Below are 52531 nucleotides of genomic sequence, written 5' to 3'. Positions count from 1 at the left end.
GAAAACGATACGATTTACCACAATAACCTTTCCACTCTTTATCGTGATCTGCATGATCCACTAGTATCCATTGATAATTTGAGGGTTAATTATGATAATTTGAGGGTTAATTATGATAATTTGAGGGTTAATTATGATAATTTGAGGGTTAATTATGATAATTTGAGGGTTAATTATGATAATTTGAGGGTTAATTATGAGTGGCTTTTTCAAAACGCTTCACCTTTATTGGAACTCTCTCAAAACACCACTTTTAAAATCTATCGCAAAACTTATCAAAAATCCTTACCCTTATTGCGTGTAATAAGGAGATGGGTTAAAAAATAAGTTTGTAAAACAAACCCATCAAACCCCTTGCGCTATCATCGCAGACGCCACCTTTCTAAAACCAGCGATATTAGCCCCTAAAACAAAATTAGTAGGGTCTTTAAACTCTTTAGCGGTTTGAGAGACATTCTTATAAATCTCTTTCATAATATGGTGTAATTTCGCATCCACCACTTCAAAACTCCAAGGGTGCATGCTCGCGTTTTGCGCCATTTCCAAGCCGCTCACGCTCACCCCCCCAGCATTAGCCGCCTTGCCTATACCATAAGAAATCTTAGCCTGCAAAAACAATTCAATCGCCTCATTGCTTGAGGGCATGTTCGCCCCTTCAGCCACGCATTTGCATCCGTTAGAAAGGAGAGTTTTAGCGTCTAAAACGCTCAATTCATTCTCGGTCGCACTAGGAAAAGCCGCAAAACAAGGCACATGCCATATAGCATTCCCCCCTTTGGGGTAATTTTCTGTAGGGGTGTATTTCGCACTTGGTTTTTGCAGGGCGTATTCTTTGATCCTCCCACGGCGGATTTCTTTAATCTCTTTCAAAAGCTCTAAATCAATGCCGTCTTTATCATAAATCATGCCATTAGAATCGCTCGCAGTTACCGGTTTGGCTCCTATTTGAAGCAATTTTTCAATGGTATAAATAGCGACATTACCGCTCCCAGAAACGCTGCAAACCTTACCTTCTAAAGAGCTGTTCCTTTCTTGCAACATTTCTTCAGCAAAATACACGCACCCATAACCGGTAGCTTCTTTTCTGCACAAGCTCCCCCCATAAGTTAGCCCTTTACCGGTCAATACGCCCTCAAAACGATTGACTAATTTTTTGTATTGCCCAAACAGATAGCCAATCTCTCTTTCGCCCACTCCAATATCCCCGGCTGGCACATCAGTCGTAGCCCCAATATGGCGGTATAATTCATTCATGAACGCCTGGCAAAAACGCATGATCTCATGCTCGCTCTTTTCTTTAGGGTCAAAATCGCTCCCCCCCTTAGCACCCCCCATAGCCAAAGTGGTGAGCGAATTTTTCAACACTTGCTCAAAGCCTAAAAACTTGATCACGCTTTCATTCACGCTAGGGTGGAATCTCAAACCTCCCTTATAAGGGCCAATCGCTGAATTGAATTCAACCCTACACCCCCGATTGACTTGAATCTGGTTGTTATCATCTAGCCAACACACCCTAAAAAAAATCTCCCTTTCAGGCTCAATCAAACGCTCTAAAATGGCATGCTTTTCATAACTTTTATCGCTGTCTAAAAGGGGTTTTAAAGAAGTGATAGCTTCATAGACGGCTTGATGGAACTCTTTTTGATAGGGGTATTTTTTCTGTAAAGATTGGAGAATTTTTTCAATATACATAGCGGCATCCTTTATTGTTTTAAGTGTTTTTATTGTAACACTAAAAGGGTAATTAAGTTTTAACTTTATCTTAAAAAACTTTTTAAAATGCCTATGAACCCTCTATCAAAGCCGCTCCAATCCTTGTAAAACTCCGCATCATAACCGCAAAATTCCAAGCATTCTTTCAGGCTTTTTAACTGGTCATACCCCATTTCACAAGCCAAAAAAGGGATTTTTAATTCAGTGGCTAAAAAGATGATTTCTTTTAAGATTTCATCGCCTTTAACCCCCCCAAAAAGGGCTTCATGCGGTTCTTTGAGAACGGATTTTTCCAAAGGATAACCTCTAGCGATATAAGGCGGGTTAGAGACAAGCATTTCTATTATTGGCATGCGATCCCAAAGATGCGTTTTTTTTAAGAAAACACGCTTTTTTAAATTAAAGCGTTCAATATTTTTGGACGCCACTTCTAAAGCTTTTGGTGAAATATCGCTCGCATGAATGGAAATTTTGGGGTTTTCTAAAGCCAAACTAACGGACACGCAAGCGCTCCCTATGCCTATTTCGCCTATCTCTTTTAAATGGTATTGAGAAATAATATCAAGGGCTTTTTTGACCAAAATCTCCGTTTCAGGCCGTGGGATTAAAACATGCTCATTCACAAAAAAAGAGCGCCCGTAAAAATCACAGCTTCCTAATAAATACTCTATGGGGCAATCATTCAAGCGCTTTTCTACCAATTCAAAAAAGCGTGCCTCTTCTTCGTGGTTTAACTCTAAATAAGCATGCGTGTGCAAAAAAACCCTTTCTTTTTGCAAGACAAAGCCTAATAAAATTTCAGACTCTAACCCCCCCCTAAAACCTTTTTGCGATAATTCTTTTTTGGCTTTGTTTAGGGCTTGTGAAAGGGTCATTCAATTTCATAATCCAAAGCTTTCAAGCGCTCTAATAGGGGTGGGTGTGTGAAATGCAAGAAAACATAAAAAGGGTGCGAATAGGGGAACGCTTTATTCTCGCTCACAATAGACACTAACGCTTTGGCTAAAATCTCTTTAGAGCTTAAACTCGCTCCAAATTTGTCCGCATTGTATTCATTCTTTCGGCTAAAAAACCCGATCAAAGGCATGGCGTAAAAAGAAAACACCGGCAAAAACAAGAGTAAAATCGCAATCAAACTCGCTGGCGTTTGCGAGACATTAAAGCCTTCAAAAACCAACGGCGGCAAATGAGCGATCAAAGCAAAAACAAGAGCGAGCAAACCTCCCATAATCCCTAAACTTTTCAACAAATCCTTATTTTTAAAATGCCCTAATTCATGCCCTAAAATGGCTAAAAGCCCTTCTGTCCCAACTTTAGAGATCAAAGTGTCAAACAACACCACCCGCTTGTTTTTGCCCAAGCCCCCAAAATACGCATTCAAACGCCCATCCCTCTTGCTAGCGTCCATCACAAAAATGCCTTCGGATTTAAAACCCACCTTATCCATCATGCCCTCAATTTGACTCTCCAAATCCCTATTATTCAAGGGGGTGAATTGGTTGAAAAGCTGGGCGATTTTAGGGTAAAAAAGATTAGCCAAGATCATAAAAACAAACACGACAAAAAACGAGCTAATCTCCCAATGTTCCACATGTTCAATGATCATAATGAGAATGTAAATCAACAACAACCCCACGCTTAAAGTGAGCAATAACCCTTTGAAAAAATCCTTAAAAAACAACGACAAGCTCACCTTAGAAAAGCCAAATTCCTTATCCAAATGCATGGTGGTGTAGTAGCTAATGGGTAAGGATAAAACGCTTTGAATCGCTAAAAACAACAAGGCAAACACCAAGTAACCTAGCGTTTCAGAAAGGTTTAAATAATGCGTCAAATCTTCTAAATGCGTCAAACCAAAAAAGACCCAACCAGCAAAGATTATCCCATCTAAAATTTGAGAAATAATGGATAATTGCATTTTCCTAATGGCGTAATTCCCCGCTTCTTCATAATCCTTTTGTGGGAGTAAAACAGGCTTTTCGCAGAGCTTTTGACGGATAAATTTCAATTGCAAAACATCGCCCACAATGTAAGGAGTCGTAAAAAAGAGCAAATAAAAAATACAAATTATCATATCTATCCATATGTCAAGCATGTTCTAAACTCCTTTCTCAATCAATTTGCCAATAAAAGTGTAGGAATTATAACAATTTTTCAAAAATTTGCCATAAGATTAAATAAATATGGTAGAAAAAAGAGGCTGTTTTTGAGCGTTTTTAATCCAATAATAAAAAGCTGTGTTATGCAACCCGCTATAAACAAAAAGGTTCGTCATGCCCTATTCTTTTAAAAAGCGTTTTTTAATCATTTACGCCCTTTCTACCTTGCTTTTAGTGGGGGTTTTGTTAGCGTTATTTTTCTTTTATGCGAAAAATAACCTCTTAGAAAACACCCAAATACGCATGCAATACACCGCTGATGCGATCGCTAAAAGCCTTTTAGAATTGGATAATGCCTCTTCTTTAGAGCCTTTAAAAATCTTAGAAGAACGATTCAAAAACACCCCCTTTGTCTTATTAGATGGGGACAACAAAGTCAAGTTTTCTAATATCGGGGCGTTTGTGGCCTCTTTTAAAAATGACGCAATCAAAACCCCTTATTTTGCGTTTAAAAAACAAGGTTTTTACCTCACAGACAGCACCCCAACTAACCGCTTGGGGGTTTCTAAAATCATTATTGCAGAAGAAGAGATTCAAAAAAATTTTATCCCCCTTTATCAAATGATAGGTTATGTGTTTTTGGGCGCGAGTTTGTTTGTTGCGTTAATAGCCATGTGGCTTTATAAGATCCAATCAAACTAAGTAAAAATTACTTTTCCACCAACACAGGCTTATTTTTAAAGCTTTTAAGCGCATTTTCAAGCTGTTTTAGGGCTTCTTCTTTCGTTCTATAAGGGCCAATCAAATAATGCGTGAGAGAGTCTTTTTTCTCCATTTGGTAAGGGAAAGTTTTGAGCGTTTGCAAAAAATCCTTACTGGGCGCGTTCGAAAAAACCCCAATTTGCAAGTAATACCCTTTAGGGATACTCGCATCTTTTAAGCTGGGTTTTACTAAGCTTTTTTTATTTTCATTTTTAGATGGCTCTTTTGTTAAAGGTTGGGATTGCTTAGTGGCAACCTCTTGCTTATGGGCTTTCTTGATTTTTCTTTTCACTTTTTTGCCCTCTATATAAAAATCATATAAATCATGGATTCTTTGCTTCACATAAGCTTCATAGCAATTCTTATAAATCGGGCTACTTTCAATAGAAGCCTTGGGGCTTATTAGCATGACCAACGCCACGCATTCTTCATGGGCGACTTTGAGCCATTCTTCTTCGCTTTGCTCTAGGATTTCTTTGATTTTAGGGAACTCATACTGCGTGCCTTTCCCCATATTTTCTAACATTTCTATAAGTTCTTCATGGACTTGATTGAGCCTTAATTGGATAGGGGGTAAATTTTTGGGCGTATTTTGAACGCTTTTAGGATCGGCTTTTTTATCCTCTAAACCAACAGCGTTTCTTAAAAAGAGAAAAACCAACAACAGAGTCATTTTTAATATACTTTTTTGCATTTACCACTCCCATGTCAAGCTTTCTGTCTTGTTGCTTTATGGTAATCAAAAATACCAAATACCGCCATAAGAATGGTTTAAAACATGGGGTTTTAGTTACTTTATTTTATGCTAAAGGTCATTACCTTAAGGGGATAGGGGTGTTTTGCGATAATTAAATAGCTTTGATATAATAACTTTTAAAAACCATGAAAGGTTTACTATGCAATCTTTAAGTTTGTTAAACCAATTGGGCGCTAAAATTGATGAATTGATTGAAAAAATCAAAAAACAAGAAGAAGAGTTGAACGCTTTACGCCAAGCAAACACCACACTGAATGCACAAAATGAAGAAAAAGACATTCAAATCGCTATTTTATACGATGAATTGAGCGCTAAAGATAAGGGCATTCAAGGTCTTTATGACAAAATCTCTGATTTATTGTCATAAACCATTAAAAACATGCATTCACAAAACGATAGCTTAGAAATCACTTATTTAGGCAAACGCTATAAAATCTCTCTCAATAACACCTTTAGCGATGAGATGAAACGCACCCTAAAGGAGCGTTTCCATAACCAAGAATTAAACGCCTTAGAGCTTTTAAAGGATTATTTGCATGAAAGTTGTCAAAACGAGTATTTGCACAATGAACTCAAAAAGCTTTTAGAAAGAATCTCATCATGTTCTATCACTTAATCGCTCCTTTAAAAAATAAAACCCCCCCTTTAACTTACTTTTCTCAAGAGCAACACCAAAAAGGAGCGATAGTTAATATCCATTTAAGGAATAAAACGCTTTTGGGAGTCGTTCTTGAAGAAGTTTCAAAACCCTCTTTTGAATGCCTAGAACTAGAAAAAACCCCTTATTTTTTACTCCCCTTTCAAATAGATCTCGCTCTATTTATCGCTCAATATTACTCGGCTAATCTTTCTTCAGTCTTAAATCTTTTTACCCCTTTTAAAGAATGTGATTTGGTGGGGTTAGAAACAATTGAGCCTGTTCTTAATGCGTTAAGCCAAACGCAAACAAACGCTTTAAAAGAATTGCAAAAACATTCAGCAAGCTTGCTCTTTGGCGATACGGGTAGTGGGAAAACCGAGATTTATATGCATTCAATCGCTCAAACTTTAGAGCAAAAAAAAAGCGCTTTATTGTTAGTGCCAGAAATCGCCCTCACCCCTCAAATGCAACAACGCCTTAAAAGGGTTTTTAAAGAAAATTTAGGCTTGTGGCATAGCAAACTCTCTCAAACCCAAAAAAAACAATTTTTAGAAAAGCTTTATTCGCAAGAAATCAAATTAGTGGTAGGCACACGAAGCGCGTTGTTTTTACCCCTTAAGGAGTTGGGTTTAATCATTGTAGATGAAGAGCATGACTTTTCTTATAAATCCCATCAAAGCCCTATGTATAACGCTAGGGATTTATGCTTGTATTTATCCCATAAATTCCCTATTCAAGTGATTTTAGGATCTGCTACGCCAAGTTTAAATAGTTACAAACGCTTTAAAGATAAGGCTTTAGTGCGCTTAAAGGGGCGCTACACGCCTACGCAAAAAAACATTATTTTTGAAAAAACCGAGCGTTTTATCACGCCCAAACTCCTAGAAGCGCTAAAACAAGTTATAGACAAAAACGAGCAAGTTATTATTTTTGTGCCTACAAGGGCTAATTTCAAAACCTTGCTGTGTCAAAATTGCTATAAAAGCGTTCAATGCCCCTTTTGCAGCGTGAATATGAGTTTGCATTTAAAAACCAACAAACTCATGTGCCACTATTGCCATTTTTCAAGCCCTATCCCTAAAATTTGCAGCGCGTGTCAAAGCGAGGTTTTAGTGGGTAAAAGGATAGGCACCATGCAAGTGTTGAACGAGTTGGAAGGCCTTTTGAAAGGCGCTAAAATAGCCATTTTAGATAAAGATCATACCAGCACGCCAAAAAAACTCCACAATATTTTAAACGATTTCAACGCTCAAAAAACCAATATCTTAATCGGCACTCAAATGATAAGCAAAGGGCATGATTACGCTAAAGTGAGTTTAGCGGTTGTTTTAGGCATAGACAATATCATTAAATCCAATAGTTACAGGGCTTTAGAAGAAGGCGTGTCGTTACTTTATCAAATCGCTGGGAGGAGTGCTAGGCAAATTTCTGGCCAAGTGTTCATTCAAAGCACCGAAACCGATCTATTAAAAAATTTCTTAGAAGATTATGAAGATTTTTTACAATACGAATTGCAAGAAAGGTGCGAACTCTACCCGCCTTTTTCAAGGCTGTGTTTGTTAGAGTTTAAGCATAAAAACGAAGAAAAAGCCCAACAATTGAGCCTAAAAGCCTCTCAAACCCTTTCTTTGTGTTTAGAAAAGGGCGTAACGCTCTCCAATTTCAAAGCCCCTATTGAAAAAATCGCTTCTTCTTACCGCTACCTTATTTTGTTGCGTTCCAAAAACCCTTTAAGCCTAATCAAAAGCGTGCATGCGTTTTTAAAAACCGCCCCTAATATCCCTTGCAGCGTGAACATGGACCCTATAGATATTTTTTAAAACACTTAAGTTTTCTATATTGTTTTAAAAAACTTAAGTCTTCTATATTATTTTAAAAAACTTAAGTCTTCTATATTATTTTAAAAAACTTAAGTTTTTCTGGCGACCAACAGCGTGAAATTCACCCATTTAAACACTGCTTCCACATGCTTAAACCCCACGCTTTCTAAAAGAGCGACATTTTCTTTTAAACTATAAGGCACAAGCACATTTTCTAACGCTTCCCTTTTGAAAGCGATTTCATTGTGGCTATAGCCTTGATTTTGTTTATAAAGGTAGTATAGCTCTATCATTTGCTTGTCTAATATCCGATCTTCGCTCATGATCTTTTCGCCCACCAATAAAACCCCATTCAACGCAAGGCTGTTATAAATCTTTTTGAGCAGCACCTCTCTTTGCATGGGGCGGACAAATTGCAGCACAAAAAGCAATGAAAACGCGCTCGCTTCTTTAAACTCAACCTCTAAAAAATCCATGCATTCAAAACGGGCATTTTTAAAATCTTTTAATTTTTCTTGTGCTTTTTTGAGCATGGGCATGGAATTGTCAATCCCTACAAGCTCAATATCTTGTTGGATTTGCCGGTTAAGCGCGATAAAAAAGTTCCCGGTAGAACAACCCAAATCATAAATCAAGGGCTTAGGATTGAGATTTTCTTTTAAGTTTTGAGCGATAAAATACGCCCCCAAATCCAACATTTCATGGTAATAAGGAATAGAACGCTCCAGCATGTCATCAAAAACATGGGCGACTTTCTCATCAAAACAAAAACGCTTGTTTAGAGATTGATTAAACAGAGTGTCTTTCATTCAAAAAAGAAGCGTGGTTTAAAAATCTTTAAACCACAACAGCAGTAACGCTTAAGCTTTTTTGTGCACCAACTCATTGATGTAGTAATCCACTGAGCCTAAGCCTTCTTTTTTCGCCCACTCATAGCATTGAGAGACAAAATGCCAATTGATATGCCCATAGAATTTTTCCAAATACACAGGGCGCGCGTTTTTATGGTCAATGTAATAAGCATGCTCCCACACATCCACCACCAAAAGCGGCACTTTTTTATCCGTAACCGGGGTTTGTGCGTTGCTGGTTTGAATGATTTCAATTTTTTGAGTGTCTAAATTATACGCTGCCCAATTCCAACCAGAGCCAAACAAAGTAGTCGCACTCTTAATGAAGTCTTCTTTAAATTTTTCTAGTGAGCCAAAATCTTTTTCTAAAGCCCCTTTTAACTCATCGCTTAAAGCAGTCGCTTTTGGGCTTAGGCAATCCCAATAAAAATCGTGGTTGTAAATTTGAGCGGCGTTATTAAACACGCCTCCGCTAGACTTCGTCAAAATATCAAACAAAGAACTCTTCTCAAACTCCGTGCCTTTGATTAAGTTATTCAAATTATTCACATAAGTTTGATGGTGTTTCCCATGGTGGAAATCAAACGCCACAGGGCTTAAAAAATCTCCCATGCTGTCTTTAGCAAAAGGCAACTCTCGTAATGTAAACATGTTTTCTCCTTGTGATCAGATAGCCGTATTGTAATCATTTTTTAATACTTTTTGGTAAATCTTTTCTTAAAAATGGATCGTTATGCAAATTTTGTAGATTTTAAGGGGTTTTTTAAAATGAAAACGACTTTTTAAACAAATTCTCTTTAAATTTGTTAAAAGTTAATCTTAATGGGCTACTATTCTAACGCAATATAGCAATTCAATTAGAAAGGATTTAACCATGCAAAAAGTTACTTTTAAAGAAGAAACATACCAATTAGAAGGGAAAACCTTAAAAGTGGGCGATAAAGCCCTTGATGTGAAATTGGTCAATGGCGATTTGCAAGAAGTCAATTTGTTGAAGCAGGGCGTGCGTTTTCAAGTCGTTAGCGCGCTTCCTAGTTTAACCGGATCGGTTTGCTTGCTCCAAGCCAAACACTTCAATGAGCAAGCCGGCAAACTGCCTTCTGTGAGTTTTAGCGTTATTTCTATGGACTTGCCTTTTTCTCAAGGGCAAATTTGCGGCGCTGAAGGCATTAAGGACTTAAGAATTTTAAGCGATTTTAGGTATAAGGCTTTTGGGGAAAATTACGGCGTGCTGTTGGGCAAAGGCTCTTTGCAAGGCTTACTCGCTCGATCGGTGTTTGTTCTTGATGATAAGGGAGTGGTTATCTATAAAGAAATCGTTCAAAACATTTTAGAAGAGCCCAATTATGAAGCGCTTTTAAAAGTGTTGAAATAGGAAATCCTTAAAAGGAGGGGGCTACAATTTAGTGAATCTCAACGCAAAAAGCCCCACTTATTAAAAAGCGTTGGCAACAAAGACTAAAAAATAAGAAGTTCTTTTTAATCCGTTTAAAAAAGTTTCACGCTGTTTTTAAAAGAAAAGATTAAAAAAACTCTGTTGTCAATCAAACATTACCGCTTGATTAAAATCAAGCTTTTAATGGAATAAATCTTTCACAAAACCCATAAGGGTTTGATAGAAAAAGGTTTTTAGAAGTCTTTTTTTAAGATTTCTTCCACTCTTAAAATGGTTACGAGTCTGTCGTTTTGCTTCCCAATACCATAAGTTAAATTATTGTTATCGCTCAAAGTTTCTGGCACTGGGTCAATATCCGTTTGCTTGATGCGAATGGCTTCAGTTAAGCGATCGATGAAAAACCCAGCGATCTGATCGTTATGGCGCACTACTAAATAGCGAGTGTCTTTGTTTTGCTTTTCGGCTTTCAAGCCAAACTTTAGGCGCAAACTGATCAAAGGGAAGACATTACCCCTTAAATTGAACACGCCAAGCACATAATTTGGGGTTTCAGGGACTCGTGTGTAACCAATGGGTTTGACGATTTCTAAAATATTCAAAATAGGAATGGCGTATTCTTCATCGCCAATAATAAAGCCAATGAATTGCAAAATTTCTTCATTGTCTTCTTGTTTAGAACCCGCACTAGCTTCTTTTTGTTTTTCAAATAAATCTTTTAATTGATTGCTCATGATTCGCCTCCTTCTAATTTAATGCTGCGTTTCACCACGGTGGTTAAATACTCACCGCTATAAGGTTTGGTGATGTATTCAGTCATGCCAGATTCAACGCCGCGCATCCTATCGGTTTTAGTCACCCGACTGGTTACTGCAATCAAAGGCAGGTTTTTGAATTTATTGTATTTGCGCACTTCAGAAGCGAAAGTATAGCCATCCATTTTAGGCATTTCAATATCCACTAAAATAGCGTCCGGAATCTTATCGCCATTTTTAAGCATTTCTAAGCCCTCTAACCCATTAGAGGCCTCTAAAAGCGTGATGCCTAATGGTTTTAAACATTTGCGGATAATCGCTCTGTCCGTGCTGCTGTCATCAATCGCTAAGACAATGTAATCGCTAGGAGAATTTTTGCTCTTCGTGTTTTCGGATTCATTCATTAAGGTAGTGATATTGACCTTGATGCTTTTTGCCATATCCATCATCGCCCCCACATCTACAATGAGGGTGATTTTCCCATCGCCTCTCACCGTAGCGCCAGCAATGCCTCTAGTGTTTTTAAGGTAGTAGCCTAAAGATTTGATGACCACTTCTTCTTGACCGATCAAATAATCCACGATCACGCCAATTTTTTGATCAGCCAAGCCAATGATGACCACATACACATCTGAGTTGGATTCCAAAATAGCATCCACTTTAAAAATATCAGAAAGGCGCACCAAAGAAAGCACCTCATCTCTCAAACGCAACACGCTCTTGCCATCAACGGTGTAGATTTCATCTTGGCTGATGCGCACGGTTTCTAAAACTGAAGAAAGCGGGATAGCGTAATATTCTTCTTGAACGCCCACGAGTAAAGCTTGAATGATAGCCAGAGTGAGAGGGATTTTAAGCTTTTGAGTCGTGCCTACCCCCACTTCTGAATCAATTTCAATGATCCCATTGAGCTTTTCAATATTGGTTTTCACCACATCCATGCCAACACCCCTGCCTGAAACATTGGAAACGACTTTTGCGGTAGAAAAGCCTGGCTTGAAAATGAGGTTAAACGCTTCCCTATCGCTCATGCCTTCAGCGTCTCTTTCGCTAATCACCCCTTTTTCAATCGCTTTTTCTTTAAGCATCACAGGGTCTAACCCCTTGCCATCATCAGAGATTTTAATCACAATGTGGTTACCCTCATTATACGCGCTCAATTGCACTTTACCGGTTTCAGGCTTGTTAAGCCTTCTTCTTTCTTCTAAAGGCTCAATCCCATGATCGCATGAGTTACGGATGATGTGAATGAGCGGATCGCCAATCTCTTCTACAATGGATTTGTCTAGTTCGGTTTCTTCGCCCTCAATGATTAATTCAATGCTCTTGCCTAATTCCCGACTCAAATCCCTTACCATGCGAGGGAATTTATTGAACACTTTGCCCACTGGTTGCATCCTAGTTTTCATCACCGCAAGCTGCAAGTCTGTCGTTACCGCTGAAATAGAAGAAACCACCTGGTTTAATTCCTCTAAAAACTTTTCCCCATCATAGCGTTCTTCCACATCGCTATAAATCCTGATCAAGCGATTTTTTCCTAAAACAAGCTCACCGATTAAATTCATTAAGTGATCCAAGCGGCGCACATCCACCCTAACGGTTTGCTCCACGCCAATAGAGGGGGCTTTATTTTCTTCAGTATCTGCTTTAGCCTTAGCTTTAGTTTCGGTTTTAGGGGCTTTGGGGGTTTCTGTTTTAGGAGTTTCTTTTGCTGGGGCGACTTCTTGTTTAGGCTTGGCTTGATCTTCTTGCTTTTTTTGAGCTCTTCGTTCTTTATCGGCTTCTTGGCGTTTGTTAAGCAGTCGTTCAATTTCCGCTTCCACTTCTTCAGCGCTCATGTTAGCGTAATCCAAATCCGGCTCATCGGCTAGCGGGTTATCGCTTGCGGAATTTTCTGCAGTAGGGGCTTTTGCCTTGTTCTCTTTATTTTCTTCTGTATTTTCTTCTTTCACTTCTTTTTTCGCTTCTTCTTTGGGGGCTTCTTTAGCCCCTGAAGTTTCTTTAGCGCCCTCTAAATTTTGGCTCGTAATGGCTTGAAGCTTTTTGACTACTTCTTCAATCTCGTTTTCCTTGCCGTTATTAGTATCCGATCCGGTATCTCTAATCGTTACGAGTAAGGTTTTCATCAAATCAATGGAGCGCAACACGACATCCATAATATCAGGCGTGATCTTAATTTCGCCCTTTCTAGCGCGATTCAAGACATCTTCCATGTTGTGCGTGAGGTGCGTGAGAATGTTAAGATTCAAAAACGAGCTAGAGCCTTTAATGGTGTGGGCGACTCTAAAAATGCGATTGAGCAAGTCCAAATCTTCAGGGTTATGCTCTAATTCCACCAGATCCTGATCCAACTGCTCATTCATTTCAAAGGCTTCAATCAAGAAGTCTTCCATTATTTCTTGCAAATCATCCATTTAAAACCCTTTTTAGCGTTTGAGATAAGAGTATTTTACAATTTTATAAAAAGAATTATGCATTCTTGTCTAAAATCTTAGAAATTTCTTCGGTGAATTTTTCTGCGTCAAACTTGACTAAATACGCTACAGCCCCCATTTCTTTAGCCTTTTCAGCGCTGTAATTATCGCAAATAGAAGAATTAAAAATCACAGGAATATAGGCAAACCTGGGGTCTTCTTGGAGCTTGAATAAGAAATGATAGCCATCCATTTTAGGCATTTCAACATCTGAAATAATGAATTTCAAATGTTTCCTCAAATTATCCCCATATTTTTTGAATAACATTTCTAATTTGTTCAACCCATCTTCCCCATCCACAGCTTCAGTGATGCTAAAACCCAATTTGCTCAAATGGTTTTTTAAGGTTTTTCTTGCGGTCTTGCTATCGTCTAAAAACAACACTTCGCCTTCAAAACGCTCTTTAGGGGTATCTTTAGCGTTTTTAGCGTCTTCATTAAGCTTTAAATCGTCTAAAATGCTTTCTAAATCCAAAATGAGTAGGGTTTTGTCGTTTTCAATGCGTGTCGTGCCGGTGATATTTTCTTTATTGATGCTATTAGATGCACTAAAGGATGCAGGCTCCACATCTTTCCAGCTAATGCGCCTGATACGCCTAGCAGAATGGACTAAAAAGCCCATTTTAACATTGTTAAATTCAGTGATAATGACGATTTTTTCGTTTTCCTTGCTTTTATCCGGGATAATCCCTATCCATTTAGCCAAGTCTATAAGCGGAATGATCGTGGAGCGCAAATCAAACACGCCGATAATGTAATCCAAATTCGTAGGGTATTCAAAAAGGGTAGGCATGGGGATGATTTCTTGGACTTTAGCCACATTGATGCCATAAATCCCCTCATAAGGGACGCCCTCTTGCATGCCATAAATACGAAAATCCACGAGTTCTATCTCACTCAATTTTAAATCGTTAGCTGTTTTTTCTGCCATGATTTAGGCGTCCTTATTTTGAGATGGTTCTAAAATGCTTGATGATACCTTAAAAAGGCTTTGTTCGTAATAAAAGGAAGGCAGTGGGCAATAAATAGGCGCATTCAAGGGGATTTTTGTATTGCTTTTGAGATGGAAATGCCCCTCTATAATGCCGTCAATGCTACCAATGTTAAGATCTTTAATATAGTTTTGATAGGCTTTTAGGCGCTTTTCAATAAAAGATTGCAATTCTTTTGACTCTAATTCCCAAAGGCGGATAGGTTTTTGATAAATGAGTTTTTTAAAAAGGGGGTATAAGGTTTTAAAACTTAATAAATTTAAAAAAGTTAAAAAAAATCTAGCCCAAGTGGAAGTGAGTTGCGTGATGTAAAATTCATACGCTTTAGTGGTGAATAAATCCCCATGGGCTAGTAAAAAGCGTTTGTTGTCATGTTGGAATAATACGGGCTGGTTTTGGCGCTCAAAAACCACCACCTTGGAATTGAATACAAAACGCATGGAAAAATCATGGTTGCCTTCAAAATAAAAGACTTGTGAAATTTCGCTTAAAGCATGGATTAAACCAATGATTTTTTGCTGCTCTTTATCTAGGGGTAAATAACCCACAAGAACATGGAAAATATCGCCCATGAAAAAGACTTGTGGGGGTTTGGCGCGTAAAAGTTCTTTAAGCGTATGGATTAAATGAGGGCTTTTAGGCAAAAAATGCACATCAGAGATAAAAACAGCCCCACTTTTAAGTGCATAAGATTCTAGCATCTTACTCTTTGAACAAAAAAGAGCCAATCCTCAAAAGATTCGCCCCGCAAGCAATCGCTAATTCAAAATCATCACTCATGCCCATTGAAAGGACGCTCGCATTCTTTAATCGGTCAAAAAGCTTTTTGGTGGTAATAAAGGATTTTTCAATTTCCTTTTCATCATCGGCATGAGCCCCTATACACATAAGCCCCTTAAGTTTGAGGCGCTTGCAAGTTTCACTGATTTGAGAATAAATTTCTAGCGTTTCTTCAGGCATCACCCCGCTTTTACTTTCCTCATATGCGCTATTAACCTGTAAAAGAGCGTTTAAATTGACGCCCAATATTTCGCAACGCTTTTCTATCTTCAAAGCGAGTTTTAAGGAGTCTAAAGAATGCAAAAGAGCGGGTTTTAAACTCAAAAGCGCATTGATTTTATTCTCTTGTAAAGAGCCTATCATGTGCCATTCAAGGGGTAAATGCTCTAAAGAATGCATTTTAATTTTTAGATCTTGAACTTTATTTTCTCCAAAAGCCCTTTGAGAGCAGTTATAGTAATTTTGAATGGCTTCTAAGGAAGCGTTTTTTGAAACAGCCACGATTTTTACAATGTGGTGCCTTGAATAGGCGATGCGAGCCTTTTCTATTTTTGCGATGAGGGTATCAATCCTTTGGCTATAATCTGTCATAGCTTTTCTTTATAGATCTTCTTTATGCGTGCTAAAAGAATGCGTGAGATGGAATTTTTGATTTAAAGTTTCAAAATCTTTTAAAAGCCCTTTCTTTTTCAAATCCTCTATGACCTCCATGGAGCAATTGGTTTCTGTAGGCCATTCTCTAAAATGTTTATCCATAACGCCCTTATTGGTAGCGTCTATAAAAAAACAATGTTTAGAGATGAGAATATCGCGTTGCGCATCAATGTTATTAACGATGCGCCATAACAGCATGTAAGGATTGTTTAAATCGTTGCTGATATGCTCTACAAAGATGACAATGCGTAAATACTCTTCAAAACCGAGCAAGTTTTTAGCCAATTCAATGACGCTTTTGTCTTTCTTTTCCACGCTAATGATGCAAATGGGGTTACGGGTGTGCGGGTAATATTGCTTCAAAAGAACGATATTTGGCATTTTATCTTGTAAAAGCGCTAATAAGGCGTTATCGTTTAAAAGCGTGGGGTGGGGGGTATTGCTTTTAGAGGTCGCATCAATACCGAGTTTCCCCCCCATAGCGCATTCAGGGCTTGCATGATCTAAAGCGTCGCATATGCCTTGAGAGATGAGAATTTTTTCTTTAGAAAAATTTTCTAGTATATACTCAATGATAGCGTTGGTGTCTCTTAGATTGGGAGCGTCTTCATTGACAAAAATCGCATGTTTGACAAAACTCATCTGCCCCACACCCCAAAAAGCATGCATGACTTGTTTGGCATGAGCGTTATAGCGCGTGTGTATTTTGGCTAAAATCAAATTATGAAACACCCCATTTTCTGGCATATAATAATCTATCAGATTGGGGGCGTTCATTTGAAGCAAGGGCAAAAACAAGCGTTCAGTCAAATACCCCATGTATTTGTCTTCTAAAGGGGGCTTACCCACCACAGTGGCCAAGTAAATGGAATCTTTTTTATAGCTAATGGTTTTGACTTCTAAAACAGGGTAAGACTCAATGGGGGTATAATAGCCCGTGTGATCCCCAAAAGGCCCTTCAAGCTCTAGCTTTTCGCAATCTACAAATCCTTCTATCACAATATCGCAATCCCTTGGCACGCTCAAAGAATTACTCAAGCAAGGCATTACTTGTGCTTTTTTTCCTCTCATAAACCCATAAAGCATGAGTTCATAAACCCCATAAGGTAAGGGGGCTGTCGCGCACCATGTGTAGAGCAAATCCCCACCAATAGCGATACTGACAGGCATTTTGACTTTAGCCTTAGCGTATTCGTGGAAAAAGAGTTGGGAGTCTTTATGGATTTGCCAGTGCAAGCCTAAATGGTTTTTATCATAAACTTGCAAACGATACATGCCTAAATTCTTTTTTTGATGATCCAGGCTTTGGGTATAGACTTGCCCCATAGTGATAAAGGCCCCGCCATCTTTTTCCCAAGTTTTTAAAACGGGCAGATCCAACAAATTGACTTCTTTATCTTGCTTGATAATGAGATCTTTAGGGCGAGTGGTTTTTTTAGGGAAAATGTGTCTTAAATCCCATAAATCTTTTAAGACTTTCAAACCCTCAGTGAAATTTTTAGGAGCATTAAAGTGCAAGAAAGTTTGCATGCGTTGTTGCAGGCTTTCTATAGGGGTTTTTAATAAAAGCTCCAAGCGTTTGAAAGAGCCAAAAGCGTTCATTAAAACAGGCATATCAAAGGTTTTGATTTGGTTATGTTCTTTTCTTATGGGCTGCGTGAATAAAAGGGCTTTGCCCCCATTAGGCTTTTTCGCTTCTATATAGGTCAGATGAGCGATTTCTAAATCCACTTCAAGGGGGGTGTTAATGACTTCTAATTCATCATGCTCTTTTAAAAGCTTTAAAAAATCTCGCATCCAACTACCTTAAATAACCACATAATGAACGCTCAAGCATGCAGGAATGTTTTTAAGCTCTTCTAAAACTTCCAAAGAAACTTCTTCATCTACAATAATGAGCGCTAAGGCTTCTTTTTGCGTGTTACGCCCCAAACGAAAATCAGCGATGTTAATGCCATGCCTAGCGAACGCATTCCCCACACTCCCAATAACGCCTGGAATATCCGTATTCCTGAATAAAAGCATTTTGCCCTTTGGCTCTATATCAATATGAAACCCATCAATCTCAGTGAGTTTTAAAATATCTTCTTCAAACACCGTGCCGCTCACGCTGATTGAACCATTAGCCGCATTTAGAGTTAAAGAGAGCATGCTTTTATAGGGTGAAGCGCTTTCTTTAAGGCTAACCTTAATCTCAATGCCTCTTTCTTTGGCCACAAAGGGGGCGTTAATGTAATTGATTTTATCCCCTACAACAGGTTTTAACACCCCCACTAGTGCAAAGGCTACAAGGGCGTCTTTAAATTGGTTGATCTCCCCACAAAGACTGAGCTCAATTTTTTGACACACGCCCTTATGGATTTGACTGGAAAAATAACCCAGTTTTTGCGCTAAATTCAAGTAGGCTTTTGCGCTCGCATCAAAAGCTTGCATGGGTAAATTCAAAGCATGCGGGTGGCTTGAACCCCTTAAAGATTCCATAACCCCTTGAGCGGCTTGTTTGGAAATTTCTTCTTGGGATTCTAAAGTATTCGCGCCAATATGGGGGGTCGCATAAACATTAGGCAAGTCTAAAAGCTTGTTGTGAATGCCAGGCTCTTTAGAAAAGACATCAATGCCAAGCCAACGCACTTTTTTAGTTTCTAAAGCTTCATAAAGAGCGTCTTCATTATAAAGCCCACCCCTAGCGCAATTGATCAAAATAACCCCTTTTTTCATGCGTTCGATCTCTTTAGCGCCTATCATGTTAATGGTTTCTTTATTTTTAGGGGTGTGGATAGTGATCATATCACATTGCAAAATGTCTTCAAAATTTTTTGTGTAAATGACCCCTAAATCAGTGGCTTTTGAAGAAGGGATATAAGGATCATAGGCTAGGACTTCCATTTCAAAGGCTTTAGCCCTAATGCCCACCCTAGAGCCAATATTCCCAAAACCAATGATGCCCAGCTTTTTATTTTTCAATTCCGTGCCATACCAATCTTCTCTTTTCCATAACCTTTGGTGTTTGATTTGATCGTTCGCGCAAGGGAACGAGCGCACTGCATTGATCAAATGCGCCATGGTCAATTCCACGGCGGCAATCGTGTTAGCGGTAGGGATATTCATCACTACAATGCCTTTTTGAGAGCAGCTTTCTAAATCAATATTATCCACTCCCACGCCCGCTCTCACAATGGACTTTAAGTGGGTTAAGGGCTTTAAAAAATCGCTTGTGATAGGGGTCATGCTACGCGTGATGAGTGCATCCATGGGAGTGAGTTTTTCTAAAAGCTCATTTTTGGGGCATTTGGAATAATCATGCAAGACAATGTCTTTTTGAGCTTCTAAAATTTGAATGCCTTTAGCATGGATGGGGTCGCAAATGGCTACTTGATACATTTTTATCCTTTGAATTTAAAAAACAGCATGATAGCGTATTTTATAATAGTCTAAATCAGCTAAAAAGCGTTCTTTTTTGTTTTTATCTAAATAGATGATGAGGTTAGGTTGGTTTTTGGTGCTATCGTAAGCGTAATCAATTTGTTCTTTCTTAAGGATTTCTTTTAAGCACCACCATTGATAGTCCTTTAAATCCTTAATGATAAGCTTTGAATATTCCCTTTTTTTTTCTTCAAAAGGGATTTCAAAATGATGCTCTATAACAGGGTAATTGATAACTTCTTGCGCATCAAGGTTTTGAGAAAGGGCGTTATTGCGATCTTCTTCGTTATGAGAGGCTTTTTCATCGTTAGGGGTATTAGGATTATTGGGGCTTTCTTCTAGGTTGATTTCATGGCTTTTTGCATCTGTTTGAGAGAGGCCTTCATTGGTTTGAGAGATCGCATGAGAAGTAGCGGGCATTTCTTTTTTAACGCTTAAAAACAAATAGGCTAAAACGCCAAGAGCGACAGCTAGGGAAATAAAAGCAACAACACCCTTAAATCTCATGCCATTCTCATGCTTTTAAAATCACTCTTTAGAGTTTTTCTTTAAGAATATCCCCTAAAGTCATTTTATCATCGCTCGTGTTAAAAGCTTGCAATTCTTCTTTTTCTTTTTTGCGCTCTAACCTATGTACAGAAGCGCGCACCTTGTTGTTAGACTTTTCAATCGCAACCACCACGCATGTGATTTCTTGGCCTATTTTGATTTCATCTTTTTTTAAGGGGTTCAAATCTTCATTTTTGATCAGCACATCAATGCCATCAGCATTAATGAAAACGCCAAAATCCTTAATACTCACCACTTTGCCTTGAATCACGCTATCTGTTTTATGCTTTTGAGCGAATTCTTCTGTAGGGGAAGTGACCAAGTGATTCGCACTCAAAGAAATCTTTTTATCTTTTTTGTTGATTTTAAGGATTTTCACTTTGATCACATCGCCAATTTTATAGTGGTCTTTGCACTTTTTATCTTTATCCCAAAAAGCGTCGTGATTGTGGAGCAAGCCATCCACCCCACCCAGATTTAAAAACGCCCCAAAATCCGTTAAAGTCGCCACTTTGCCTTCTAAAACATCCCCCACTTGGTGTTTGGATTCAAAAACATCAAAAGGCCTGTTAGTGAGTTGCTTTAAAGAAACCCTTAAGCGGCGGTTTTTAGGATCAATGTCAATAATTTTCACATCAATCTCCTGCCCCACGCTCAAGTAATGGCTAGGGTGGCTGACATTCTTATCCCAAGAGATTTCAGAAACATGCAAAAAGCCTTCAATATCATTACCAATATCTACAAATACCCCGTAATGTTCAATATTGCTCACCACCACCTTAATGGCGTATCCGGGTTTTAGCTTGTCTTGGATCTCTTCCCATGGGTCTTCTATGGTCGCTTTTATGGAGAGTGAAAGGCGTCTTTTTTCTGCATCATAAGCGATGGCTTTGACATAGACTTCATCGCCCTCTTTGTAGTATTTCTCAGGGTTGACTGGTCCTTTATGGCTGATTTCAGAATAATGAACCAAGCCCTCAATCCCCTTAGCTTCTACAAAAATGCCAAATGGGGTGATCTGCCTCACAACCCCTAACACCGGCTCTGTAGCTTCTAACAATTCTTTAGAAATCTCAAGCTGCCGTTTGTCATTGACTTCAAAGAATCGTTTGCGAGAAATATTGATAGAGTGGTTTTCCTTATCCACACGAATGATGCACGCTTTAATGCGTTTGCCGATATGGTTTGCGTCATTCTTTAAAGAAGAGTGCGAGCGGGAGAGGAAATACTCCACGCCTTGAGACTCCACGATATAGCCCCCTTTATTCTTGCCTACGATCTTGCCTTCAATAATGGCGTTTTCATAGTTTTCGCCTAATTCTTCAATTTTAGCTTGAATCTTTTGTTGGGAAATGGCCTTTTTGTAGGAAACGCTAGGGTGTTCACCCTTTTCGGACACATGCACGACAATGGGGTCATTTTTTTGATACAGCAACTGCCCCTTTTCATCGGTGATCTCACTCAAAGCCAAACGGCCTTCTGTCTTACCGCCCACGCTCACCATGGCATAACCATCATTCTCATTGATGGAAACGATTAGCCCTTCTTTGATAGTGCCTTTTTCTAGGGTTTCTTCTTTTTCTAATTCTTTTTTAAAGAGTTTTGCGAAGTTTTCCTCCTCGTCATTAAAGTTCTGATCATCTGCTATCTTGCTCATTGACTGCCTTACTATAAAATAAATATAAAATCCTTAAGGGTATTGTATCCTTTTTTGGCTTACAAAATCGTTTAAAAACTAACAATTAGCGGTTTTTTTAAAGAAAATTTTCAAAATATGTTAAATCGTGCTGATTTTTTGCTTGACATTTTCTATAATCCAATCCGGCGTGGAAGCCCCAGCGGTAATCCCGCACAATTTTTTATCCTTAAACCACGCCAACTCTAATTCGTTTTCATCTTCTACCAAGTAGCTGTCTTTGCAATGCTGTTTGGCGATGCTTAGGAGCTGTTTGGTGTTTGAAGAAGTTTTACCGCCCACGACTATCATAATATCCACTTCCTTACTCAAATCCAAAGCGGCCTTTTGGTTGTAGGAAGTAGCGTTACAAATCGTGTTAAAAATACGCACTTCAGCACATCTTTCCACCAAATAAGAAGCGATTTGCAAGAGTTTTGGGGTTTGTTTGGTGGTTTGAGAAACTAAAGCCACTTTTCGTTGGAGCTTTTTTTCTTGCAATTCTTCTAACGAATTGATGACTAAAGCTTGGTTAGTGGCATAGCTTATCACGCCCTTGACTTCAGGGTGGTTAATATCCCCAAAAAGCACGATTTGATACCCTTCTTTGCTCATGGATTCCACAATTTGCTGAGGTTTGATCACATACGGGCAAGTCGCATCGGTGATTTTGACCCCCTTATTTTTCAAGTATTCTAAATCCTGCTTAGGAATGCCATGGGTTCTTATGATCACGCTCTTATTTTTAGGGATTTTTTTAGGGTCTTCTTCAATTTTCACGTTGAAGTTTTTTTCCAAACGATTGATTTCTTTAGCATTATGAATGAGCGAGCCAAAAATCAAGCTGTTTTGATTTTTTTCAGCGATTTGTATCGCTCTTTTGACGCCAAAGCAAAAACCATAATCCTTAGCCATTTTAATTTCCATTAAAACTCCCTTTTTTGAATAGATTGAGTAAGCGTTTGAATTGCGGGAAAGAAATGTTTGCGCATTCTAAATTATCAATTTCTAAAGGCAATGCTAAAGTTAAAACAGCAAAACTCATCGCAATCCTGTGATCATTGAAGCTTTGGATAAGGGGGGGTTTAATCCTAGAAAAGCACTGTTTTAATGGGCTTATATCTTCTAATCCCTCTATGTAAAACCCATCTTCAAACTCTTCGCACTCAATCCCTAAAGCCTTGAGATTAGAAATAACCGCTTTAATCCTATCGCTTTCTTTGGCTCGTAAATCTTTAGCGTTTTTAACCATGCTTTTGCCTTTTGCAAAAAGCATAGCGATACTCAAAGCAGGGATTTCATCAATAAGACTGGCGATATTTTGCTCAATGCTGATCGCTTTTAAAGGGGCATGCTCTATATAAATATCGCCAATCATTTCTAAATCTTTGGATTGAATCGCATACTCTATGGAAGCGCCCATTTTTTTCAATACTTCAAAAGCTTCTATGCGAGTGGGGTTGAGCAAGACATTTTTTAAAAGAAGGCGGCTTTTTGGCGTAATCGCGCAAGCGAGAGCGAAAAAAAACGCGCTAGACGGATCATTGGCTATAGTAAAATCAAAGGCTTCTAGGGGTTTTTCTAAGGGTGAAATTTTTAAAACGCCGTCTTGATTGTGAATGTTAGCCCCCAAACTTTTAAGCATGATTTCTGTGTGGTTACGGCTAAGCTCGCTTTCTTTATAAGTGCTTGCGCCTTGAGCTTGTAGGGCACTTAAAATAAAAGCGCTTTTGACTTGAGCTGAAGCGATAGGGCTTTCATAATGACAAGCTTTTAAAGGGCTCCCTAAGATCACTAAGGGGGCGAAATGGTTATCCTCTCTCCCTAAAATCTTTGCCCCAAAAGCCTTCAAAGGCTCAATGATTCTTTTCATGGGGCGTGCGTTTAAGGAATTGTCCCCGCTTAAAACAAAAAGGCCTTTTTGAGCACTTAAAAGCCCGCTGTATAAACGCATACTGGTGCCAGAATTGTTGCAATTTAAAATCTTGTTAGGCTCTTTTAAAGTCGTTGGGGGCGTGATTTTAAAAGAATTTTTGGCGGTATTTTCCACTTTAGCCCCTAAATTTTGAGCGATTTCTAAAGAGCTTAAACAATCTTCTCCCATTAAAAAATTCCGCACGACACAAGGCTTTTGAGCGAGCAGGCTAAAAATAACGGCTCTGTGTGAGAGCGATTTATCGCTAGCGTTAATGTCAAGCTCTATCACATATTATCCTTTATATTATCCCTTAAGGCGGGCGTTAAATTCTTTTTCTAAAATTTCAAGCGCTTTTTGCACGGCTGAATTGACTTCTTCGTCATTTAGGGTTTTTTCTAAAGAATAAATCATGCAACGCACGCTTAAGGCTATGGTATTATTACTTTCTTTAAAAATATCAAGGGGTAGAATCTCGCTTAAATTAGGGATTTGAGCGTCCTTTAGGGCTTTTTTAATCTTGCTAAAAGCGGTATTCTCATCAATGATTAGAGTCAAATCCCTCACACTGCTAGGATAAATGCTAAAGGGTTTTAATAGCATGGCAGGGCGTTTGAGTTTAGAAGCGTCTATCTCAGCGTAATAGCTTTCAAACAAATCCAATTCCTGGATCACTTTAGGGTGGATTTTAGCGATTACGCCTATGATTTCATGATTTTGAATGATTTTAGCGCTCTGGTAGGGGTGGTTAATGGGGGTTTGAGTGGTCAGTTTTTCCAAGCTAAAATCCCCTATAACTTTTGAAACGCATTCGGCAAAAGAATAAAAATCCCAAGCCTTGCCTTTAGCATCAGGGTAGCTTTCTTTTTTTTGTAAGCCGCTCGCTAAAAAGCCTAGTTTTTGGATTTCTTCTCTTTTAGAGTTATACACGCTCCCCTTTTCATAAAGAGCTATGCTTTTAAACCCTAAATTTTTATTCCTTAAACTGGCGTCTAAAAGCCCGCAAACAAGGCTCGTTCTTAGGGTGTTTAACTCCGTTGTGATAGGGTTTTGCAATTCTAGGGGATCTTCTAAAACTTCAAAGCCTAGTTTTTGCTGCTTTTCTTTAGAGTAAAACACATAATGAATGACTTCTTTAAAACCGCAAGCGAGAGCCTTGTGTTTAAGGTTTTCAAAAAAGCGGTGCGTGTCGTAATGGGGGTTTGATTTCTTGTTACTGACGCTATCAAGGGGCTTTGAAATCAAATGATCAATCCCTACAAAGCGTAAGATTTCTTCAGCAATATCTTGGATCGTTTTAATGTCATGCCTGAAATTTGGCGCAACAACCTCTAAAATTTGGGGTTTTGAGTTTGACACTTTTGCGCTAACTTTAAAGCCTAAATTTTTTAAAATGCCTTGAATGGTTTCTTCTTCTATGGCAAGCCCCAAAATCTCGGTAATGTCTTCAAGTTTGAATTTAAGGGTGCGATCTTTTAAGGCATGCTTAGTTTGTTTGCTTTCTAGAATCGCCGCTTTCAAATGAGCACTTAAAAAATTCAAACCATCCAATAAATTAGGGTTGCTCCCCCTAGCACTCCTATAAATAAGGGCGTTGTCTTTTTGAAGCGTTTTATCTTTTAGGGCGTGTAATTTTAAAGACAGGCTTATCGGATCAATATAGCTCGCCTCTAAAAGCAAATGCTCGCTCAAATCTTTTTGATCTTGATGTTTTATAGCGATAGTGGAGCGTTTTTGATGGTTGATATAAACGCTTTCAAGGTTGTTTTCATCGTTTTTCACGCTCAAATCAATAGGGGTTATATTCAGGCTATAAGCATTCATTATTACCCCACTAAAATGTGTGCTAAATTCTATGAAATTGTTTAGATCGTTCTCGCTTAAGGCATTGTTATGAGCGAGCGAAAGTTTGATATTTAAAGGGGTTTTTAAAGAATGATTATAAATCAAATAATAAGCCAGATGCGACTCAATATTTTCACCCGCACTAAGCGTGATCAAACCGCTTTTGGGTGTAAAATTTAAAGCCTTGATAGGTTTTAGGGGCGTGTGATAAAAGGCACTAATCTCTCTGGCAATACCTAAAACGCTCAAGCAATCCCCACGATTGGGGGTCAATGAAATTTCTAAAACATGCGTGTTGAAAGGGGCGTATTCGTTTAATTCTTTCCCTAAAACCAACTCCCCAACACTCTCATCTAATTCCAAGATGCCATCATTGATTTTAGGGAAGCCCAATTCAGCGCTAGAGCAAATCATGCCACAGCTTTCAACCCCCCTAAGCTCAGTTTTAGCGATGGTGGTTGAGCCGATTAGCGCCCCATTTAAAGCGACTGGCACGAATTGGTTTGGCGCGACATTTTTAGCCCCACACACGATTTGTAACACTTCTTTACCCACACCCACTTGACACACGCTGAGTTTTTCAGCGTTTTTGTGGGGGGCTTTTTCTAAAATTTTACCAACAACCACATTTTTAGGAGCAACGCAAGGGATACAACTCTCAACTTCTAAGCCTAAGCGGCTCAAATCCTCACAGAGTTTGGCTATATCTTTAGGCGCATCTACAAAAACGCTCAAATCATTGACACTCAGTTTCATTAAAAGCTCTCCAACACCCTCAAATCAGTTTCAAAGAAACTGCGCAAATCATTGATTTGGCAAGTCAGCATGGCTAATCTTTCAATCCCCATGCCAAAAGCAAACCCGCTCACATTCTCATACCCTATGGCTTCAAACACCGTATTATTGACCATGCCGCAGCCCAACACTTCCAGCCAGCCTGTGTGCGAGCAAACCCTACAGCCTTCTTGCTTGCAAAACACGCAGCTAATATCCACTTCAGCGCTTGGCTCTGTGAAAGGGAAAAAGCTAGAGCGCCATCTTAATTTCACGCCACCAAAGAAATAATGCAAAAAGTCTTCGATCACGCCCTTTAAGTGCGTGAAACGGATATTCCCTTTTTGATCCACGACAAGCCCTTCAATTTGGTGGAACATGGGCGTGTGGGTCAAATCATAATCGCGCCTAAAGGTTTCGCCTAGACAAACCATCTTAATGGGTGGGGTTTGTTCTTGCATGGTGTGGATTTGAACGGGCGAAGTGTGGGTCCTTAAAAGCTTGCGATCTTTAAAATAGAAAGTGTCTTGCATGTCTCTTGCAGGATGGTAAGGGGGCAAGTTTAAAGCGCTGAAATTATGGAAATCATCTTCCACCAAAGAGCCGATTTCAAGCTTGTATCCTAATGGGGTAAAAAATTCAATGATTTTATTTTTAGTATAATTCAAAGGGTGAGAAGAGCTTGTTTTGATAGCGTTAAACAAGCTCACATCAATTTTTTCTTTTTTCAAGCGTTCTTCTAATTCAAACTCTAAAATAGCCTTTTTTTTCAATTCAAAGGCTTTTTCAAACGCTTGTTTATAGTGGTGGATTTCTTTAGCAAAGGCGTTTTTTTCTTCGCCGTTCAGATTTTTGAGCTGGTTGAATTTATCTGCAAAAACCCCTTTTTTACCCAAAGCATTCAAGCGCGCTTCTTCTAACTCTTTGCTATTAGTAACCTTTTCTAATCGCTCTATTAAGGTGTGCAATAACGATCCTTATATTTTATTTTTAAAAAGCTATAATACAACTTTAATAAAAGAAAAACCTTAAAAGGGAGCAAAAAAGCATGAATGTGTTTGAAAAAATAATCCAAGGCGAAATCCCTTGTTCTAAGATTTTAGAAAACGAGCGTTTTTTATCCTTTTATGACATTAACCCTAAAGCGAAAGTGCATGCGTTGGTGATCCCCAAACAAAGCATTCAGGATTTTAATGGCATCACCCCAGAGCTTATGGCTCAAATGACAAGTTTTATTTTTGAAGTGGTGGAAAAATTAGGCGTCAAAGAAAAGGGCTACAAGCTTTTAACCAATGTGGGTAAAAACGCCGGGCAAGAGGTGATGCATTTGCATTTTCATATTTTAAGTGGGGATAAACATTAAAAGCGTTGGTGGTAGTTCGTGCAAGCGTTTTTAAACAGGAGTTTTGCCCCCTTACTCAACCCTAACGAGAGCGTTTTAGAGCAGGTTAAATCCAGCATTATTTTAAAAAAAGGGGTGTCTTATTTTGACTGGGGGGCTTCAGGTTTAGCGAGCGTTTTAGTGGAAAAGCGCGTGAAATCCTTACTGCCTTATTACGCGAACGCTCATTCTGTCGCTTCTAAACATGCGATTTTAATGGGCATGCTTTTAAAAGAGTGCCAAGAAAAGTTGAAGCGTTCTTTAAATTTGAGCGATAATCATTGCGTCTTGAGCGCGGGGTATGGAGCGAGCTCAGCGATTAAGAAATTTCAAGAAATTTTAGGGGTGTGCATCCCTTCAAAAACGAAGAAAAATTTAGAGCCGTATTTGAAAGATATGGCTTTAAAGCGTGTGATTGTAGGGCCTTATGAGCATCATTCTAATGAAATTAGCTGGCGTGAAGGCTTGTGTGAAGTGGTGCGTATCCCTTTGAATGAACATGGTTTATTGGATTTAGAAATTTTAGAGCAAACTTTAAAAAAATCCCCTAACAGCCTGGTTTCTATGAGCGCGGCTTCTAATGTAACCGGACTGCTTACGCCCTTAAAAGAAGTTTCATTATTGTGTAAGAAATATAAGGCCGATTTGGCTTTGGATTTAGCGAATTTTAGCGCGCATGCTAACCCTAAAGATTGCGAATACCAAACCGGTTTTTATGCGCCTCATAAGCTTTTAGGGGGCATTGGAGGGTGCGGTCTTTTAGGCATTTCTAAAGATTTGATTGACACGCAGATCGCCCCGAGTTTTAGCGCAGGGGGCGTGATTAAATACGCTAATTGCACACGGCATGAATTTATTGATGAATTGCCTTTGAGGGAAGAGTTTGGCACGCCAGGATTGTTGCAATTTTACAGGAGCGCTCTAGCGTATCAATTAAGAGATGAATGCGGTTTGGATTTTATCCATAAAAAAGAAAACAACCTTTTAAGAGTGCTCATGCATGGCTTAAAAGACTTGCCCGCTATTAATATCTATGGGAATTTAACAGCGAGTCGTGTGGGGGTAGTGGCTTTTAATATTGGAGGGATTTCGCCCTATGATTTAGCGAGAGTTTTAAGCTATGAATACGCTATTGAGACCCGGGCAGGTTGCTCTTGCGCGGGGCCTTATGGGCATGATTTATTGAATCTTAACGCTCAAAAGTCAAGCGATTTTAACGCTAAACCCGGATGGCTTAGAGTGAGCTTGCACTTCACGCATTCCATAAACGATATTGATTATTTGCTAGACAGCTTGAAAAAAGCGGTTAAAAAATTGCGTTAAGCTAAAACTATTTTTAAGGAAAAATTTGGATATTTTAGATTTGAACAAAGTGCAAGCGGTGCAACAAAATGAGCAAGAAGTAGAGAATAAAGAAAAAGAGTCTAAAGAGCCGGTGGTTTTAGAAGATTTGAGCGCTTTAGCATGGCTTGAATTAGAAGAGTTTAGCCGCCTTTCAGGGATTCCTAAAGAAAGGATTTTGGAATTAGTGAATATCGGTAAAATCAAAAGCAAAATAAGCCACAACAAGCTTTTAATTGATGCGAGCAGCGGGACAAACGCTTTAATCAAAAAGGTAGAAAACAATTTGATTTCTATGGATATGAACGGGCGTTCTTTAGAGCCTGTGTTTGTGGAGAAAACTATTAACACGATTTTAAACTTGCATGATAAGGTCATTGGCGCTAAAGATGAAACGATTTCAGCCTTTAAAAATGAAAACATGTTTTTAAAAGACGCTTTAATCTCTATGCAAGAAGTCTATGAAGAAGATAAAAAAACCATTGATCTTTTGCGAGATGAACTCAATCAAGCGAGAGAAGAAATTGAATTTATGAAGAGGAAATACCGCTTGATGTGGGGGAAAGTCGCTGACATGAGCAGCGTGAATAAAAAATAGTTTTCAATTAACACCCATGCTTTGAGGGCTTATTAGCGGTAATTTTAGGTGAATCTATGTTAGAATTTGGGGTATTTTAACAGAATGCAAGCTTGAAGGAGAACCATGTCCATTTCACGCAGAAGTATCCTAACAAAAGTCCCAATCGTGCTCGCTAGTGCTAATGTTTTGAAAGCTGTTGGTGTTTTTGAAAAAGTAGAATCCATTCCGCATGCAACGCATTTTGGCCCCTTTATCGCAAAGGTTCAAAATGGAGTGATTAAAGATATTGTCCCCCAAAAGAGCGATTATAACCCTACTATGATGTTAAAAGCGATGGCAGATAGGGTGTATTCAGATAGTAGGGTGAAGTATCCTTGCGTGCGTAAGAGCTTTTTAGAAAACAAAAAAAACCACAAAGAATTACGCGGGAGAGAAGAGTTTGTGCGCGTGAGTTGGGATGTGGCGTTGGATTTAGCGGCTAAAAAGCTTAAAGAAATCCCTAAAGAAAACATTTATAATGCCAGTTATGGTGGTTGGGGGCATGCGGGCAGCTTGCATCGTTGTCATCATTTAACATGGCGTTTTTTTAATACGACTTTAGGGGGGGCTGTTGGCACTGATGGGGAATATAGTAATGGCGCGGCTGCAAGAATAAACCCTATGATTGTAGGGGATATGGAAGTTTATTCGCAACAGACCACGCATGAAGAGATGATTAAAAATTGTAAGGTGTATGTCATGTGGGGGGCGGATTTATTCAAGTGCAACCGCATTGATTATTTTGTGCCAAACCATGTCAATGACAGCTACTACCCTAAGTATAAAAGAGCTGGTATTAAATTCATTAGTATCGATCCCATTTATACCGAAACCGCTCAAGCCTTCAGTGCTGAATGGATACCCATTCGCCCTAACACTGATGTAGCGTTAATGCTAGGCATGATGCATTATCTTTATACAAGCAATCAATATGATAAAGCGTTTATCGCTAAATACACTGATGGTTTTGATAAATTTTTACCCTATTTGCTAGGAGAGAGCGATAATGCACCTAAGACTTTAGAATGGGCGTCTCAAATCACTGGAGTGAGTGCAGAAAAAATCAAAGAATTAGCGGATTTGTTTGTCTCTAAGCGCACTTTTTAGCGGGTAATTGGGCCATGCAAAGAGCTCAGTATGGCGAGCAACCGGATTGGGCGTTAATTGTTTTAGCTAGTATGATTGGTCAAGTGGGCTTATCGGGTGGGGGCTTTGGCTTTTCTATGCATTATGGAGGGAACGCTCAAGCGAGCTCAGGGGCAAGAATTGTTCCTATGATTTCACAAGGGCATAATTCTGTAAAAAGCGCTATTCCAGCATCTAGAATTTCTGAAGCGATTTTAAATCCGGATAAAGAAATTGATTTTATGGGTAAAAAACTCAAATTACCTAAAATCAAAATGATCTACAATTGCGGGACGGATTTGTTAGGGCATGAAGCTGATACAAACGAGCTGATTCGCGCTTTAAGGACCTTAGATTGCGTGATCGTGCATGAGCCTTGGTGGACGCCTACGGCAAAATTTGCTGATATTGTCTTTGCTTCCACTAGCACTATGGAAAGAGATGATATTACTTTTGGAGGGAGTTATTCTAAGAATGTGGTTTATGCCATGCGTAAGGTGGTAGAGCCTGTTTATGAATCTAAAGACGATTATGAGATTTTCAGACAGCTTGCTTTACGCATTGGGGGCAATGAAACAGAGCAGAAATTCACTGAATCTAAGAGTTACATGGAATGGATTAAGGGCCTTTATGAAAAAAGCGATGGCCCCACTTTGAAATCGTTTGATCAGTTTTGGAGGGATGGCTTTGTGGAGTTTGAAATCCCTGAAAATGCGAGAAAGTTTGTGCGTCATGCGAAATTCAGGCAAGACCCTATTAATAATAAGCTGGATACAGAGAGCGGGAAAATTCAAATTTTTTCTCAAAAATGCGCGGATTTTAAACGGGCCGATTTTAAAGGGCATCCTACTTGGTTTGAGCCAGCTTGAGTGGCTAGGCTCTAAAATGGCTGAGATTTACCCGTTCCATTTAATCTCTCCGCACCCAAAATACCGTGTCAATTCACAGCTTGATAACACTTGGGTTAGGAACGTGTATAAAATTCAAGGCAGAGAGCCTGTAATGATCAACGAACTAGACGCTAATAAATTAGGCATTAGGCATGGTGAAATTGTAGGAGTGTTTAACGCTAGGGGGAGATTGTTAGCAGGGGCGTTTGTAACTAAGAATATCCGTCAAGGGGTTTTGAGTATCCAAAAAGGGGCGTGGTATGACCCAGAAGATGTCAGGGTTAGAAACCCACGATGCAATGGAGGGCATGTGAATACGCTCACTTCTTTACGCCCCACAAGTAGCATGACACAAGCCATTTCAGCCAATACCGCCTTAGTTAATATCAGAAGACTTAGAAGGTATGAACTGGTCAAGCCCTATCATTCCATTTCAACACCAAGCATTATTGGGGCTTAAAAGGAGTGAAAATACTAGCATGAGAGTGTTTTAGAAAAACTTAAGCGCTAAAGACTTGAGCGCTAGCCAAGCTAAAGCGTAATTCTCAATTTTTATATTATAATACCCAATCAGTGCGTTTAATTTCTGTTTTCAATATTGATGCTTATAAGGATAAAAGATGAATATTTTTCAAACGGGTTTGAAATGTTGCGTGGGGTTGGTTTTGTTTATGGGGGTCTTATTAGGGGATTCTAAAGCCTTTAAGGTTAGGGTGGATAAAAGTTTAACCCCACCCTTTTTGAATGTGCTTTCATTAGCTTTTAAACAAGACATGAAAAAAGAGATCATTTTTGTTTTCACCAAAAGCAACAAGTTGAGTAAAAAAGTTCTTTGTGATTTTGACGCTTTTTTATTGCCTGAGGCTCTGATGAGCGGCATGCCTAAAAAAGCGCTATTCCATAAGGAGTTTTTATTCCAATCTAAAGAAAATAAAACGCTCTATGCGTTTTCGCTGATTGATACTCAATATTGCTCAAAAGGTGGAAATTACAGATACGAATTAGAAAAATTAGAACGCTGGTTTGTGCAAAAAGCGCCTGAGTTAGCTGAGAGCCACAGAGTGGATTATAAGAGCCAATATGATAAAACACAAACAAAAATAAAGAATGAGCGATGATTTTAGTATTAGATTTTGGGAGCCAATACACACAGCTGATTGCTAGAAGATTGAGAGAGAGCGGGATTTATACAGAAATAGTCCCTTTTTTTGAAAGCATAGAAAACGTTCAAAAAAAAGCCCCTAAAGGTTTGATTTTGAGTGGGGGGCCAGCGAGCGTGTATGCTAAAGACGCTTACAAGCCTAATGGGAAAATCTTTGATTTAAATGTGCCGATTTTAGGGATTTGCTACGGCATGCAGTATTTGGTGGATTTTTTTGGGGGGGTAGTGGTTGGTGCGAACGAGCAAGAATTTGGTAAGGCTGTTTTAGAAATCACCCAAGATTCTGTGATTTTTGAAGGCGTGAAAACCAAAAGCCTTGTGTGGATGAGCCATATGGATAAAGTCATAGAATTGCCTAAAGGCTTCACTACCCTTGCAAAAAGCCCTAATTCGCCCCATTGTGCGATTGAAAACGGCAAGATTTTTGGCTTGCAATTCCACCCAGAAGTCATTCAAAGCGAAGAAGGGGGTAAGATTTTAGAAAATTTTGCCCTTTTAGTTTGCGGCTGTGAAAAAACTTGGGGGATGCAGCATTTCGCTCAAAGAGAAATCGCGCGATTGAAAGAAAAAATTGCTGATGCTAAGGTTTTGTGTGCGGTGAGTGGGGGCGTGGATTCTACGGTGGTCGCTACGCTATTATACAGAGCCATTAAGGATAATTTGATCGCTGTTTTTGTGGATCATGGCTTGTTGCGTAAAAATGAAAAAGAAAGGGTGCAAGCGATGTTTAAAGACTTGCAAATCCCTTTAAACACGATAGACGCTAAAGAAATCTTTTTGTCTAAATTAAAGGGCGTGAGCGAGCCTGAATTGAAGCGAAAAATCATCGGCGAAACCTTTATTGAAGTGTTTGAAAAAGAAGCCAAGAAGCACCATTTAAAAGGCAAAATTGAGTTTTTAGCCCAAGGCACTTTATACCCTGATGTGATTGAATCCGTGAGCGTTAAAGGGCCTTCAAAAGTGATCAAAACCCACCATAATGTGGGCGGACTGCCTGAATGGATGGACTTTAAACTCATAGAGCCTTTAAGGGAATTGTTTAAAGATGAGGCGCGTTTGTTGGGTAAGGAATTGGGCGTTAGCCAGGATTTTTTAATGCACCACCCCTTTCCAGGGCCTGGGCTTGCTGTAAGGATTTTGGGCGAAATCAGTGAGAGTAAGATCAAATGTTTGCAAGAAGCGGATTTTATTTTTATAGAAGAGCTTAAAAAAGCCAATTTGTATGACAAGGTTTGGCAAGCTTTTTGCGTGCTATTGAATGTCAATTCTGTGGGGGTTATGGGGGATAACCGCACTTATGAAAACGCTATTTGTTTAAGGGCGGTCAATGCGAGCGATGGCATGACAGCGAGCTTTTCATTTTTAGAGCATTCTTTTTTAGAAAAGGTTTCTAATCGTATCACTAATGAAGTGAGCGGTATCAATAGGGTGGTGTATGATATTACTTCTAAGCCACCAGGAACGATTGAATGGGAATGATTATCCGTAAAAATAGAGATAAAAAGTGGGATTTTTTGGGTAAGATTAGGAATTGATTTTAAAGAAAAAGAAAGAAAGGAAGTTAATGAAAAAAGGTAGTTTAGCGGTAGTTTTAGGATCGTTATTAGTGAGTGGGGCGTTTTATACGGCTCTAGCTGATGGAATGCCTGCAAAGCAACAGCACAATAATACGGGCGAGTCAGTGGATTTGCATTTCCACTACCCTATTAAAGGCAAGCAAGAGCCTAAAAATGGTCATTTAGTTGTCTTAATCGATCCTAAGATAGAGGCTAATAAAGTTATCCCTGAAAATTATCAAAAAGAGTTTGAGAAGTCTTTATTCCTCCAATTGAGTAGTTTTTTAGAGAGGAAAGGCTATAGCGTTTCGCAATTTAAAGATGTTAGCGAAATCCCTCAAGACATCAAAGAAAAAGCGTTGCTTGTTTTACGCATGGATGGGAATGTGGCTATCTTAGAAGATATTGTAGAAGGGAGCGATGCGCTCAGTGAAGAAAGAGTGATAGACATGTCTTCAGGGTATTTGAACTTGAATTTTGTTGAGCCAAAAAGTGAAGATATTATCCATAGTTTTGGTATTGATGTTTCAAAGATTAAGGCTGTGATTGAAAGAGTGGAATTGAGCCGCGCCAATTCTGGAGGTTTTGTCCCCAAAACTTTTGTGCATAAGATTAAAGAAACCGACCATGACCAAGCCATTAGAAAAATCATGAATCAAGCCTATCACAAAGTGATGGTGAATATTACCAAAGAGTTAAGCAAAAAACACATGGAACATTATGAAAAAGTTTCTAGTGAAATGAAAAAACGAAAGTAGTTTTTAAGAAACGAAAAGCTTAAAAATCGTTTAGAGCTGTTTTTAAAAAAGCAGCTTTTTAAAAGGGTGGGGGAGTTGGATTGGTATCATTTTTGAGTGCCACTTTTGATTTTAGCGGTATTTTTGAAAAATTACGCTCAAAAATCAAAAAATTCAGCTATAATAACGCTTCATGTGAAAATTTCGGGGCGTAGCGCAGTCTGGTTAGCGCACTTGGTTTGGGACCAAGGGGTCGAAGGTTCGAATCCTTTCGCCCCGACCACTTTTTTGCATCATTTATTGTTCTGTTTAAAATTCTTTGGTAGAATATCGCTTCCTTTCATTGAATGGTGGGAGTAGCTCAGTCGGTTAGAGCATCAGATTGTGGTCCTGAGGGTCGTGGGTTCAATTCCCATCTTCCACCCCATCTCATAAATAAGCGTTTTACCAAATTTATATTAGTCGTTTCTTTATTTGAATTGTAAGCGTTCGTAGCTCAATTGGATAGAGCACCAGACTTCGGATCTGGGGGTTAGGGGTTCGACTCCCTTCGGGCGCACCACCTAACGCCAGTATCATGCGCTTGTAGCTCAGCTGGATAGAGCAACAGCCTTCTAAGCCGTAGGTCGCAGGTTCGAGTCCTGCCAAGCGCACCACTTTTGACATTCTTTAAAGAGGAGTTATGGATTCTTTAGAGTGGGGATTGCTCATTTTCTTAATTCTTGTTTTTCTTATAGGCATAGGATACTACGTTTTTATGGTTTTTTCTTCTAAAGATTGATCATCAAAATAGCCCAATGACAAGAGGTAGGGTTGGAAATCTCTAAAACACAGATCTTATACATGAAAACATTAAATAAAAGCGGTTATAAAAACATAAAAAGTGAAACATGTAAGAATGAAAGATACGCACATTATCCGTGACTTTATCGCACCGAACAGGGAAAGCTTTTTGACTACGACCTATGCGAAATCCTACTATAAAAATATTAAATAAAGCAAGATTTGTTAAAAATTAAGGCTTTGTTTTAATTGTAAAATGTAAAAATACTCAAAGCATCGTATCAAGCAATATAGCGATCTAAAAAGAGGCTCACAATTGAGCTAAAGCCCGCTTTTTAGGGATAAATAAAAAGCGTTTTCAAATCGCATGGGCAACTTTATGGGGCGAAGCGTTTCTAATTTTTGGTATAATCGCTGGAAATTGTGAGAAAGATTTTATCTTGTTTTAATGGGGTTTTGCATGCGTTTATTATTGTGGTGGGCATTGGTATTATTATTGTTTTTAAATCCTTTGAGGGCGGTTGAAGAGCATGAAACAGATGCGGTGGATTTGTTTTTAATTTTCAATCAAATCAACCAACTCAATCAAGTCATTGAAACTTACAAAAAAAACCCTGAAAGAAGCGCTGAAATCTCTCTGTATAACACCCAAAAGAATGACTTGATTAAAAGTTTGACTTCTAAAGTGTTGAATGAAAGGGATAAAATTGGCATTGACATCAATCAAAATTTAAAAGAGCAAGAGAAAATCAAAAAGCGTTTGTCAAGAAGCATTAAGGGCGATGATTTCTACACTTTCATGAAAGACAGATTGTCTTTAGATATTTTGTTGATAGATGAAATTTTGTATCGTTTTATAGATAAAATCAGGAGCAGTATTGATATTTTTAGCGAACAAAAAGATGTGGAAAGTATCAGCGATGCTTTCCTTTTGCGTTTAGGGCAATTCAAACTCTACACTTTCCCTAAAAATTTAAACAATGTCAAAATGCATGAATTAGAGCAGATGTTTAGCGATTATGAATTGCGTTTGAACACTTATACCGAAGTCTTGCGTTACATTAAAAACCACCCTAAAGAAGTGCTTCCTAAAAACTTGATCATGGAAGTGAATATGGATTTTGTGTTAAACAAAATCAGCAAGGTTTTGCCTTTCACAACCCATAGCTTGCAAGTGAGTAAAATCGTGCTGGCTTTGACGATTTTAGCCTTATTGCTGGGTTTAAGGAAGTTGATCACTTGGCTTTTAGCCTTATTGTTAGATCGTATTTTTGAAATCATGCAGCGCAATAAAAAAATGCATGTCAATGTGCAAAGCAGCATTGTTTCGCCGGTTTCTGTCTTTTTAGCGTTATTTAGTTGCGATGTGGCTTTAGATATTTTCTACTACCCTAACGCATCGCCCCCTAAAGTTTCTATGTGGGTGGGTGCGGTGTATATCATGCTTTTAGCATGGTTAGTGATAGCGCTTTTTAAAGGCTATGGGGAAGCGCTAGTTACGAATATGGCTACCAAAAGCACGCACAATTTTAGAAAAGAAGTGATCAACTTGATTTTAAAAGTCGTGTATTTTTTGATTTTTATTGTCACGCTTTTAGGGGTTTTGAAACAACTAGGGTTTAACGTTTCAGCCATCATCGCTTCTTTAGGGATTGGGGGGTTAGCTGTGGCTTTGGCGGTTAAAGATGTGTTGGCGAATTTTTTTGCTTCTGTCATTTTATTGTTAGACAATTCGTTTTCTCAAGGGGATTGGATCGTGTGCGGTGAAGTGGAGGGTACGGTGGTGGAAATGGGGTTAAGGCGCACCACGATCAGAGCTTTTGATAACGCTCTTTTGTCCGTGCCTAATTCAGAGTTAGCTGGAAAACCCATCAGGAATTGGAGCCGGCGTAAAGTGGGAAGGCGTATTAAAATGGAAATAGGCTTAACCTATAGCTCTAGTCAAAGCGCCTTACAGCTTTGCGTGAAAGACATTAAAGAAATGCTAGAAAACCACCCTAAAATCGCCAATGGAGCCGATAGCGCTTTGCAAAATGCGAGCGATTACCGCTACATGTTTAAAAAAGATATTGTTTCTATTGACGATTTTTTAGGGTATAAAAACAATCTGTTTGTCTTTTTAGATCAGTTTGCGGACAGCTCTATTAATATTTTAGTGTATTGCTTTTCTAAAACAGTGGTTTGGGAAGAATGGCTAGAAGTCAAAGAAGATGTGATGTTAAAAATCATGGGGATTGTAGAAAAGCACCATTTGAGTTTTGCTTTCCCATCACAGAGTTTGTATGTGGAGAGTTTGCCAGAAGTTAGCCTAAAAGAAGGGGCTAAAATCTGAAATTATTGGTAGATGTATTCTTTGGTTAAGGGGAAAGTGTTATCCACGCTGTTGGTTAAAAGCAATTGGAATAAATCCGCGCTCCCCACCCTAAAGGCGGATGCGCAAGTCCTTAAATACAGATCCCACATGCGGATGAAGCGTTCGTCATAGCCGAGTCTTTTCACTTGGTCTAGATTGTGGTTGAAGTTGTCCCGCCAAATGTCTAAAGTCTTAGCGTAATGGATGCGTAAACTTTCAGCCATGAGCAAGTGGAAGTCGCATTCGCTCATCACGCTCATCACTTCTCTTAAAGAGGGCAAGTAGCCGCCTGGAAAGATGTATTTATCCACCCATGCGTTAGTCTTGCCTTCAAAACAGCATAAAATGGAGTGGAGCAAAAACATCCCGCCTCTCTTTAACACTTCTTTAACTTTTTTGAAATAAAAGGGCAAATTATCCTTACCCACATGCTCAAACATGCCCACGCTCACCACCTTATCAAAGCGGTATAAGCGCCCGTCTAAATCCTGGTAATTCAATAATTTGATCGTTACTTTATCCTCTAAGCCTAGCTCTTGGACTCGTTTGTTAGCCTGTTTGTATTGCTCGCTAGAAATGGTGATTCCCATCACTTCCGCCCCATATTCTTGCGCGGCTTTTACAGAGAGATAGCCCCAGCCACAGCCTATATCCAGCAGTTTTTCGCCAGGCTTTAGGTGGAGCTTTTTTAAAGTGTGATCTAATTTTTGGAGCTGGGCGGCATGGAGGGTGTCATCGTCTTTTTTGAAATAAGCGCATGAATAGCTTAAGGTCTCATCCAGCCAGATAGAATAAAAGTCATTCCCTAGATCGTAATGTTTAGAAATGTTGGAGCTTTCTTTAAGGGGTTTTTGAACGGCTTTAGCGCTATCATGTTTGTGCAAATGCTCATAATTGGTTTGCAAATACAAAGAGTGCATCACCTCATCCATAGAGCCTTCAATATCAATCACGCCGTCCATATAAGCTTCAGCGATCGTCAAAGACATGTCTTTTTTAATATCGCTAAATTTCAGGGGGCGATGGATTTTAAGGGTGAATTTAGGCGAATGTTCGCCATTCCTATAAACGCTATTATCCCAAAAAACGACCTGATAATCGCCGTTTTTCCACTGCTTGAACATGCTTTTGAGCAAAAATTTTGAAATCATCTGTCTATTCCTTGAACTCTTTTTCAATTTTTTGAGCGTTAATTATAATGAATTTTAAGCTAAAAACACCCCACAAATAAGCATAAATCCAACCTCTATTCTCTAAATTTTTAAAAGCATGTTAAAATTAAGAGATTTGAACAAATTTAAGGTAACACGATTATAAAGATGCAAAAATCACTGATCACAACCCCCATTTATTATGTGAATGACATCCCTCACATTGGCCATGCTTATACGACTTTGATTGCGGATACTTTAAAGAAGTATTACACGCTTCAAGGCGAAGAAGTCTTTTTTTTAACCGGCACCGATGAGCATGGGCAAAAGATCGAACAAAGTGCAAGACTGAGGAATCAAAGCCCTAAAGCTTACGCTGATAGCATTAGTGCGATTTTTAAAGACCAGTGGGATTTTTTCAATTTAGATTATGATAGTTTTATCCGCACCACAGACAGCGAGCATCAAAAATGCGTGCAAAACGCCTTTGAAATCATGTTTGAAAAAGGGGATATTTATAAAGGCGCTTATAGCGGGTATTATTGCGTGAGCTGTGAGAGCTATTGCGCGATCTCTAAAACGGACAACACGAACGATAAAGTCCTATGCCCTGATTGCTTGAGGGAGACCACGCTTTTAGAAGAAGAGAGTTATTTTTTCAGATTGAGCGCGTATGAGAAGCCTTTATTGGATTTTTACGCTAAAAATCCTGAAGCGATTTTGCCTATTTATCGTAAAAATGAGGTAACTTCTTTTATTGAGCAGGGTTTATTGGATCTGTCTATCACGCGCACGAGCTTTGAATGGGGCATTCCTTTGCCTAAAAAAATGAACGATCCTAAACATGTGGTGTATGTTTGGCTGGACGCTTTATTGAATTATGCGAGCGCGTTAGGGTATTTGAATGGTTTAGACAATAAAATGGCGCATTTTGAACGCGCTAGGCATATTGTTGGTAAGGATATTTTGCGCTTCCATGCTATTTATTGGCCAGCTTTTTTGATGAGCTTGAATTTGCCCTTATTCAAACAGCTTTGCGTGCATGGGTGGTGGACGATAGAGGGCGTGAAAATGAGTAAGAGCTTGGGTAATGTTTTAGACGCTCAAAAGCTCGCTATGGAGTATGGGATTGAAGAATTACGCTATTTTTTATTGCGTGAGGTGCCTTTTGGGCAAGATGGGGATTTTTCTAAAAAAGCGTTAACAGAAAGGATCAACGCAAATTTGAATAACGATTTGGGGAATTTGCTGAATCGCTTGCTAGGCATGGCTAAAAAATATTTCAATTATTCTCTAAAAAGTGCCAAAATCACCGCGTATTATCCTAAAGAGCTAGAAAAAGCGCATCAAATTTTAGATAACGCTCATTCTTTTGTGCCTAAAATGCAATTGCATAAAGCTTTAGAGGAATTGTTTAACATTTATGATTTTTTAAACAAACTCATCGCTAAAGAAGAGCCGTGGGTTTTGCACAAAAACAACGAATCAGAAAAACTAGAAGCCTTATTGAGTTTGATCGCAAATGTGCTTTTACAATCAAGCTTTTTGCTTTATGCGTTCATGCCAAAGAGCGCGGCTAAATTAGCGAACGCTTTTCATGCAGAAATCACGCCCCATAATTACGAACGCTTTTTTAAAGCCAAAGAATTACAAGATATGATTTTACAAGACACCGAGCCTTTATTTTGCAAAATTGAGAAAATTGAAAAGACTGAAAAAGCGGGAGAAGTCCCACCAGAAAAAAACGAAAAAGAAAAAAAAGACACAAAAGAAAAAGCCCCACTAAAACAAGAAAACTATATCAGCATTGAGGATTTTAAAAAAGTAGAGATTAAAGTGGGGCTTATCAAAGAAGCTCAAAGGATTGAAAAGTCCAATAAATTATTGCGCTTAAAAGTGGATTTAGGCGAAAATCGTTTGAGGCAGATTATCTCAGGGATCGCTTTGGATTATGAGCCTGAAAGCTTGGTGGGTCAAATGGTGTGCGTGGTGGCTAATTTAAAACCCGCCAAGCTTATGGGCGAAATGAGTGAGGGCATGATTTTAGCGGTGCGAGATAGCGATAATCTGGCTTTAATCAGCCCTACCAAAGAAAAAATTGCAGGAAGTTTGATCAGTTAAATGCGATTAGGGGTGAATGAAGCCGTAGAATTGAGTTTGGGTGAATTGCAAAACACACCCTCAATCAGCTATTTTAATTCTATTGTTTTGTCTTTAAATAAAGTGCAAAAAGGCTCTTTATTTGCCGCTAAAGATCATGCTCTCATTCCTAAAGCTTTAGAGTTAGGGGCTTATGGGATTTTATACACAGGAGAATATCCTTTAAGCGATAGGGATGTGGCATGGATCAAGCTTAAAGATATAGAGCATTCTTTGAACCATTTGTTTAAATTTTGCTTGTTGAATGAGCGCGTGGTTGGAGCGTTGTTGAGCCCCATAGAATTAGAGATCGCTTCTAAAATCATAATGAGCGATTTTGTGTGGTGCTTGAAAGAGAGCCTTGAAGATTTATTCATTATAGAGGGGTGTAAAATAGCCTTTTTTGATAAATTGGAGTGGCTCCATTTGTTTTATAAGCAAGAGCACTTGAAAGAAGATTTGAAAGAAAGCCGTTTAATGATTCTCAACCAATCCTTTTTTTGCAGCGCTTTAGTCTATGAAAAACAAGAATACGAATTAAAAATGCCATGCATCTTTTTAGAGCCTTTAAAAAGGGTGATTCAATTGTGCGAGAAATTACAAATTGCGTTTGATTTGAATCTTTTGGGCAAAAAAGAATACCCTTTAGATCATTGCAAACCCTTTTTTGTGAATAAGAATCTAGAAATAGCCCCTTATGGCGCAACGGCAAGGGTGGTTGTCGCTGAGACTTCAAAAGAATTGTTTGAAATGATGCTTCAAAAAGCCTTTGAGATTTTATCGTGGGGGAAAATTGTCGTGTTTTGCCGTAAAAACAGCGCGGTTTTCTTTAAAAAAACCAACCCTTATTGTTACACCACCCAAAACAACTTAAAAGAGCAATTAAAAAATTTAGCGTTTAATTTCGCTTTTATTTATGGGATTAGCTCCCATCATTTAGAATCCCTTCTAAACCCCCCCTTTTTTAAAAAAACCCCCACGCTATGGTAAGTCATGCTCATTTGTAACGATAAATCCGATCCAAAAACCCTTTTAGAAGAAATCATGGCCCTAAGGCCATGGCGTAAAGGCCCTTTTGAAATTTCTCAAATCAAGATTGATAGCGAATGGGATAGCTCCATTAAATGGGATCTAGTCAAAAACGCCACTCCTTTAAAAGATAAGGTTGTGGCTGATGTGGGTTGCAATAACGGCTATTACTTGTTTAAAATGCTAGAACATGGGCCTAAAAGTTTGGTGGGGTTTGATCCGGGCGTTTTAGTCAAAAAACAATTTGAATTTTTAGCCCCCTTTTTTGATAAAGAAAAAAAAATCATTTATGAGTCTTTAGGGGTAGAGGATTTGCATGAAAAATACCCTAACGCTTTTGATGTCATTTTTTGCTTAGGGGTGCTATACCACAGAAAAAGCCCACTAGAGACCTTAAAAGCCTTGTATCATGCTTTAAAGATAAAAGGGGAGTTGGTGTTGGATACCTTAATCATTGATTCGCCCTTAGACATCGCCCTTTGCCCTAAAAAAACTTATGCTAAAATGAAAAACGTTTATTTTATCCCCAGTGTTAGCACGCTAAAAGGGTGGTGCGAAAGGGTAGGGTTTGAAAATTTTGAGGTTCTTAGCGTTTCAAAGACCACGCCTAAAGAACAGCGTAAAACGGATTTTATTTTGGGGCAGAGTTTAGAAGATTTTTTGGATAAAACAGATCCCTCTAAAACTTTAGAGGGGTATGACGCTCCTTTAAGGGGGTATTTTAAAATGCTTAAACCAAGCAAGCGTTAGTTTTAATAAAGGATTAAGATAGTGCAAGAATCAGTCGTTCGTGTGGATTATGACTCTTTAGAGACTTGTAAGAATTTCAAACCAAGCGTTGGCACTGAATTGGTCGTTTTAGAAAAAGATATAGCCCATGCGCGTTTCAAGGGCAATGAAAGCATGGTGTATGAAGAAAATTTTGTGCATGCCGGGTTTGTGCTGATTGCGTGCAATTATGCGGCCTTGTGCGCGTTGAATAAAAGACACAGCGTAGTAGTTTCTAATAACATCAATTTTTACGCCCCCCTAGAATTGAATCAAGAAGCACTCATTAAAGCGCAAGTGGTTCAAGATGGCGTGAAAAAAGCTGAAATAAAAATAGAGGCGTTTGTGTTAGACATTCAGGTTTTAGAGGGAATGATAGAAATCGTGGTGTTTGATAAAAAGCCTTTTAAATTCAATTTTAAAGAAGAGTAGTTAAATGGTTATTGTTTTAGTCGTGGATAGCTTTAAAGACACCAGTAATGGCACTTCTATGACAGCGTTTCGTTTTTTTGAAGCGCTGAAAAAAAGAGGGCATGTGATGAGAGTGGTCGCCCCTTATGTGGATAATTTAGGGAGTGAAGAAGAAGGGTATTACAACCTTAAAGAGCACTACATCCCCCTAGTTACAGAAATTTCACACAAACAACACATCCTTTTTGCTAAACCCGATGAAAAAATCTTAAGAAAGGCTTTTAAGGGAGCGGATATGATCCATACTTATTTGCCTTTTTTGCTAGAAAAAACAGCCGTAAAAATCGCGCGAGAAATGCAAGTGCCTTACATTGGCTCTTTCCATTTACAGCCAGAGCATATTTCCTATAACATGAAATTGGGGTGGTTTTCTTGGTTCAACATGATGCTTTTTTCGTGGTTTAAATCTTCGCATTACCGCTATATCCACCATATCCATTGCCCATCAAAATTCATTGTAGAAGAATTAGAAAAATACAACTATGGAGGGAAAAAATACGCTATTTCTAACGGCTTTGATCCCATGTTTAGATTTGAACACCCGCAAAAAAGCCTTTTTGACACCACACCCTTTAAAATCGCTATGGTAGGGCGCTATTCTAATGAAAAAAATCAAAGCGTTTTAATCCAAGCGGTTGCTTTAAGCAAATACAAACAAGATATTGTATTGTTGCTCAAAGGCAAAGGGCCTGATGAGAAAAAAATCAAACTTTTAGCCCAAAAACTAGGCGTAAAAACGGAGTTTGGGTTTGTCAATTCCAACGAATTGTTAGAGATTTTAAAAACTTGCACCCTTTATGCGCACACGGCCAATGTGGAAAGCGAAGCGATTGCGTGTTTAGAAGCTATTAGCGTAGGGATTGTGCCTATTATCGCCAATAGCCCTTTAAGCGCGACCAGGCAATTCGCGCTAGATGAACGATCACTATTTGAGCCTAATAACGCTAAAGATTTGAGCGCTAAAATAGACTGGTGGTTAGAAAACAAGCTTGAAAGAGAAAGAATGCAAAACGAATACGCTAAAAGCGCTTTAAATTACACTTTAGAAAATTCAGTCATTCAAATTGAAAAAGTTTATGAAGAAGCGATTAAAGATTTTAAAAATAACCCCCATCTCTTTAAAACCTTATCGTAACAAAAGGATAAAAAATGCAAGAAGTCCATGATTATGGGATTAAATTTTGGAGCAATAACGAATTTAAGATAGAAAAAGGCTTGGTTAAAGTTTGCCATGGCAAAAACCCCTCGCTTTTAGAAATCGTTCAAAGCGTGCGCGATAAGGGTTATAGAGGGCCTTTGTTGGTGCGATTCCCCCATTTGGTGCAAAAACAAATCAAAAGCCTGTTTGATGCGTTTTCTTCAGCGATTAAAGAGTATCAATACAGCGGAGCTTTTAAGGCGGTTTTCCCTTTAAAAGTCAATCAAATGCCCTCGTTTGTTTTCCCTTTAGTGCAAGGGGCTAAGGGTTTGGATTACGGCTTAGAAGCCGGGAGCAAGTCTGAACTCATCATCGCAATGAGCTACACTAACCCTAAAGCCCCTATCACCGTGAATGGCTTTAAAGACAAAGAAATGATTGAGCTTGGCTTTATCGCTAAAAGCATGCAGCATGAAATCACTTTAACGATTGAGGGTTTGAACGAGTTAAAAACCATTATCGCTGTGGCTAAACAAAACGAGTTTTTAGCCTGCCCTAAAATTGGCATTCGCATCCGTTTGCACAGCACTGGCACTGGCGTTTGGGCAAAGAGTGGGGGGATCAATTCTAAATTTGGTCTTAGCAGCACTGAAGTTTTAGAAGCGATGCGCCTTTTAGAAGAAAACGACTTACTAGAGCATTTCCACATGATACATTTCCACATAGGCTCTCAAATCAGCGATATTTCGCCCTTAAAAAAGGCTTTAAGAGAAGCGGGAAACTTGTATGCAGAATTGCGTAAAATGGGCGCTAAAAATCTTAATAGCGTGAATATTGGAGGGGGGTTAGCCGTAGAATACACCCAACACAAGCACCACCAAGACAAGAACTACACTTTAGAGGAATTCAGCGCTGATGTGGTGTTTTTATTGAGGGAAATTGTGAAAAATAAGCAGGAAATAGAGCCGGATATTTTCATTGAATCAGGCCGTTATATTTCCGCTAACCATGCCGTTTTAGTGGCCCCAGTGTTAGAATTGTTTTCGCATGAATACAATGAAAAATCCCTAAAAATCAAAGAAAGTAATAACCCTCCCTTGATTGATGAAATGCTAGACTTGCTCGCTAATATCAATGAAAAAAACGCCATTGAATACTTGCATGATAGTTTTGATCACACCGAGTCGCTATTCACGCTTTTTGATCTGGGCTATATTGATTTGATTGACAGGAGCAACACTGAAGTTTTAGCCCATTTGATCGTCAAAAAAGCGGTGCAGTTGCTTTATGTTAAGGATCATAACGATATTTTACGCATTCAAGAGCAGGTCCAAGAGCGCTATTTATTGAATTGCTCGTTTTTCCAAAGCTTGCCTGATTATTGGGGCTTAAGACAGAATTTCCCGGTCATGCCCTTGAACAAATTAGATGAAAAGCCCACCAGGAGCGCGAGTTTGTGGGATATTACTTGCGATAGCGATGGGGAAATCGCTTTTGATTCCACAAAGCCCTTGTTTTTGCACGATATAGATATAGATGAAGAAGAATACTTTTTAGCGTTCTTTTTAGTGGGAGCGTATCAAGAAGTTTTAGGCATGAAACACAATTTATTCACGCACCCTACGGAATTTAGCGTGGTTTTTGATGGAAAAGGCGATTATGAAGTGGAAGATATTTGCGAAGCCCAAACGATTTTAGATGTGCTAGATGATTTAGACTATGACACTAAAGAGATCGAGCGCCTTTTAAAACAAAAAATTGAAGACAACAACCAACTAGACATGGAAGAAAAGAAAGAAATCATGGGGCGCTTGTATGTCATGCTGAGCGAAAACGGGTATTTGCGCACGATTTCTTAAAGAGTGCTATCAATGGATTCAAACGACTTTAATCGCTATCAATCAATAAAAGAAAAATAAGAAATAAAAAAGAGCCAAGCCCCTTTACAAAGTAAAAAAGGGGGGGAGGAGGTTATTCTTTTAACTCCGCCTCCTCTTTATCTAAATTAGCGAGATATTCATCAATCTCACCCATAGTCGCTAAACCGAGATTAGGTTCAATGTCTTTTAACAAATTTTCAGTAAGACCCGCACAACTTAATCCATATTTATTGATACCGCCATCGCAAATCAATTGAGCCACAAACAACGCCTCATTTTTGTTTTTAGGTAAATATTTCGCCCAAAAACCATCAGGGGAAAAATTGTTAAAATCGTTTTGAAACTCCTCTCTACCCTCCGCATAATACTTAATTACATTACAATACAAGGTAAGAGCGACCCTATCCAGATTATCAAAACTATCCACATCGCACAATTCCTCATTACGACTCTCAATCATTTTAAACCACTCCGCATCGGTATGCTTATTATACCCTTTCGCATTCGCAAGGGCGGTAATAATAAGCGCCGAAATTTGATTACCACTACCACCAAATAACATCGGCGATAATAACACCCCGAGCCTGCCTTTTCTCTCGGTTAAAGTATAATCTCTAATCATAAACTCCGACACACTAACACCCTCCTCGTTAGCTTCTCTAAATCCAAAAGCGAGTTTAAACCTATCCTCTTTTTCTTTAGGAGTAGTAGTCCTTTCCTTGACACTCGGACCGCTAGTTACGATTTTAAGACCTTCTAAAATGTCTTTCTTACCGCTTTCAGCGTGATTTTTCGCAACTTCGTTTAAATCCACTTTATGAAACCATTTTAAGAATTTTTCGCTATTGAAAGCGTAAGAAGCTTCGTTGCCTTTTTGGCTCCTTAAGGTTACACGATTAAACCCAATATTAATGACTTTAGCCTCCACCACTTTGTCGTTGATTGTGGCTTTGACTGACGCACCTACTTCTAACTTATTTTCGTTTTGAAAACCCATAAAATACTCCTTGATAAAAATTTTTAAAATCCGCTACAATCGCTTGTTTAATGTTCTTTATCTTTTCAACATGGCGTTGTTCCTCCTTGTTGTGGTGTGAATTTTATTTAAAATTTCCATGTCTATTGCCCTTAAGATTGTTTTGAAAGCGGTAAGTGCCATTAAAAATACAGCCAGTCAATATTTCTTCAATTTGCGATAATTCCGCATTTTTTAGCGCTTCTCTGGGCGTTTCAATGATCAGTTTAGATTCTGCTAATCGCACCCACTCTAACGCTCGCTCTCTAGATTCAAAACTCTCCAATTCCCCAATATGGTTGAGGAACTGCTCGCTCATAGGCCTATCCATGTCAATCACAAGATTAAAGGTAACATAAAGCGACTGAACGCTCAAAGAATCCCCAATAATAAAGGTAAAATCAAGCGTGTCATCAAGCGTGTTGTGTTGGATATTGTCTATCAGTGCGTAGTTAAGCTCTAATTTTTCTACTTGCTTTATCGCTATTACAATGTCTTTAGAAAGAGAAGCGCTGATTTTTTCTAATTGCTTTAACAAATCTTTAGGCGGGATAAAACCACGATCCATATCAGCGTCTATCACGCTTAAAATCGTTTTTTTATCCACTACCTTATCACGCTTTAAATCGTTAGCGATTTTGTGGATTTGAAGGTTTTGTTTATAGCTTTGTTTTGACGCTTTCTCTTTTTCTCGCCATTTAATGACTTCCCTCTCTTCTTGTTCTATGTCCGCAACATCAAAAATTTTGGGAAAACCACGATTTTGTTTCGCTCTGATAAAACTTTTAATACTATCTTCAAGATGTTCGCGAAAATCATCAAAACCACCGCCAAATTGTGGCATATAAAGCACTTCTATTTGAGTTTTAGCTATTTCATTAAACTCCATGCCGTTATGTTTATCATGGTGTTTTGAAAAGAATGCACTTATCTTGTTTTTAAGAGCGTTAAGAGATTGTTCTAAGTTATTGGGTGTTGAGAATTTGATGTCTGAGAAGCTATCTTGCGTCTTGTTAAAGTCCTTACCCAGTGAAGAATTGATCAATTCTATAGGGCATTTGCTTTCACAATAACAGATCGCTTGTTGGTTGAATATTTGTGCTAACACCAATAAATAATCTCTTAGATTAAATATGATAGTAGGTTCATTAGCGAACACTAAAAAACTCGTTTCTTCATTGGGTAAAAAAGGATCTTGCGGGCTGTCTTTTAAAGAGTTAAGCGTTTGAACAAACCCTATAAAATCGCGCTTACTCTCTAAATACGATTGCAGCTTTTTCGCTCTTTCTGTATTTTGCTTGGGGGTGTATCGGTATTTAGCGACAAACTCCTTACTAGACATGAAGTCTTTCACGCTCGCCTTAGCGTTGTTCTTTAAAAATCTGTCCATAAAATGCTCCCCAATAAAAAACAAAACCTCCTATAAAGGTAATTATTGCCTTTAAAGAAGTCTTTAATCCCAATGGGTTTATCCCAATCCACTTTAACGGATTTGTCCTGCCAGTAGAGTAAGCGCGTTTTTAACTGAGCCAGTTTATCAGCGCTAGATTGAATGCAACCGCTTTTAGCTGCCCCTATCAGTAATTTTTGCTCATTATGATTGAAATCTCTGTAAAAAGCGTCTTTAAAGGGTTTAAAGGCTGAGATGATCCCAAAGGGTAGCCCGCTTTTGATTTTCTCACACACTTTTTTAAGATCGCCGCTTTTAGTCGTTTCGTTCTCAATAGCAGAAGCTTTCGTGCTAGAAACTTCAAGGGCGCTGTTTTTAGTTTTAGAGGCTTTCTCTCTCCCAATGATCTCCTTAACGAATCGCTTTGCTCCATTTTGAGCCACTTTACTAGCCACAAAATCCTTTTCAAAATCTTGTAACAAATAGTAGTATCTGGTTGGATTCCCGTTCTCATCATGCAATAACAATAAAAAATCATAATCCAATAACATGTCAAGTCCTTTTTTTAAAATTCATCATTAGCGTTATTTGACTCTATAAGGCTTGTAAGCTTTTGATCACTTTTTTAAAATCCTCTTTTGCAAAGCTCAACCCAAAAGCTTCCTCATGCCCACCAGCTTGTATTAAAGGAATGGTTTTAATCTGGCTTAAAAAATTCCCACCGCCTCTAGCGCTACCGCTATACCCATCTTTATTATCTCTATAGATACAAAGGGAGCGATTGGAAGGGTATTTTTTTAAAAAGTTATTAGCCACTAAACCGCTAACACCTACTTTAATAGAGCAGCTTTCATCTAAAAGAGCCACTAATATTTTGTTATAAGAAAAAACTTGAGCACTTTCTTCGCTTTCTTTAACCATTTTCTTTTTAATGTCGTTGTATCTTTTGAATTCCTTAATATTAAAGACGCTTAAACGCGGATCGCTTATGGGATTGAAATGTTTTAAAACCAGATAATGCAAATAGCTATCATAACAACCCTTAAACTCTCTAGCCCCACTCAAACGGCTTAAAGCGTTGATATAATTGATGCAATTAAAGCCGTATAATTTAGAAATCCCATCCAAATCGTCTTGGGCTAAAGAAAGATCTTTATCTTTGAAAAAGCATTTAATGCGGTCATGTTTGGCTTGCGCTAAATTTAAAACCATATCCAAATTATCCCCATGATCCAAATCAATGCGATCGCTTAAAAGCGTGATAGCAATCAATTCGTTTTCTAAAGGAGTGGTTTGTGTTTGAAAGATTTGACTAAACACTAAAGCGCTTGTGAAAGCCCCGCTATAATAGTTAGCGTCTTTTTCATCATTCAGGTTAATGTAGGCGGTTTTATTTTCATCAATCAAATCAACTTCAAAACTCTTATGGTGGTCTGTGATGATGCATTGTTCAAAACGCTCTAATAAGATTTCTTGCAATTGTGTATCAGCGGCCAAATCCGCCCCCAAATCAGCGCTAAACAATAAGGGATCTTTTTGAAATTGGTTTTTAATGCAATCCAAGCGGACTAATTGGTTGGTTTTAGGGTTAAAGATGCAAGGTTTAGACAATAAATCATTTATGGCTAAATCAGTGAAACCATAGCCATGCGCATTCCTTAAGGGGCTAAAGAAAAAGAAATCTTTAATACCCAATCTGTAACACATAGACATTAAAACGCTGCCAGCTAACATGCCATCACAATCATTGTCTGTATAGAAAACAATGGGGCGGTGTTGTTGGACTTCTTTTAAGAAGTCTTTAAAAATCCTTTTCTTTGACATCTTTAATAGCTCTTTTTTAGGCATTGATCACCTCTTTGTTGCTTTTATGCTTGATGATCTTTAATCATTCTAGATCAAAATCATCTCCAAATTTCTCTTTTTGCCCTTCTATGTGTAAAACAGGCGTGATAATTCCATACAAAAAGTCGTATCGCTTTTGGAGAGACTTCTCGTCCCACTTCCTATAGTCGCTATACAATTCTTTAGTGATGTCATAACAGCTAATCACTTTGCTTGGGTCTTTGCCACCATAAATTTTTCTTTTTTCATCAAAATCCCCGTTTAAAGCTTTCGCGTTCTTTTTACGCTTTAAAAGGGTTAAATTTGCGATATTATTCACCCATTTTTCTCTTTTTTCTTTGTTAAAATCCGCATTCCACTGACTGCCCTTTTTGGGATTTTGGGGTAAAATATGCTCCACTTGGGTTTCGGCATCCATAACGATAAAATGGGGTCTCTCTTCATCTGTCATAAAGTAATTAGCTAGGGCTAAGACAGGGCGTAACCATTTGCTAGGATAAACAGAATAACTCTCCCATAAGTTATAGTGGTATTGGTTAAAGGTGTTATAAGATTCTATGTTATCCAGTATAAGCTCTTGAATGGTTTCAATGTCTTTATTGCTTTTAACATTTTTGATAATGTTGATGCTCGTTTGCTTGATGCGCGTGATCGTGCCTCCTGCAATCCAAGTTTGATAGTAATAAGACACCAAAAGCTTTTTCAAAGCGTCAAAATCAGGATATTTGACATAAAGGGCTGTCGTTAAAATACTAGCCCAAAATCTGGAGGGAAGGTATCTTAATAAATAAATATATCGGTCTGGTTTTTTTAACAAATCGGTATAAGATTTCATAAAAGCGCTCACATCATAAATGAACTCGCAAGCGTCTTTTTTGCTGTCTTTGAACACCTTTTTTAATCCCTTATCGGCTCTCTTTTTAGAAGCACTAGGATCAGCGTATTCTAAATACATGTTAAAAAAGTCTTCCAAATCAATATCTATGCCTTCAACGCTCTTGCAAGCTTCAACCAATTTGTCCCAAGTGGTTATAAAATCCTTACGCTTTTCACTATCTTGTTTGATTTCTTGCATTAAACTGGATTTTAAAATATCAATAGGGCTTAAGGGTTGGCCTCTGTCGTTTAACACTTGAAAGATTTGCATCGCGCTGTCTTGCTCAAAACAAATGATCCTAGTCACAACAATGTGTTCATAAAACCACTTGACAAAATCATCAATATCGCCTATGGAACCATTTTCTATGCTCTCATTCAATAGTTCCTTGAAATAATAAGCGTTACGCAAATAAGTGTTTTCTTCAAATTTCTTATTCAACTCGCTCTTTTTAATGTTGTCTTCAAACTCCAAATGGTTTAACACCGTGTTTTCAAAAATACTATTGTAATTTTGAGCGGTTAAGAACTTCAGACGCTCTTTTTCTTTATCGTATCTGTCATAAATACTCTCTTCAATAAAAGCTTTAGATTTTTGCTTAAGACTATCTTTATAAAGCTTTAAAATCGTGCAAGCCAGAATGATAAAACTCGTTAACCGCTGTTGGCCATCCACAACATCCCATCTTTTATCTTTTGGATTTTCAGCGATCACGATAGAGCCGCAAAAATATTCATCTTCTCTGTTGTTCGTATAGCTGCCCACCAGATCATCAATCAAAGCCCCTAAATGATCCTTATCCCACACGTAAGGGCGTTGGTAATCGGGAACTTGATAAAAATATTCAGCATCCACTAAAATTTGATGGAGTTTTTTTAACTCCACTTCTACTTTTGCCATTATCTTCTCCTTGTATTAAATTTAACTCTGTAAGCCCCACTGATGTAAAAATGGGGCTTATCGAATCAAATGGTTCAAAAATGTTGCGCGGGTTAATGAAAGGGGGAATA

General features: G+C 38.6%; 41 protein-coding genes, 4 tRNA genes and 3 pseudogenes. 24 read left to right on the top strand and 24 right to left on the bottom strand.

The window, feature by feature from the left end:
• Positions 1–327, top strand: a pseudogene (locus FIM44_RS08695) (glycosyltransferase family 10 domain-containing protein); the annotation flags it as partial.
• A gap of 18 nt (positions 328–345) precedes the next feature.
• Here FIM44_RS08695 and gdhA read toward each other — a convergent pair.
• From gdhA to FIM44_RS06745, 3 genes are all read right to left on the bottom strand, one after another.
• Positions 346–1692: an NADP-specific glutamate dehydrogenase gene (gene gdhA, locus FIM44_RS06755; RefSeq protein WP_140579508.1), complete on the bottom strand. Its 1347-nt coding sequence runs from the start codon at positions 1690–1692 to the stop codon at positions 346–348.
• Positions 1693–1757: 65 nt separating this feature from the next.
• Complete coding sequence (locus FIM44_RS06750) at positions 1758–2588, bottom strand: peptide chain release factor N(5)-glutamine methyltransferase (protein WP_140579507.1); 831 nt, start codon at positions 2586–2588, stop codon at positions 1758–1760.
• A complete protein-coding gene (locus FIM44_RS06745) occupies positions 2585–3808 on the bottom strand; it encodes a M48 family metallopeptidase (protein WP_140579506.1) in 1224 nt (407 codons plus the stop codon). Before FIM44_RS06745 ends, FIM44_RS06750 begins: the two co-directional genes overlap by 4 nt.
• A gap of 178 nt (positions 3809–3986) precedes the next feature.
• Here FIM44_RS06745 and FIM44_RS06740 point away from each other — a divergent pair, with 178 nt between their 5' ends.
• Positions 3987–4514, top strand: coding sequence for a hypothetical protein (locus tag FIM44_RS06740; protein ID WP_021302977.1), 528 nt, complete (start codon positions 3987–3989; stop codon positions 4512–4514).
• A 7-nt stretch (positions 4515–4521) separates the two neighbouring features.
• On the opposite strand, the gene FIM44_RS06735 is transcribed toward FIM44_RS06740, so the two are convergent.
• On the bottom strand, positions 4522–5268 hold the full coding sequence (locus FIM44_RS06735) for an SPOR domain-containing protein (protein WP_140579505.1): 747 nt from the start codon (positions 5266–5268) through the stop codon (positions 4522–4524).
• 202 nt (positions 5269–5470) lie between these two features.
• Here FIM44_RS06735 and FIM44_RS06730 point away from each other — a divergent pair, with 202 nt between their 5' ends.
• Genes FIM44_RS06730 through FIM44_RS06720 form a run of 3 tightly spaced genes read left to right on the top strand, consistent with a single transcriptional unit; the run spans position 5471 to position 7791 of the window.
• A complete protein-coding gene (locus FIM44_RS06730; RefSeq protein WP_001191188.1) occupies positions 5471–5698 on the top strand; it encodes a cell division protein ZapB in 228 nt (75 codons plus the stop codon).
• A 12-nt stretch (positions 5699–5710) separates the two neighbouring features.
• Complete coding sequence (locus FIM44_RS06725; RefSeq protein ID WP_140579504.1) at positions 5711–5947, top strand: hypothetical protein; 237 nt, start codon at positions 5711–5713, stop codon at positions 5945–5947.
• Positions 5932–7791 carry a primosomal protein N' gene (locus tag FIM44_RS06720; RefSeq protein ID WP_140579503.1) on the top strand — a complete coding sequence of 620 codons (1860 nt, stop codon included), beginning with the start codon at positions 5932–5934 and terminating at the stop codon, positions 7789–7791. Before FIM44_RS06725 ends, FIM44_RS06720 begins: the two co-directional genes overlap by 16 nt.
• An 89-nt stretch (positions 7792–7880) precedes the next feature.
• Here the strand turns inward: FIM44_RS06720 and cmoA are convergent, their stop codons facing one another.
• Positions 7881–8600: a carboxy-S-adenosyl-L-methionine synthase CmoA gene (gene cmoA / locus FIM44_RS06715; protein ID WP_140579502.1), complete on the bottom strand. Its 720-nt coding sequence runs from the start codon at positions 8598–8600 to the stop codon at positions 7881–7883.
• A 51-nt stretch (positions 8601–8651) separates the two neighbouring features.
• Positions 8652–9293, bottom strand: coding sequence for a superoxide dismutase [Fe] (sodB, locus tag FIM44_RS06710; protein ID WP_052936493.1), 642 nt, complete (start codon positions 9291–9293; stop codon positions 8652–8654).
• 223 nt (positions 9294–9516) lie between these two features.
• Here sodB and tpx point away from each other — a divergent pair, with 223 nt between their 5' ends.
• On the top strand, positions 9517–10017 hold the full coding sequence (tpx, locus tag FIM44_RS06705) for a thiol peroxidase (RefSeq protein ID WP_140519637.1): 501 nt from the start codon (positions 9517–9519) through the stop codon (positions 10015–10017).
• A 254-nt stretch (positions 10018–10271) separates the two neighbouring features.
• Here the strand turns inward: tpx and cheW are convergent, their stop codons facing one another.
• From cheW to pheS, 13 genes are all read right to left on the bottom strand, one after another.
• Entirely contained in the window at positions 10272–10769 is a 498-nt protein-coding gene (gene cheW / locus FIM44_RS06700) for a chemotaxis protein CheW (protein ID WP_000070752.1), read from the bottom strand.
• Entirely contained in the window at positions 10766–13204 is a 2439-nt protein-coding gene (cheAY2, locus tag FIM44_RS06695) for a chemotaxis histidine kinase/response regulator CheAY2 (protein WP_140579501.1), read from the bottom strand. The genes cheW and cheAY2 overlap by 4 nt, the downstream gene beginning before the upstream one ends.
• Positions 13205–13259: 55 nt before the next feature.
• Positions 13260–14195, bottom strand: a complete 936-nt coding sequence (cheV3, locus tag FIM44_RS06690) for a chemotaxis protein CheV3 (protein WP_033582974.1) — start codon at positions 14193–14195, stop codon at positions 13260–13262.
• A gap of 3 nt (positions 14196–14198) precedes the next feature.
• A complete protein-coding gene (locus tag FIM44_RS06685) occupies positions 14199–14957 on the bottom strand; it encodes a UDP-2,3-diacylglucosamine diphosphatase (protein WP_140579500.1) in 759 nt (252 codons plus the stop codon).
• Position 14958: 1 nt separating this feature from the next.
• Positions 14959–15627: a YggS family pyridoxal phosphate-dependent enzyme gene (locus tag FIM44_RS06680; protein WP_000133268.1), complete on the bottom strand. Its 669-nt coding sequence runs from the start codon at positions 15625–15627 to the stop codon at positions 14959–14961.
• Positions 15628–15636: 9 nt separating this feature from the next.
• Positions 15637–17487, bottom strand: a complete 1851-nt coding sequence (locus FIM44_RS06675; RefSeq protein ID WP_140579499.1) for a menaquinone biosynthesis decarboxylase — start codon at positions 17485–17487, stop codon at positions 15637–15639.
• 9 nt (positions 17488–17496) lie between these two features.
• Positions 17497–19071, bottom strand: coding sequence for a phosphoglycerate dehydrogenase (gene serA / locus FIM44_RS06670; RefSeq protein WP_140579498.1), 1575 nt, complete (start codon positions 19069–19071; stop codon positions 17497–17499).
• Positions 19072–19086: 15 nt separating this feature from the next.
• Complete coding sequence (locus FIM44_RS06665; RefSeq protein WP_140579497.1) at positions 19087–19620, bottom strand: hypothetical protein; 534 nt, start codon at positions 19618–19620, stop codon at positions 19087–19089.
• Between the two features lie 28 nt (positions 19621–19648).
• Entirely contained in the window at positions 19649–21319 is a 1671-nt protein-coding gene (locus tag FIM44_RS06660) for a 30S ribosomal protein S1 (protein ID WP_140579496.1), read from the bottom strand.
• A 120-nt stretch (positions 21320–21439) separates the two neighbouring features.
• On the bottom strand, positions 21440–22264 hold the full coding sequence (locus tag FIM44_RS06655; RefSeq protein WP_120807896.1) for a 4-hydroxy-3-methylbut-2-enyl diphosphate reductase: 825 nt from the start codon (positions 22262–22264) through the stop codon (positions 21440–21442).
• Complete coding sequence (gene aroA / locus FIM44_RS06650; RefSeq protein ID WP_140579495.1) at positions 22254–23543, bottom strand: 3-phosphoshikimate 1-carboxyvinyltransferase; 1290 nt, start codon at positions 23541–23543, stop codon at positions 22254–22256. The genes FIM44_RS06655 and aroA overlap by 11 nt, the downstream gene beginning before the upstream one ends.
• A 15-nt stretch (positions 23544–23558) precedes the next feature.
• A complete protein-coding gene (pheT, locus tag FIM44_RS06645; protein ID WP_140579494.1) occupies positions 23559–25853 on the bottom strand; it encodes a phenylalanine--tRNA ligase subunit beta in 2295 nt (764 codons plus the stop codon).
• Complete coding sequence (gene pheS, locus FIM44_RS06640; RefSeq protein ID WP_140579493.1) at positions 25853–26839, bottom strand: phenylalanine--tRNA ligase subunit alpha; 987 nt, start codon at positions 26837–26839, stop codon at positions 25853–25855. Before pheS ends, pheT begins: the two co-directional genes overlap by 1 nt.
• A gap of 80 nt (positions 26840–26919) precedes the next feature.
• Between pheS and FIM44_RS06635 the strand changes: the two genes are divergently transcribed.
• From FIM44_RS06635 to FIM44_RS06570, 12 genes and pseudogenes are all read left to right on the top strand, one after another.
• A complete protein-coding gene (locus tag FIM44_RS06635; RefSeq protein WP_001917263.1) occupies positions 26920–27234 on the top strand; it encodes a histidine triad nucleotide-binding protein in 315 nt (104 codons plus the stop codon).
• Between the two features lie 18 nt (positions 27235–27252).
• A complete protein-coding gene (locus tag FIM44_RS06630; RefSeq protein ID WP_140579492.1) occupies positions 27253–28575 on the top strand; it encodes an aminotransferase class V-fold PLP-dependent enzyme in 1323 nt (440 codons plus the stop codon).
• Positions 28576–28600: 25 nt separating this feature from the next.
• Positions 28601–29191 carry a DUF3972 domain-containing protein gene (locus FIM44_RS06625; RefSeq protein ID WP_140579491.1) on the top strand — a complete coding sequence of 197 codons (591 nt, stop codon included), beginning with the start codon at positions 28601–28603 and terminating at the stop codon, positions 29189–29191.
• A gap of 105 nt (positions 29192–29296) precedes the next feature.
• A pseudogene (locus tag FIM44_RS08690) lies at positions 29297–31687 on the top strand (molybdopterin guanine dinucleotide-containing S/N-oxide reductase).
• Positions 31688–31847: 160 nt separating this feature from the next.
• Entirely contained in the window at positions 31848–32345 is a 498-nt protein-coding gene (locus tag FIM44_RS06610) for a hypothetical protein (RefSeq protein WP_140579489.1), read from the top strand.
• Positions 32342–33868 (top strand): glutamine-hydrolyzing GMP synthase, encoded by a 1527-nt coding sequence (gene guaA / locus FIM44_RS06605; RefSeq protein ID WP_140579488.1) that lies wholly within the window; start codon positions 32342–32344, stop codon positions 33866–33868. Before FIM44_RS06610 ends, guaA begins: the two co-directional genes overlap by 4 nt.
• 85 nt (positions 33869–33953) lie before the next feature.
• The gene (hpaA2, locus tag FIM44_RS06600) at positions 33954–34703 is read left to right on the top strand and encodes an HpaA2 protein (protein WP_140579487.1); all 750 of its coding nucleotides are present in this window, start codon (positions 33954–33956) and stop codon (positions 34701–34703) included.
• 184 nt (positions 34704–34887) lie between these two features.
• Positions 34888–34965, top strand: a tRNA-Pro gene (locus tag FIM44_RS06595).
• Between the two features lie 67 nt (positions 34966–35032).
• Positions 35033–35109 (top strand) — tRNA-His (locus FIM44_RS06590).
• A 58-nt stretch (positions 35110–35167) separates the two neighbouring features.
• Positions 35168–35244 (top strand) — tRNA-Arg (locus FIM44_RS06585).
• A 17-nt stretch (positions 35245–35261) separates the two neighbouring features.
• Positions 35262–35338 (top strand) — tRNA-Arg (locus FIM44_RS06580).
• Between the two features lie 587 nt (positions 35339–35925).
• Positions 35926–37797: a mechanosensitive ion channel family protein gene (locus FIM44_RS06570; RefSeq protein ID WP_140579486.1), complete on the top strand. Its 1872-nt coding sequence runs from the start codon at positions 35926–35928 to the stop codon at positions 37795–37797.
• A gap of 2 nt (positions 37798–37799) precedes the next feature.
• Here FIM44_RS06570 and cfaS read toward each other — a convergent pair whose 3' ends face one another.
• Positions 37800–38969: a cyclopropane fatty acid synthase gene (gene cfaS / locus FIM44_RS06565; protein WP_140579485.1), complete on the bottom strand. Its 1170-nt coding sequence runs from the start codon at positions 38967–38969 to the stop codon at positions 37800–37802.
• A gap of 168 nt (positions 38970–39137) precedes the next feature.
• On the opposite strand from cfaS, the gene metG reads away from it, so the two are divergent.
• The 6 genes from metG to speA are packed head-to-tail and all read left to right on the top strand — an operon-like array spanning position 39138 to position 46373.
• Positions 39138–41090 carry a methionine--tRNA ligase gene (gene metG / locus FIM44_RS06560; RefSeq protein WP_140579484.1) on the top strand — a complete coding sequence of 651 codons (1953 nt, stop codon included), beginning with the start codon at positions 39138–39140 and terminating at the stop codon, positions 41088–41090.
• Complete coding sequence (locus FIM44_RS06555; protein WP_140579483.1) at positions 41091–42098, top strand: ferrochelatase; 1008 nt, start codon at positions 41091–41093, stop codon at positions 42096–42098.
• A gap of 3 nt (positions 42099–42101) precedes the next feature.
• Positions 42102–42887, top strand: a complete 786-nt coding sequence (gene cmoB, locus FIM44_RS06550) for a tRNA 5-methoxyuridine(34)/uridine 5-oxyacetic acid(34) synthase CmoB (RefSeq protein ID WP_140579482.1) — start codon at positions 42102–42104, stop codon at positions 42885–42887.
• 21 nt (positions 42888–42908) lie between these two features.
• On the top strand, positions 42909–43337 hold the full coding sequence (locus FIM44_RS06545; RefSeq protein WP_001158320.1) for a hotdog domain-containing protein: 429 nt from the start codon (positions 42909–42911) through the stop codon (positions 43335–43337).
• A 4-nt stretch (positions 43338–43341) separates the two neighbouring features.
• A complete protein-coding gene (locus FIM44_RS06540; RefSeq protein ID WP_140579481.1) occupies positions 43342–44511 on the top strand; it encodes a glycosyltransferase family 4 protein in 1170 nt (389 codons plus the stop codon).
• 14 nt (positions 44512–44525) lie between these two features.
• Entirely contained in the window at positions 44526–46373 is a 1848-nt protein-coding gene (gene speA, locus FIM44_RS06535; protein WP_001158552.1) for an arginine decarboxylase, read from the top strand.
• 112 nt (positions 46374–46485) lie between these two features.
• Here speA and FIM44_RS06530 read toward each other — a convergent pair whose 3' ends face one another.
• The 4 genes and pseudogenes from FIM44_RS06530 to FIM44_RS06515 form a co-directional block, all read right to left on the bottom strand.
• Positions 46486–47391, bottom strand: a complete 906-nt coding sequence (locus tag FIM44_RS06530) for a hypothetical protein (RefSeq protein WP_140579480.1) — start codon at positions 47389–47391, stop codon at positions 46486–46488.
• 103 nt (positions 47392–47494) lie between these two features.
• Positions 47495–49350: pseudogene (locus FIM44_RS06525) on the bottom strand (hypothetical protein).
• A 43-nt stretch (positions 49351–49393) separates the two neighbouring features.
• Positions 49394–50647, bottom strand: coding sequence for a single-stranded-DNA-specific exonuclease RecJ (locus FIM44_RS06520; protein WP_140579479.1), 1254 nt, complete (start codon positions 50645–50647; stop codon positions 49394–49396).
• Between the two features lie 40 nt (positions 50648–50687).
• Positions 50688–52421: a DUF262 domain-containing protein gene (locus FIM44_RS06515; RefSeq protein WP_194148713.1), complete on the bottom strand. Its 1734-nt coding sequence runs from the start codon at positions 52419–52421 to the stop codon at positions 50688–50690.
• Positions 52422–52531: the final 110 nt, after the last annotated feature.

The organism is Helicobacter pylori, from assembly GCF_006440215.1.
Taxonomy (GTDB): Bacteria; Campylobacterota; Campylobacteria; order Campylobacterales; family Helicobacteraceae; genus Helicobacter; species Helicobacter pylori_CS.
The sequence above is the reverse complement of the archived record's forward strand: the minus strand, read 5'-3'. Positions and strand labels throughout refer to the sequence as shown.

Coding starts and splice junctions, on each gene's coding strand:
- gdhA (WP_140579508.1), bottom strand. CDS start 1,692: ATGTATATTGAAAAAATTCTCCAATCTTTACAGAAAAAATACCCCTAT.
- FIM44_RS06750 (WP_140579507.1), bottom strand. CDS start 2,588: ATGACCCTTTCACAAGCCCTAAACAAAGCCAAAAAAGAATTATCGCAA.
- FIM44_RS06745 (WP_140579506.1), bottom strand. CDS start 3,808: ATGCTTGACATATGGATAGATATGATAATTTGTATTTTTTATTTGCTC.
- FIM44_RS06740 (WP_021302977.1), top strand. CDS start 3,987: ATGCCCTATTCTTTTAAAAAGCGTTTTTTAATCATTTACGCCCTTTCT.
- FIM44_RS06735 (WP_140579505.1), bottom strand. CDS start 5,268: ATGCAAAAAAGTATATTAAAAATGACTCTGTTGTTGGTTTTTCTCTTT.
- FIM44_RS06730 (WP_001191188.1), top strand. CDS start 5,471: ATGCAATCTTTAAGTTTGTTAAACCAATTGGGCGCTAAAATTGATGAA.
- FIM44_RS06725 (WP_140579504.1), top strand. CDS start 5,711: ATGCATTCACAAAACGATAGCTTAGAAATCACTTATTTAGGCAAACGC.
- FIM44_RS06720 (WP_140579503.1), top strand. CDS start 5,932: ATGTTCTATCACTTAATCGCTCCTTTAAAAAATAAAACCCCCCCTTTA.
- cmoA (WP_140579502.1), bottom strand. CDS start 8,600: ATGAAAGACACTCTGTTTAATCAATCTCTAAACAAGCGTTTTTGTTTT.
- sodB (WP_052936493.1), bottom strand. CDS start 9,293: ATGTTTACATTACGAGAGTTGCCTTTTGCTAAAGACAGCATGGGAGAT.
- tpx (WP_140519637.1), top strand. CDS start 9,517: ATGCAAAAAGTTACTTTTAAAGAAGAAACATACCAATTAGAAGGGAAA.
- cheW (WP_000070752.1), bottom strand. CDS start 10,769: ATGAGCAATCAATTAAAAGATTTATTTGAAAAACAAAAAGAAGCTAGT.
- cheAY2 (WP_140579501.1), bottom strand. CDS start 13,204: ATGGATGATTTGCAAGAAATAATGGAAGACTTCTTGATTGAAGCCTTT.
- cheV3 (WP_033582974.1), bottom strand. CDS start 14,195: ATGGCAGAAAAAACAGCTAACGATTTAAAATTGAGTGAGATAGAACTC.
- FIM44_RS06685 (WP_140579500.1), bottom strand. CDS start 14,957: ATGCTAGAATCTTATGCACTTAAAAGTGGGGCTGTTTTTATCTCTGAT.
- FIM44_RS06680 (WP_000133268.1), bottom strand. CDS start 15,627: ATGACAGATTATAGCCAAAGGATTGATACCCTCATCGCAAAAATAGAA.
- FIM44_RS06675 (WP_140579499.1), bottom strand. CDS start 17,487: ATGCGAGATTTTTTAAAGCTTTTAAAAGAGCATGATGAATTAGAAGTC.
- serA (WP_140579498.1), bottom strand. CDS start 19,071: ATGTATCAAGTAGCCATTTGCGACCCCATCCATGCTAAAGGCATTCAA.
- FIM44_RS06665 (WP_140579497.1), bottom strand. CDS start 19,620: ATGAGATTTAAGGGTGTTGTTGCTTTTATTTCCCTAGCTGTCGCTCTT.
- FIM44_RS06660 (WP_140579496.1), bottom strand. CDS start 21,319: ATGAGCAAGATAGCAGATGATCAGAACTTTAATGACGAGGAGGAAAAC.
- FIM44_RS06655 (WP_120807896.1), bottom strand. CDS start 22,264: ATGGAAATTAAAATGGCTAAGGATTATGGTTTTTGCTTTGGCGTCAAA.
- pheT (WP_140579494.1), bottom strand. CDS start 25,853: ATGAAACTGAGTGTCAATGATTTGAGCGTTTTTGTAGATGCGCCTAAA.
- FIM44_RS06635 (WP_001917263.1), top strand. CDS start 26,920: ATGAATGTGTTTGAAAAAATAATCCAAGGCGAAATCCCTTGTTCTAAG.
- FIM44_RS06610 (WP_140579489.1), top strand. CDS start 31,848: ATGAATATTTTTCAAACGGGTTTGAAATGTTGCGTGGGGTTGGTTTTG.
- guaA (WP_140579488.1), top strand. CDS start 32,342: ATGATTTTAGTATTAGATTTTGGGAGCCAATACACACAGCTGATTGCT.
- hpaA2 (WP_140579487.1), top strand. CDS start 33,954: ATGAAAAAAGGTAGTTTAGCGGTAGTTTTAGGATCGTTATTAGTGAGT.
- FIM44_RS06570 (WP_140579486.1), top strand. CDS start 35,926: ATGCGTTTATTATTGTGGTGGGCATTGGTATTATTATTGTTTTTAAAT.
- cfaS (WP_140579485.1), bottom strand. CDS start 38,969: ATGATTTCAAAATTTTTGCTCAAAAGCATGTTCAAGCAGTGGAAAAAC.
- metG (WP_140579484.1), top strand. CDS start 39,138: ATGCAAAAATCACTGATCACAACCCCCATTTATTATGTGAATGACATC.
- FIM44_RS06555 (WP_140579483.1), top strand. CDS start 41,091: ATGCGATTAGGGGTGAATGAAGCCGTAGAATTGAGTTTGGGTGAATTG.
- cmoB (WP_140579482.1), top strand. CDS start 42,102: ATGCTCATTTGTAACGATAAATCCGATCCAAAAACCCTTTTAGAAGAA.
- FIM44_RS06540 (WP_140579481.1), top strand. CDS start 43,342: ATGGTTATTGTTTTAGTCGTGGATAGCTTTAAAGACACCAGTAATGGC.
- speA (WP_001158552.1), top strand. CDS start 44,526: ATGCAAGAAGTCCATGATTATGGGATTAAATTTTGGAGCAATAACGAA.
- FIM44_RS06530 (WP_140579480.1), bottom strand. CDS start 47,391: ATGGGTTTTCAAAACGAAAATAAGTTAGAAGTAGGTGCGTCAGTCAAA.
- FIM44_RS06520 (WP_140579479.1), bottom strand. CDS start 50,647: ATGCCTAAAAAAGAGCTATTAAAGATGTCAAAGAAAAGGATTTTTAAA.
- FIM44_RS06515 (WP_194148713.1), bottom strand. CDS start 52,421: ATGGCAAAAGTAGAAGTGGAGTTAAAAAAACTCCATCAAATTTTAGTG.